This window comes from Salinicola avicenniae (genome assembly GCF_023736115.1).
Lineage (GTDB): Bacteria > Pseudomonadota > Gammaproteobacteria > Pseudomonadales > Halomonadaceae > Salinicola > Salinicola avicenniae.
Genome location: NZ_JAKQZC010000003.1, coordinates 569437 through 616878 on the forward strand (window position 1 = coordinate 569437; position 47442 = coordinate 616878).

Sequence of the window (47442 nt, forward strand, 5' to 3'; positions counted from 1 at the left end):
AATTTTACCGAAGACCAGGATCTGCGTGACGAGGGCAAGGCCCGCCGGGCGGCCGGCAAGGTGCAGGCCAACTACGGCGAGAAGATCGACTGCATGCGCGAAGCCACCGTCAAGAATCCGATCAGCGCGCTGGCCATCGCCGGCGGTGTTGGCGTCTTCGTCGGGATTCTGCTGGGCCGACGCTGAGGCGTTCTGTCGCCGCTCGCGTGTGAGCGAATGCCACCGCGGCGGTTGATGCCCAAGGCCCGAGCCCCGAAACGGGGCTCGGGCCTTTTCGTGGGCGTTACCAGTCTCTCCGGGACAGCGACAGGGTCGCTCGACAAAAGACTATCGGCCAGCGATGGTGTCGTGCTTCAGCGCATCCACCAGCGCCGACAGGGCCGGGCTCAGCTCCCGCCGCCCGGGATAGTAGAGATGATAGCCGGGGAAGGGCGGGCACCAATCCTCGAGTACCCGCACCAGCTCGCCACGATGCAGCCTCTCCGCGACTTCGTCTTCCATCACGTAGGCCAGACCGAAGCCGCGCGTCGCGGCCTCCGCCATCATCGACGGCGTGTTGAAGATGAGACTGCCTTCGACGCGGACGTTGACCTCTCGCCCCTCCTGTTCGAACTCCCAGGCATAGAGGCCACCGCGGGTGGGCAGGCGCAGGTTGATGCAGTCGTGGTGCGTCAGCTCGCGCGGCGTGGTCGGTGGCTCGCGATCGGCAAAGTAGGTGGGCGAGCCGACCACCGCCATGCGCAGAGCGGGCCCTACCGGAATCGCGATCATGTCGCGGTCGATCTGCTCGCCCAGACGCAGGCCGGCATCGAAGCGTCCGGCGACGATATCGACCAACCCCTCGTTCAGCGAGACCTCGACCTGAATATTCGGGTGGTCGGGTAGCAACCGCTCCAGCGCGGGCCACAGCACGCTGCGAGCGCCATGTTCGCCGGCGGTGAGGCGCACGGTGCCGGCAGGGTTGTCGCGCAGGTTGCTCAGGACCTGAAGACGAGCGTCGATATCGGCGATTGAGGGCTTGAGCGTCTCGAGCAGGCGCTCGCCCGCCTCGGTCGGCGAGACGCTGCGCGTGGTTCGGGCCAGCAGCCGAATGCCCAGGCGCTGTTCGAGGCGGCGAAGGGTATGGCTCAGCGAGGATTGCGACGTGCCCAGACCGGCCGCCGCCTTGGTGAAGCTGCCGGCTTCGGCAACCGCCAGGAAAGCCAGCAGATCACTCAGGTCTTCTCGCTGCATTCATGAATCCTCGATATAAGTGCAATCGAATTATGCCCTCTAATTGAATGGGTCGCCACACCTTACACTGGCTGCCGTCATCGAATAGTTATCGATAGCCATCGATCCATGCATTTATCCCAGGAGGTTCACATGGATATTCAACGTAACGGTTCCAAGCCGTCCAACCCCGGCCCGGAAGACTACTTCACCGGCACGGTTCGCATCGATTCGATGTATCAGGCCGAAGCGCCGTCCCGCGTGACCAGTGCACTCGTCACTTTCGAGCCGGGCGCTCGCACCGCTTGGCACACCCACCCGGTAGGTCAGACGCTGATGGTCACCGCCGGTCAGGGTTGGGTCCAGCGCCTTGGCGGCCCGAAGGAAACCATCAACCCGGGTGATATCGTCTGGTTCCCCCCGGGCGAGAAGCACTGGCATGGTGCGACCGACAAGACCGCGATGACCCACCTGGCGATCCAGGAGCCGGAAAACGGCTCGCCGGTCGACTGGATGGAGAAGGTCTCCGACGAGGATTACCTGAGCTAACGCGTTCAGGCTATTGCTCGCGACCTTTGAGTCGCCGAACGCCCCGCTGATGCGGGGCGTTTTCGTGGGTGAGTATGGCAGCACCTTGCCGGCGGTCGCGCCGCTGTCGTTCGCGTTTCACAGTTGACGCGAAAAATACTTGAGGCCAGCCTTTGACGAGGCCATTATCTGCGCCCCATGTCGTGGCGGTTGGCGCGGCGTGGAACCATGACCGGGGTGGCATCGGGTCGGGGTGCGCTGAATTTTGCAGGAAGTTAGTTGCCCACTACCGATAAGACCTTATCACTGTTGACTTTTCCCGATCTGGAATTGAATTCATGAGCAAAGTCCTGATTATCGGCGCCGGCGGCGTCGGCGGTGTCGTTACGCACAAGTGCGCCCAGCATCCCGAAGTGTTTTCGGAAATTTGCCTCGCCAGCCGCAACGAGGCCAAGTGCCAGGCGATCGCCGAGCAACTGTCACGTCCGATTCAGACCGCCCAGGTCGACGCCGATGACGTCGAGGCGATCGTTGCGCTGATCGAGTCGTTCAAACCGGACGTGCTGATCCATGTGGCGCTGCCGTATCAGGACCTCACCATCATGGAAGCCTGCCTGCGCACCGGTGTGCCCTATCTCGACACCGCCAACTACGAGCATCCCGACGAGGCGAAGTTCGAGTACAAGGAGCAGTGGGCGTTCCAGGAGCGTTATCAGAAGGCTGGCAACATGGCCACGCTCGGCTGCGGCTTCGACCCGGGCATGACCAACATCTATTGCGCCTACGGCCAGAAGAACCTGTTCGACGAGATCCACCGCATCGACATTCTCGATGCCAACGGTGGCGATCACGGCTATCCGTTTGCGACCAACTTCAACCCGGAGATCAACATTCGCGAGATCACCGCGAACGGCCGCTACTGGGAGAAGGGCGAGTGGGTCGAGACCGCGCCGCTGGCCGAGAAGCGGACCTTCGACTTTGACGGCATCGGCGAGAAGGAGATGTACCTCCTCTATCATGAGGAGCTCGAGTCGCTGGCGCAGAACATCAAGGGCATCGAGCGTATTCGCTTCTGGATGACCTTCTCCGAGAAGTACATCACGCACCTCAAGGTGCTCGAGAACGTCGGCATGACCAGCATCGAGCCGATCAACGTCAACGGCGCCGAGGTGTCGCCGCTGCAGTTCCTGAAGTCGGTGTTGCCGGATCCGGCGTCGCTCGGCCCGCGTACCAAGGGCAAGACCAACATCGGCGTCATCCTCGACGGCATCAAGGATGGCAAGCGTCGCAAGGTGTACATCTACAACATGTGCGACCACGAGCAGTGCTACGCCGAGGTGAAGTCCCAGGCGATCTCCTACACCACCGGCGTGCCGGCGGTGACCGGCGCCATGCTGATGCTGGAAGGTATCTGGAAAGGTGACGGCGTCTACAACGTCGAACAGCTCGACCCGAATCCGTTCATGGAGCGCATCGGCGAGATGGGGCTGCCGTGGCAGATGGTCGAGCTCGACCCCGACGTCGATCCGCTGGCCTGATGGCGGCGGTCGACACGAGCGCGCAGGCGTCCGACGTCTGCGGCTTCGACATCCATGCCTGCCCGTCGCCGGCCTACGTGGTCGACGACGCACGGCTGATCCGCAATCTCGAGCTGCTCGCTCGCGTGCAGGCCGAGAGCGGGGCGAAGATCCTGCTGGCGCTGAAGGGCTTCGCCATGTGGGATACCTTCCCGCTGGTCAGCCGTTATCTGGTCGGCACTACCGCGAGCGGGCAGGACGAAGCGCGTCTCGGCGCGGAAACGTTCGGCGGTGAGGTGCACTGCTATTCGCCCGCGTTCACGGTGCCCGAGATGGACGAAGTGCTGCGCTACGCGGATCACCTGAGTTTCAACTCGCCCGGCCAGTGGCGCTACTTCCGCGATACCGTCTCGGCGGCGGCGCGGCCGGTCTCCTGCGGGCTGCGGGTCAACCCGGAGCACTCCACCGGAGAGGTGGCGCTCTACGACCCCTGCGCGCCGGGCTCGCGCCTTGGTACGCGGGCCATGGACCTCGAACCTGCCGATCTCGAAGGTCTTGAGGGGCTGCACTTCCATACGCTGTGCGAGCAGGACAGTGACGCACTGGAAGCGACGCTCAAGGCTTTCGAGGAGAAGTTCGGCCGCTACCTGGGCGACCTGCGCTGGGTCAACTTCGGTGGCGGGCATCACATCACGCGGCCGGGCTACGACGTCGAGCGGCTGGTGCGCGTGGTAAGCGATTTCCGGGCGCGTTATCCGCATCTCGAGGTCTACCTGGAGCCGGGTGAGGCGATTGCGCTCAATACCGGGTTCCTGGTCGCGACGGTGCTGGATATCGTCGACAACGATGGCCCCATCGCGATACTGGATACCTCGGCGACCGCGCATATGCCGGATGTGCTCGAGATGCCCTATCGCCCGGAGATCATCGGTGCGGCCGAGCCGGGCGAGAAGGCGCATACTTACCGCCTGGGTGGCACCACCTGTCTCGCCGGTGACGTGATCGGCGACTACGCCTTCGATACGCCTCTGTCGATCGGCGACCGGCTGGTGTTCACCGACATGGCTCACTACACCATGGTCAAGACCACGACCTTTAACGGCATTCGTTTGCCGGCGATCTGCCGGGTCGATGGCGAAAGCCGCGAGGTAAGCACGGTCAAGACCTTCGGCTACGAGGACTATCGACAGCGCTTGAGTTGAGCCTGTCGTCGTCTTGCCTGCTGGTCAGGCTGTCGATAGCCCGATCTGACGCTCCGCCTCGGCGGGGCGTCTTTCGTTGTCTCGTTTGCATACCACGGCTTGCGTAGGCCCGCGCAATCGACGACATGGCTGGAGCGCGCGCATAAAAAAGGCCGCCGAGACGGGGAGGGGCGGCCAACGGGGTAGACATTGTCAGCGTCGTACTCGACGCGCGTGATGGTCAGGCAGTGACTTCTTCAGACAGCAACGTCTTCAAGCAGTAACTTCGAGGCGCGAGCCGCGGGTTTTCTGATCGCTCATACGGGCGACGGCCACGTCGCAATTGTCGCTTTCGAAGCGATGGGCGGTGCAGTTGGCGCAACGTAGGCGACGAGTCTCCGACGGCGCAGCGGCCACGTAAAACTCCTTGAAACCGCAGACATAGCAGGGGGCGTCCAGCGTAATGCGTGTCATGCCGACTGTCTCTGCATGACAGTATCGTTGAGCGACTCGTTCTCGCGCGCCATCTGCAGGATCAGGCTGCGGGACATATTCAACGCTCTCAGTGCGTAGCTGCCTGTGTGGCGGTCTTCGTGCAGCCCGCAGGTATCTAGGAATTCGCCGCAATCCTCGCAGTGAATCTCATCCCAGTCGTAGCTGGTATCCGGTGCCGAAGCCTGACTGCAACCACAACGGGGGCAGGAAATCTGATATTTCATGGCTCGCCTCCTTGGCGTTGGATGTTGACCTTCCGGGTCGATCCTTCGTCGGGGCGTCTCTGCCCCGCCGCCGTATCAACATGGCACAGAGTCTAAACTTGTACAAACGACATTTTTCGTACAGTTATGTGACACTGCACGGCAATACGAGTGCGGGCGAGGGCTGGCGCGGGCAGTGGCTCAGGGCGCGTCGACGGTACGCTCGGCGGCGGCGGCCAGCGCTTCCGGGCCGACGAGTCGTACCAGCAGGTCCTGCGCGAAACGCGGCAGCACGTCGATATCGCGCAGTAGCAGGCTCCGCTCGCGGTACGCCCAGGCGTCTTCCAGGCGACGTACCGCCAATTGCATGCTCTGGCGATAGCGCAAGGCACAGGACTCCGGCAGGATACCGACGCCCACGCCGGCTTCGATCATGCGGCAGGCCGCCTCGAAGCCGAAGACCTGCGTACGGACCGTCAGTGGCTTGCCGAAAGCCAGGGCCTGGCGCTGCAGGTAGTCGAACAGCGTGCTGCCGGCATGCAGCGTCACCTGGGGATAGTCCAGGGCATCCGCATAGGTGACCTGCTCGGCCGTGGCGAGCGGATGCCCTGCCGGCATCGCCAGCACGAGCCGGTCGCGGCCGAAGGGTAGTGTGGCCAGCCGCGACGGCAGCTCGACGCCTACCATGATGCCGAGAATGCCGAGGTCGGCCGTACCGTCGAGCACCCCGCGCACGATATCGCGGGTCAGGCGTTCCTGCAGATCGATCGTCACACCTGGACGGGCCGCCAGAAAGTCGGCCAGGACTTCCGGCATGAATTCGGTCACGGCCGTGGTGTTGGCGAAGATCCTGAGATGGCCGCTGTCGCCAGTGCCGGCATCGGCGAAGTCGCTCTTGACCCGCTCCACCTGACGCAGAATCGCGCGGGCATGGCGCAGCAGTGCCTCACCCGCCGGTGTCGGCTCGACGCCCTGGCTGCTGCGGTAGAACAAGCGTGTGTTGAGCTGGCCCTCGAGCGCCTTGATGCGGGCGCTGACCGCGGCCGTCGACAGGTGGGCGCGTTGAGCGCCGGCGGTCAGGCTTTGCGCTTCGGCAACCTGGACGACGAGGCGTAGATCGGTGAGATCGAAGTGCATGACCTAAGGCCTCGCATCGCGCGCTTGCGCGGTGGTCGCCGGCGCACAGGACACGACGTCGTACTGCATTGACGTCGCCAAACAGAGAAGGAGTATAGGCACGCGCAAAGCCCGGATGTTGCGGGGCGTTTCAGACTATCAGGATCGCTCGCCGAAGGGGATGGGGTGGTGGCACGCCGCGAAGAGGGGGCGCCGGTGAACCTGATGGTCGCCGGCACGAGAAGCCTTTTTCATACCGTTGCCTGACTGACGGCCTCGGCAACAGGTGCTACGGTCGCCAAAAACCCTCGAAGGCGCCATTCTGGCCCAAGGTCGTATCCGTGACGCCACCTCGACGAGCCGCCGGCCGTGTGCTGGAGATCTTTTTTGCCTTCCTTTTCCTCGGCGTGATCGCCTTCGGGGGCCCGGTCGCGCATCTGGGGTACTTCCATCAAGCATTCGTACAACGCCGAGGCTGGCTCAGCGAGCACGACTACGCCGATCTGCTGACGCTCTGCCAGTTCCTGCCCGGGCCGGCCAGCAGCCAGGTCGGTTTCGCCATCGGTCTTTATCGTGGCGGCCTGCCGGGCGCTATCGCGGCCTGGATGGCATTCACGCTGCCTTCGGCGCTGATGCTGTTGCTGTTTGCCTTGAGTGCGGCGTCGTTCGGCGGCCAGTTCGGCCAGTCGCTGATCGATGGACTCAAGCTGGTCGCCGTCGCCATCGTGGCGCACGCGGTCTGGTCGATGGGGCGGCGCTTGTGTCCCGATCGCCAGCGCGTTGGCATTGCTCTCGGCGCCCTGTTCATCGTCACGCTGCTGGGTGGGCTGTTTGGCCAGTTGCTGGCGATTGCCGCCGGCGCTGTCGCCGGGGTGCTGCTTTGCCGGTCTCAGGTCGAGCTGGGCGAGGGGCGAATGGCTTTCGTCGTAGGTCGGTGGGTATCGCGCTTGGCGCTAGGCCTGTTCGTGCTGCTGCTGGGCATACTGCCGCTGTTCGCGCTGGGAGACTCGCTGGCGCTGGTGACCGCCGATGCCTTGTTTCGGGCCGGTGCGCTTGTGTTTGGCGGGGGACACGTAGTGCTGCCGATGCTGGAGAGTGCAGTGGTGGCGCCGGGATGGGTCAGCCAGAGCGATTTCCTCACCGGCTATGGTGTGGTTCAGGCGGTGCCGGGGCCACTATTCAGCCTGGCGAGCTATCTTGGCGCCATTATCGCGCCCGTCGGGCAGGCCGTTCCCTACGCCCTGTTGGCGCTTGTCATGCTTTTTTTGCCGGGATTTCTGTTGCTGCTGGCGGTGATGCCGCACTGGGAGCGCCTGCGACGCTCCGTGACGGCTCAGACGCTGATGCTGGGCGCGAATGCCGCTGTCGTCGGCGTGCTGGGGGCGGCGCTCTACGATCCGGTATGGGTGGGTGCCATATCGGGCCCGTGGGAGATGGCCATCGCGCTGGGCGGTTTTCTTCTGCTCAGCGTCTGGCGTTGCCCCGCCTGGGTTGTTGCACTGGGCGGCGCGCTCTCGGGGTTGATACTGCCCTAGTGGCGGCGGCCGAGGAATGAGGGCGACTGCCGGTGATGCCCCGGCTCCCGCTTGTGAGTCGAAAAGATACATTTTGATACATAACCCTTCGGGTTAATTGATCCTAATCAAATTATCTGATGGCAAAGAGGTCCATTGTGGGCGCCAACGCTAGGAAGGCGTTCACACAGGGATGATAGCCGCAGGAAGCGGATCACAAGGACGCATGGCAGGACGCCATGGTAGGCAAGCAAGGATGAGCAGCGTTTGGAAGGGCCGGCCAGCCGGCCCTTCTTCGCTGTGCTTGTGACGATTTCTCCGACACCCGGCTGCCTGGCAGCCGGGTGTTTCATTTTCGGTGCTTGGGTCGCGTCTCGTGACTCGATAATGGGCCGCGACGCCAGCGATACCCGAACCCTCCTTCGGTGGCCCCATGGCGCTCGAACCCGCTACGTTAAGACCTCGAGTGATTAAAAACGTTGACCGCTGACGAGCTTCGACGGCGGGATCAAGTCGAGAAGTGGTGTCGCCGGATTCCCGAAACCACGCGAGGATACGCCATGCCCACACGTGCCAAGCCGCCCGAGCTGGAACTCGCCGAGTCCTCGGTGCCGCTATCGATCTCGCCGCGTCGGCGTTGGCTGGCCGGGGGCATTGCGGTCGCCTTCTTCGTCTTCTCTCTACTGATGCTGCTGAGTGGTCTGTTCGAGGGCGGGGCCTTTGTCAGCCTCTTTACCGTGGGGTTGGTCGTCGCGGGCGTCAGCCTGGTGGCTGAACGCATTACCCAGGTTTCGCTCTGGGGTTATGACATCGAACTGCAGCGCCGCCGCGCGGCGAGCATGACGCAAGCGGCCGAACAGACGCTGGCCGATCTGGAATCGTGTCGCGTCGATATGCTCGAAAGCACCCTCCTGAACCTCAACGATGATCTGGACCGTGGCCACGGCGAGTGCGCGGATCTTGAGCATCGTGTCGCGTTGCTGGAACGGCTGCTGACGCGGATCGAGGCTGCCGACCTGCTGGAGACGCTCGCCGAGCCAGCCTATCGGGCAACCGAGGCGACCACTCGCATTTGGCAGGGAAACCAGACAAGCCGCGAGCCGCCGCCTGGCGATATCGAGCGCCAGCGCTGGGAGCGCTTGCTGGCCTACCGGGAGCGGGCACGTCGGTGCCTGCATTCGCCAGCCGACGGCGCCGATGCGGCGACCTGAGCCCGTGTCCGTTTCCGCTGATCGACAAGGGAGCGAGGCTGACGAGAAGCCAGGCCAGGGAAGATAAGGAGAGAGTCATGCAGTGGCTGAGCGACCACGCCGAGGCCATCTCGGCGGCATCGAGCATCCTGACGCTGTTCGTCTGGATCTTCTACGCACAGATCCTGTATCGCAATTTTGCCCGCACACGACGCCCGCGCATCATCATCAACCGCGGACACGGCAAGGATCTCACCGCGCTCTGCCTGATCAGCAACATGAGCTCGGAGCCGATCTTTCTGGAACATATCATCGCCACGCTACACACCAGCGAGGGGATGTTCAGTCAGGACATGATCGATTACGAGTCTGACTTTGGACAGGATGCCCGGCAGCACGAGAACCAGGATGAACCGTCTCGGTCGCAGACCAGTCAGGGGCCGATGCTCTCCGGCAGCTTCAGCCATATCGACACCTTCCAGCAGATCCTTCATCGACTCTGCCGAACCTATGATATTCCTCTGGAAGGCGACACGCCGAGCGGTGATGCCGTTTTCCAGTTTCTGGATATCCGCGTGGTCGCGATCTACGGCAGTGAGGATCATCCGGTCGGTGCAGCGAGACGCTTCAAGCTCCAGACCGGCGATCATAACCGCTGCACGCTGACGCCGGTCTCGATCGACACCAAGCGCTACGCCAATCGCTGGCAGCGCTGGCGAGTGCGGCAGTGGATGCGTCAGCTGGATCGCTGAACCGTCGTCTCGCGATGCCACTCAGCAGACACCAGCGCGTGCTTCTGCTCGGCCAGACGCGTTCCCCCGGGGCGCGCGGCCGGGCCGCGAGTCCGCGGGTTCAAACGCTGAAGGCGGCCGGTCTACCGACGTTCCAAAGCGGGGGCGAAGGCAACGATACCCAGCGCGAGGGCTCCCAGCAGGCAGAAGGCGTAGTGCAGCGTGATCAGATGGGCGGCGAAGCCGATCAGCGGCGGGCCAAGCAGCATTGCCCCGTAGCCGAAGGTGGAGACGCCAGCGATGGCCTCGCCCGGGGGCGTTACCGGGTCGTTGGCGGCACGGGTGATCACCAGTGGCATGATCAGGGCGTAGCCGACCCCGATCAGCGCGAAGCCGACGAGTGCCAGATAAAACTCGGCAAAGGTGACGGACACGGCGATGCCGACAAAGGCCGAAAGCCCGGCGAGTCGCGCTGCCCAGGTGGGGCCGAGCGCCGCCGTCAGGCGGTCACCGACCAGACGCACGGCGACCATCGCGACCGAAAAGACGGTGTAACCGAGCGCCGCCTGTGCCTCGGTGGCGGCGGTGACCGAGACCAGGAAGAGGGCGCCCCAGTCGGCCATGGCGCCTTCGCCAATCGATGAACACATCGCGATCATGCCGACCCAGAGTAGCGACCCACGGGGAAGCGGCACCAGACTGCCGCCGCGTCTGCGCTGGCGCGTTTCCGAGCGCCAGCCGATGGCTGCCAGCCGTACCGTGCACAGATAGAGCAGGGTCGCGAACAGCGAAAAATGGACGATCAGCCCCCAGTCCAGCTTGACGGCCAGATAGCCGACGGCCGCACCCAGGCCGGCACCCAGGCTCCACATGGCATGAAGCGATGACATCACGCGCCGGCCGATATAGCGCTCCGCCTCCCCGGCCCAGCTGTTCATGGCGACATCCATGGCGCCGTGGGAACCACCGAACAGAAACAGTGCCGCCGCCAGCAGCCACAGATTCGGTGCTAGGGCGATCGCGATCAGTGCCAGCGCATAGATCACTGCGATGGCCAACGTCGTGCGTGCCGCGCCAAAGGCATCCGATGCCCGCCCGGCGAGCGGAAACGAGGTCAGCGCCCCCAGGGCCAGTAGCAGCAACAGCAGCCCCAGTTGCCCGCCGTCGATGGCGTTTTGTTTCACGACGGTCGGGATGCGCGAGGCCCAGGCGCCAAACAGACCGCCGTTCAGCAGGAAGGCGGCAGCCACGGCAATCCAGGCGCGGCGAGAAGAAGGCATGCGGGCGCTCCTGTGAAAAAGGGTCGGTCCTGACGGCTCGCGTCCTGCCCATCAGCGGATGGCAAGCCGCTCGGCGGCCGCACAATCATGAACGGGGTCGATCCTTTTCGCCAACGGTAACCCGTGGTTTCAAAGCGCTCAGCGCACGCATTCGGCAGGGGCTGGGGAACGTGACAACGCGTCACTGGCGGTAGCGGGGAAGGCCGCGATGCCGAAAAATCCGATGTGGCGGTGTTAACAGTGTTCGCCATAACGTCTGCTAATGAACAGGCGACGTTATGCATCGTTATTCATTAGTTAAACGGCGTTAATTCCGTTAACCTGATAGCCCTGTAGCCTTCACGCGCAAAGATCATTTTCCAGCCTCAGGGATGGCCATGGATATCACAAGGGATTGGGGACGCTGGGCGGTACCGGGCGGCGCGCTGGGTAGCCAGCCACTGGACAGCGAAGAATTGATCGCCCACGAGGCGATACGGATCGGCTTTATCGCGGTCTATCATGCGGAGGACCTGCCGGCGATCAGCCAGGACGCGGGGTTCTATCACAGTCAGGTGGCGTGGGAGGTGTGTCGGCCGATCATGCTGAAGCACTTCTCGGAGGAGCGGGAACGCTTCGAGCTGCGGCTGACTCAGCACGGCAACAAGTTCAGCATCGATGAAGTCGGTATGGATATCGAAAGCTTCGAGTCGAGCTATGTCTGCTTCCTCGCACCGCTGCTGTCCAGCGCGGCCACCGTCGAGGGTGCCCGCCGCTACTGCGCGGAGCGGGCTTTCGTGCCGCCCTGGTTTCTGGTCAACCATCACGACATCCATCGAGTCTAAGCCTGTGAGTCGGGAGTGATCCCGTCGGCCGGGAGGCGACGCCAACGTGGCGGCTCCCGGCCGCATCCGTTTGACTGCCTGAATCGTTCGACTGCCTGAGCCGTTCCACTGCCTGAATCGTTTGACTGCCGCGAGCGGACACCCAGCGCCGGACCGGGTACACGTTGATTTCCCGACGATGTGGATTAGCGATGGCCACCGGCGCTTGGCATTCGCGCCAGCACTGGAATTTAACCTGTATTAAAAGCGACAAAAATGTCGCCGTCTGTGACATTGTTTTGCAATGTTCGGTAGTTTCTCATTCACTTTTCGTTTAAAAATGCAGTTGTGCCAACGGTACGCAGGGAGACTAACTCGTGGCTGGGTTCGTCAAAAAGAGTCAAAATATTATAAGCAGTTTCATAATCAACTCGGTTGGCACCATCGAGTCCAAAGGCCGAAGAGGAGGGCAGACACTCGACACGCAGCATTGCAAGATTGTCCGTAACAGGCATTGATGCCCCGCCGTTGTCGGCATCAGTCATCAGCCGCTGAAGGGAGGTATCCAGCGAGAGTATCCATCGACACTGCATCAAGATAGGTTCAAATTAGACTTTTATGACGGTATGTTGATAATTCAGGTCGATAGACAATACTGATAAACCATATTGATAACCAGAGAGGTAAACGACGAGGAAAAAAGAGGTAAACGAAAAAAGAAGTGGTCAAACTAGGAAAAAGAGGAGGTCGATCGCATCAGTTAACTGCAGCATTCATTACCGCGAAGCGGTCGTAACAACGGCAAGGAGTCAGAAATCGATACGGTGTTGATAGACAGGCAAGATATGACGATCTCGGCGCAAGCCGGGCACTGGGGAGTCCTGCATTGAACTTCCCGCCATCAGAATAAGGCGCGGCCCTCATAATGACGGTCGCGCCTTTTTGTTTCCGACTCGACTCTTTTCCAGTTTTTTCCGCTCTTTCCCGGTGCTCTCGTGGGCCGCGCTCTGTTGAATGATCGTCTCTCTCACCGGTTATGCCGACCATTGGGCGAGAAAGCCGGTGGCGCGCGAGTGTCACGAGACGGTCACGCGAAAGCTGCAAGGTAGCGAAGTGACCCGCAACGGGGCCGAGGACAACCCGGCCTATCGGATCAAGCAGGACGACGGTACTCGGGTACCGAAACTTCACAGCGAGTGGCAAAAGGGATCGCCAGGGAGGTCGACGTGACGTTCGAGGATATCGCGAGGCTGGCACTAGCCGGCCGTGTCGAGGCGCTGCACGTGGAGTCGTCGGCGCGGGACCTGTTTCATTACCGGGCTTTTATCGAAGGGCGAGACTGGATGCTTAGGGATAGCCGGGGGCAGCCAGTACGTGATCGCTCACTGGGGCATGCGCGCCAGCGACTGCGTGGGGCGGGTGGGTTCGAGGGCGTGCCGCTGTTTCTGGTGCAGCGGCGGGTAGCCGATAGCCTCCGTGAGAGTGAGAGTGCGAGTGCGAGTGGCGCCTTGCCGTTTCCCTACAAGACGCCGCTCCGCCTGACCAGCGGCGGCGTGTCGTTTGATGCCTCGACTACCGCCGCGCCCGCGCTTACTGGGCGGGATTCGCTTGCATGTAGTCCGCGATGAGGTCCATCGAGGTCTGCATGTCGTCGCAAAGCTTCTGCGAGGGCTCGAAATTCGGATCGTTGACGAGTTTCTCCATCTCGTCGTCATGGTTATCGAAGGTGCCTTCCGCTTCCTTCTTCTCCATGATCGAGGCGATGTCGGCCTGGGCGTCGCGCGGGTTCTCCACCTGAGACATGTAGCCGCCGATCACCTGGCCCTGTGTCATGACGTACTGCTTGAGGCCGGCCTGGGTACATTCGAAATCGTTGGCCTGAGCCACACCCGTAAGGGAAAGGGCAACCAGGGCAGCGCCCGCGGCAATTCTGGAATTCAACACGTCTCTTTCTCCGAGTAGCTGGCGTAAAGGGTTGATACGCGGCCACTATCTCAGTTCTGGCTCGCTATCACCAGTGACAGCGGGTCGCGTTCGATCTGCCGCTGAGGGCGCGGCCTCCTCCAGCGTGCGGCTTGTCCTCTCGTCAGCGTTCCATGGTGGTTGCACAGACAGATCAAGGTTTGCCGGCCGCCGCCGATATAGCTTCGCGCGGAGGACACTGAAGCCCATCGGTAATGCTCAGTGTTAGCGCTATCGTCCGGGCGTTGGGCCACGGGCTTCAGTGAGACTTACTCGATGCGAATTCTGAACCGTAGCGTCAAGCTCAGGCTCGGCCTGAGCCTCGGCGCCTGTATTCTGCTGTTGATTGCCGTCGGCGTCATCGGCCTTTATAGCCTGGCCAAGACCAACGATGCGCTTGAGGACACCTACGAAGGCAACGTGCTGACGTTGAGCGACCTGAGTCAGATCAATCAGGCGCTGCTCGGCAATCGGGTCAAGATCACGGCCGAGCAGCGCGATCGGGACCCGGCCTCTGCGCGCGTCACTCGCGACGAGATTGCCGAGAACGATGCGATTATCGACGAAGCCTGGGCCGACTATTTCCCGCAGCGGGTTTCCGGGGATCGCGAGCGCGAACTGGCGGCTGACTTCACGGCTTCTCTGGCCCGCCTGCGCGCCGGTATCGACAAGCTCAACGATGAGATGATCGACAACGATTTCGACGCCGCCCGCGTGATCGCCACGACCACGTTGCGCGCCGAATACCCCCGCGTATTGGGGTCGCTCAATGAGCTGATCGAGCGCAACCGCGTTCAGGCGGCCGATGCCTACGCCCTGTCGCTCACCGAGTACCAGTGGACACGCAACTTCGTGGTCATCGTCATGCTCTTGGCGGTGCTCATCGGCATCGCCCTGGCGTTCTGGCTCATTCGCGGCATCATGACCCCGCTGGCCAAGGCCCGCGAACTCGCCAATGCCATGGCCGATGGCAAGCTCGACAACCGGATCGACGTTACCTGCAAGGACGAATTCGGCGACATGCTGCAGTCGCTGCAGGCCATGGAAGGCAAGTTTTCCCGCGTGGTCATGGCCGTTCGTGGCAACGCCGAATCGGTCAGCGGGGCGGCCGACGAGATTGCGCAGGGCACCGAGAATCTAAGCCAGCGTACGCAGCAGCAGGCGGCCAGTCTCGAGGAGACCGCGGCATCCATGGACGAGATCACCTCGACCGTGCGCCAGAATGCCGAGAATGCGAACGAGGCGGATCGACTGGTACGTGACGTCAGCCAGCAGGCCAATACCGGTGGTGCCGTAGCCGGCGAAGCGATCAAGGCGATGGAAGGAATCAACCACTCCAGCCGCAAGATCGCAGGCATCGTCGGCTTGATCGACGAGATCGCCTTCCAGACCAATCTGCTGGCGCTCAATGCCTCCGTCGAAGCCGCACGCGCGGGCGAGCAGGGGCGTGGGTTTGCCGTCGTCGCCAACGAAGTGCGCAACCTTGCCGGCCGCAGCGCCGATGCCGCCAAGGAGATCAAGACGCTGGTCGAGGAGAGCATCAGTCAGGTCGGCGCCGGCTCCGAGCTGGTCAACCGAGCCGGCAAGTCGCTCGAAGAGATCGTCAGCGGTGTTCAGCGTGTCACGGCTCTGGTCAGTGAAATCGCGGTCGCCAGCCGTGAGCAGTCCCAGGGCATCGACCAGGTGAACACTGCCGTCGCGCAGATGGATGGCGTCACCCAGCAGAACGCCAGCCTGGTCGATGAGTCCAGCGAAGCCAGCCGTGCCCTGCAGCGCCAGGCGGCCGCGTTGCTCAAGGAAGTGTCCTTCTTCCGCGGCGCTACCGGTACGACGCCGGCGCCGGCACTGGCTGCCGCGCACGCCGCGAAAGCCACGTCCGGCCATCGCCCCGCGCCCGCTCTGAAGCGCCCGGCGCCGCGCGCGCCCGAGCGCCAGGCCGAGACCGAAGAGTGGGAATCGTTCTAACGGCCATCACGCCGCGATCGCCTGTCATCGAAGCGCCCCAACCGGGGCGCTTTTTTTGCCTGCTTTTCGGGGCGCGTTTGATGGAGTGCCTGGTTAGGACGGGCTTTTGGGGGGGCTTCAGAGCGTTTTCTGGCGGTGGCCCTGATCCTGTCGAGGCCGCATAACGTGGTACTCCCGAGAGCCGTTATCGCGACAGCGCCGTTTCAGCGGTGCTGTCATGCTCGGGCGCCGACAGTAGGGGAGACAGCAGCGGCGAGGCGAGTAGCCCGCTGGGAAGCAGAAAATCGCCCTGGGCCAGCGGGATATGCAAACGGGTGAAGCGGGCCTGGAGATCGAGCCCGGCCTGCTGCCAGGCCGCCCAGACCAGTGTCGTGCAGTAAGTGCCCGTTGTCCCCAGTACATCGAACGGCGTGCCTGTCTGCGCTCTGGCCCATCGAACGGCCTGGGCGCGCTGGGCTGATGTTGCATTGGCCACATGGTAAACCTGCCAGTGTCGCGCGCGTGCCGGGGCAATAAAGAAGTTCAGGGCGTCGATGACCACGCCGTCTGGCCTGCCGGCCCTCTCTGACGGCGTGGCGTGGATGACTTCCCATGCACCGTCGCGCCGGGCCAGCATGCCGACATGGCTGAACCGGCCTTCGTCGACCGAGATCACGACATCGCTGACCGGGGCCGTTCCCTCCCGAAAGATCAGGTCACCCGGCGCGGCGCCGGGCAGGGGGGCCGCGAAAAGATGGCCAGCCATCAGGCTGCAGATCAGCAGCCCGAGCGTCAGGCAGGGGCGAATCGTCATGGCTTACTGGAACGAGACTTTCCAGTCGCCATCTTCCTTGACGAGCCTGGTGTTCTCGCTCGTCGATTTGCCGTTGCCGAATGTGATCCGGCTTCTGACGACGGCGGTCTGACCATCCTCGGAAACCTGCGTCTCGAGTGTCTCGACGGTGTCCAGCCCGTCGTTCGCCGCCACGCGACTTTCCAGGTTGCCCACGATCATCTGCACCTTGCCCTTCGCTTGCACCATCTCGTTGGCACCCACGCCGGCGAAGGAGATCAACTCGACCGCGCCATCGACATCTCCTTCGGCGGCGGCTTCATAGAAAGCGCTGGCCGTCGATTCCGGATCGCCACCGGAACAGGCGACCAGGGTCATGGCGGTCATCAGCAGGAACAACGGATAAAGTGCGAAGCGTTTCATGGGCCCTCCGGGGCAAATCGGATCGAGCCCGGATCGTAGCAAAACGGATCTGCCCAAGGATCATTTTTTGGTATTGATAGCTATTTTCCTACACGTTTTTAGGAAATGGCGACGTTTTTGGCGACGGTAACAAGGGGATGCGTCTACACATCCATTTGGCATTCATGAATATCGGCCTGTAGGACAACCGCCAGGATATGAAAAAGGCGCCCACCATGGGGCGCCTTTTTTGGCCAGTCGACGGGCGAGTAACCGTCACTGCTGTGCGGCAAGGCTATCGACTCTGCCACTGCCGGGCTCGAGTCGAACTCGCCTCAACGTTGCCATTTCACCGCACGTAGATCTGCCCGCTTTCGTACAGGGCGCGACAGTCGTTGGCGTCGTGATAGCGGTCCTCGGCAAGGTTGTGCGCATTGACGCCCGGCCCGCTGAAACGTGGGTCATCGCACTCGCCATCGTTGGCCCAATCGCTGGTGTTGTCGCCCCATTCGATACCGTGGCTAGACCCCACGGTCGCCGAGGCGTCTTCCGTCTCCGACCAGGCAGGGTTGGCTTCGGAAATGTAGAGCTTGGCATCCGCCCGGCTATTGCCTTCGTAGGTGCCGACCCAGATGTTGTAGTTGCCCGACGGCGGATTGTTCCACTGCAGGCCGGGGTTGGTGCCGGCAGCGGTGGAGAAGTCATCGTTGCAGTACCAGTTGCCCGCCGCGTCGTAGACCACCAGCGTGATATCGTCCGCGGATTCCGCATAGATGCTGAGCGGGTACTGGCCAGCCTTGAAGTTCAGATCCAGATCCGGCTTATCGCTGACAAAGCCACTGCAGTTGACGCCGGCTTCACTCGCGGCGTGGTCGCCACCCGCGGTCAGCGACTTCTCGTGCGGGTCGGGTTGGAAACCGGAGTTCAGGTTGACCGTGCCGTAGGCCGGCGCGGCTTGCCAGTCCAGCGCCTGGGCGCCGGCGCTCAGGCAGAGCAGTGGCAGGGCGAGCAGAGCGGTCTTGCAAAGAGATGACGACTTCACACGTCTATCCTCGTTCTTCTTTTGAGTCGTGATGCGTAGCGTACCTGCCTATTATTACGAAATGTTAATGGAAAGTCACGGTTAGCAGAGGGTAACCAAAACCCATCGATACTCGTTTTTTAATCGCAATCTCATGATTTTTCACAATAAAAATAGTATCACTAATTAAAGGCCGGACTATCGATAGCCTGCGCAGGCATCGGTGTTGGCTGTCGTCTTCGTAGGATTGCATCGGCTTGGGATGGGATGCGCTTAGCCATCAGCTGATCGACAAAACCGGTCGAGCGGCTTGTCGCTGTAGCGAATCTCTTAAAGGACGTAAGTGTTTGTCCTTGGCGCGGAAGTTCGAGGCCAAATCACTGATAAATGGTTGAAAAAGACGTCATGAAAAAAGTGAGAGCAACGGCGCTCGGGCATTGCGTGTCTGCTGTATGGCGATTGTCCTACACGGGATAAGAGAAAAGCAGCCAGCCTTGTCAGGGAACAGCTACAGACAGTTATTCGGCACGGCACTAAGTTTACTGAGAAGACCGCGCTGCGGTTCATTACTCATATCCCCCTGGCCGTGAGGAAACGATGACCGAGACCGAAAAAGCCACGCTCGCCTATCATGCGGGCTTTGCCGACGAGGCTTCCCGTCAGACGACCGCCGAAATCTGGATGCGCGCCGACCATCTCGCGTTGGAACCTCTGGCGGGCAAGTTGAGCGGACCGCACTCTGAAACCGATGATTTCTATCGGCACGGCCGTGGCGACGCGATCGTTTATTGCCGGTCTCGCTCGGATGCTGCGGTCAAGGACGAGATCTGGAAGCGCTATGGCCCCGCGGGTGATCTCTACCCACGTCTGATCCGCTGGGAATTGGCGCTAAGTGGGTCTGGATCGCTTGGATGGCGTTGAAAGGGAGGGCCCACCAGGATTCTATAATCATAGATAACTAACTGTTTAATCTATCAATTCCCTGATTTCGATAATCTAGATATACCATACGATATACCTCCCAGCTTCAAAAGCTGAGCGTGTGGTTGCGCATCGCACGGCCAGGTAGCCGGGGCTCCCAACCGCCAAGCAAACTCGCCTGAGGGCACTGTGTGCCTCAAAATGATCGCCCACGGGCTTTTCAATCACTGCCAGGGGGATCGATCCATGCCAACTCAGGTGAGAGAAGCGAGAGAGACAGACATAGAGGATATCTTCGCTATTCGCACAAGCGTGGCGGAGAACCATCTTTCGCTCGAGCAGCTTGCCGAAATGGGCATCACGCCGGAGGCCATTGCAGCCGAGCTCGCCCAGGGCCCTTGTCTTTGGGTTGCGGAGATTGAACGAGTACCCGTGGGCTTTTCGATGGTCCATAACGAGACCGCATGCGTATTTGGACTCTTCGTCCGCGCCGACCATGAAGGGCAAGGAGTGGGCCGCTTACTCCTTGAGAGAGCCGAGCACCATCTATTCGCCAAATTCGATGAGATTTGGCTAGAAACAGAGATCGGCAGTCGAGCCTACGCGTTTTACGATCGTGCCGGCTGGATTCCCGTTGAGAAACGGGATCGCGACTTGATGAAATTCGTCAAAGTCCGAGCCGTGGCGAGTAACCTTTGAGTGGCAGCATCCGGCCAAAAGTAGATATAACGCCTTACTAATGGGCGCATAAATGCTTGGTTAAAATTAGCGACGAAGGAGCACAAGCCAAGCGTTTTGCGTCGTTTTGAGTAATTTGTTATAACCCGCTGGCTACCCAACAAAGTCTTTAAAGCTATACTGCCCCTCAGAGATAAGATTTTCTTTTACCATTTCATCAAACCAGTTATTTGGAGCCGTTTTCATTGAATCCATTGAACCCTTCCATACAGGTTTAATGTGCTTGACCCAAAGCTCTATTTCCTTCGTAGTATAAATACTATCTTTGCACATCAGTTTGGCTACTTTAAGTATATTTTCAGTATTATCTTTATCTATTATTTGTTCAGGAACTGACCAATGAGCTTTTCCAAGGCAATCTGTGTAAAAACCTATTTGTTTAAGGTTGTCTAAAAGTAATGGATGTTCGGCCTTTTCATCAAATAATGATTTAAACCTATGGAGTTTGTTTGCACCGCTTGAAGCTAGATGGAGAAATAACCACATAGTGTTCTTTTTTGTGTGTGAACGATAAGCCTTCCATGCTTCTTTAACTTGGTCGCCATTTTTAGCTAGTGCTAGCTCCCTTAAAATACTTACTTTACCCGACTCCTCGATTGATAAAATCGACAAAGATAATGCAGAAGGAAAGCGATTTAGATCAAATAATATTTCTGCATCTTCAAGTAGCCGCCGAGCATTATTGTTGGCAGCATTCATCCCCTCTGCAATTTGAGCTGGCTTGAGTGTATTTTTCCATTGACCTAATCCTTTAGACACGAGCACCTCATTTTAAAAGGTTATAACGCCTCAATCAGCCGCCGCTTCAGCGGTCAGATGCATTGACTTGTTAGAGCCCGCCGACTGCGTAACTGAAACGGTCAATGAGACTGTTGAAACAATTAGCGCAAGAACAGCGATTGCTGTTCCTATCCAAAACTTCTTTCTCTCTTGACGCAAGCCAGCCAAAACGGATGTCATAAGTGGAAAATTTACACACTTCGAGTCATTCCCAACTTTTAGAGCAAAGAAATGAACATTACCCCCATCATCTTGTTTGTAACCGTACTGCTTCTCTAAGTGGTAGTACATGCGGCCAAAGACAATGTCGGGATCCACTTTAAGCTTGCCAGCAATTTTCTCGCAGTCAATCGGAATATAGATTTTAGAGGCCCGCGACCCATCACCTCTTTCAAAAGAAGCAAAGTCAGAGTGATACATACGGTATATCGTGTTTAATATTTCTAGATCAGTGGGAATTCTCATGTCTACCCTTGGGCTATAACGCCAGCGCACAACGGCGCCCTTGTAATGGAGGCGCAGCCGCAATGCAAAAGGGCGTCCGGCGGCCATCGACCGCGTATTGATGCGCCTTGTTATGTTTTGATGCCGAACTGGCACCAACCCGTGACCTAAAGTACTTAGGGCAGAACCCTGGCGACACTCTGTAGCAGTACAACCCACGAGGGGCTTGTTACAAAAAATGAGCTAAAGAATGCAAGCCATCCAAGGATGACCAGGGTGGGACCTACGAAAGGCCCAGCTTTCAGTTGCAGTTGTTTTACCATAGCAATTACCTCTCTCAGTTTGTGTTTGAACGTTGATTGGGAATCGCCAGGGTTCTGCTCCGCAGTGCGTGCTGCCCTAAATACTCTAGATTTTCTTCTACATGCGCTGACAAACATAACTCCCGGCTTTGGGGCGGACTTGTAGCCGCGAAGCGGCGGAAAGGCCGTCCCAGCCTCGAAGGGGCGACAACAGCCGATTGTTATGCCTGGCTTCAACTACTCGTCGTCATCTTCGATATCAAATGAAGGTTCCTCTACGTCTATCGATGGATTTGGAGTGGTAGTTTCGAATACTTCCTCGATTACTGCATATGTTTCAAAGCCGGATCGCCTTGCTGAAACTTTCCAAGTGAACTCACCGTGTTCAGAGTCCGCCCCATACGTTGCCACGCAAACGGTATCATTAGGCTCTTTGTATCCACCGGGCTCACTACCGAATTCTTCATTTACAAGCTGTATTGGATATGTTTGGTAAGACTCATCATCCAATTGGTACTGAACAGTTTCACTTTTTAGAATGATTTTCCAAGACATACTGCCTCCTTAAAATGGTTGATTGCATAACAGGTATTAGACAGCGCGCTCGTTTATTGACTTGAACGCGCACGCGCGTTCAACAATGTTATGCTGCACGCCGCTTTCTCCATAACATACTGAAAGATCGACACATTAAATATAGCTTGGCTGTATAACACCAATCATAGTGTCGGCTGCATAACACCGATGAACGTGCAGGCAGTCTTTTCCAGCATGCCCGCTTTGGGTCGGAACCTATCAGCCTTCTTAAGCCCTGTTAGGAATTCCTTTGGTATCAATCTGCCACATTCTGTTTCTCTTCTCTATCCGAAGCCCCTCATCTTTCGCCGGGTAGTCTGCAAAATGCATCATTCCGCACTATTTTTCCGCCTGCCAAATCGCTCCGCCGTCCCAGTGCTGGCGCGGCTTGGCGCCACTTGCAACGCTGCATCAAAACCGACCCATTTAGCGCGCAGGCGGGGCGGGGAGTCGACGGCGCACCGGCGGTGAAGGCCGCAATCGAGCTTATATTGGCCCAATAAATGGCCACGGCCTCCTATATCGTTACCATACAGTAACACTCGGGTCTATCAGGGCTCTCTCAGGAATCCATTGATTAGCTATCGGACGCTACGTGGCCGCACTTGAGCGTTTCTCGCTTCCACCGAGGGGGCGCAAGTGCATAGCACTGCATAGATCCGCATAAATTGTCGGTCGTGCTCTGGGCTACGCCGCACCCGTTGTGGCGCGGTTTAGGGGCCTCTTGGCAGATGCGTGGTTTTCGACCCATTTAGCGCGCGTAGCGCACGGTCGCTCGCATCCTGCCTTGTGATGACATAACACCGAGGGCGGGGACTAGATTGAGATCGTCAACAGAGGAGATTTCCAATGTCCCAGCAAACCTGTGCTTGCCCGAAATGCGAATGCAAGGTCACTGAGCAATCTGTCGAGGTAGAAGGAAAGCGGTATTGCTGCCAGGCATGCGCCGATGGCCATGCGGATGGGAGTAAAGATTGCGGCCACGACTGTCAGTGTGGCTGATTTTTCTCTGCAGCTCGGCGGCGCCCGCCGCCGGGCTTGGCGGCGATGGCCAAGGTTGGCTTGAATGACCGCCACCCGTTTTGAACCCCGGCCGTCAGCACGGCAAGCCTAGAGATAACGATGGTGTCCACAGGGTTATCAGTGGCGCGAGCGGCGAAGGCTGCTGGGCGGGAAAGAACGGCGAAGGCCGTAGCGAGAAACCTTTCAATGGTGCCCCCACCAGGATTCGAACCTGGGGCCTTCCCCTTAGGAGGGGGACGCTCTATCCAGCTGAGCTATAGGGGCGATGCGGCAGGGAAACGGCGAGTTGGCGTGCACCGTTTGCTGCGTTGCGAGCGGCGCACAGTATAAGCGCCGGATTCCACGAGATAAAGCCATGGCGCTTTGGCCGGGACGCTCCGCGCCGGCATTGCTACAATGCCGCCTTCCTCCGCTTTCTGGCCGCTGCCCGCTTGCATGTCCGCTCCTGACGATGTCTCTTCCGTCGATTCCCACCGCCACGGCAATGATGTGCCGGTGGCGCAGGATCGCATCTTCGATGGCCTGGCGGAGAAGTTTGCCGACAGCCTTTACGCCACCGCGCGGGGCCGGATTCGGCTGGCCGTGCTGGGCCTGTTGCTGGACGAGGCGTTGCCGCGCGACGGCTCGCCGGCGCTGGATGTCGGCGGTGGTCTGGGCCAGATGAGCGCCTGGCTGGCGAAGCGTGGCCACGCGGTGACGCTGGCAGAGCCTTCGGCCGATATGCTCGCGGCGGCCGCTCCGGCACTGGCGGGGCTTTCGGTCACGCCGCTACGGGCGCCGGTACAGGCGCTGCCCGGGCAAGCGCCCGGCCCGTGGCCGCTGGTCGTCTGCCATGCGGTGCTGGAGTGGCTGGCGTCTCCGCGCGAGGCATTTTTCACCCTGCGTTCTCTGCTGGCGGCGGAGGGGCGACTGTCGTTGATGGTGTTCAATCGCGATGCGCTGCGCTTTTCCAACGTGGTCAAGGGCAACCTGGAACGCTCGCTGGAGGATCGCCTCGCGGGGACCGGCAAGCGTCAGCGGCTGACGCCGATCTCGCCGCTGACGCATGACGATATCGTGCGTTGGTGCGCCGAAACCGGGCTGGTGATCGAACAGGTCGCCGGCGTGCGCATTTTCCACGATTACCTGCGGGAGCGGGCGCCGAGCGATGCGCAGATGGAGACGTTGATCGCGCTGGAGAAACGCTATTGCCGCACCGAGCCCCATTGGCGCCTGGGGCGCTATCTGCACTATATCCTGCGGCCCGCGGCGGCATCCGGAAGCGACAAGGCCGCGCCCCCGGCTGCCGGGATGGCCACGGTGCATCCGACCGACGACGACCCCCATGGAGAGAGACGATGACCCCGCAGACGCCACCGTGCGAGTTGCTGGCCCGCCAGGACGCAGACTATCGCGGCTGGCTGTGGGTGGCGCCACCCCGTGACGGCTGGCTGGAGTCCGGTGAGGGCGCGGTGTGGAGCGCGGATCTTTCGGTCTGTGCCGCCTGGGCGGCGGCGGGGCGGCCGGCCCACTCATCGTTGGTGCCGCCGACGTTCGCGGTGCCCGGCGCGGTGCTGTTCTGGCCCAAGAGCCATGCGCTCGGGGCCTGGTGGCTGGAGGCGTTGTGCGGGGCGCTGCCGGCGGGCACGCCGATTCAGGTCGTCGGCGAGACCCAAGGCGGTATCCGGCGCGTGCCGAAGACACTAGCGGCGATGGCGCTGGCCTGCCGCAAGCTCGACAACGCACGACGCTGCACGCTGTTCGAGACGCGCGCCGACGACCGCGCAACCGTGCCCGATACCGGCTGGACTTCGTTCGAGGTTGCGGTGGCCGGCGTCGACGGGCTGACGCTGGCGACGCATCCGGGGGTGTTCGGCCATGGCAAGCTCGATGACGGCACGCGGTTGTTATTGCAGGCGCTGGTCGATTCGCCGTTGGCGACCCAAGGCGAGGCGCTGGATATCGGCTGCGGCGACGGCATCATCAGCGCCTGGTTGGCGCGGCGCGGTTGGCAGGTAACGGCGTCGGATATCAGTGCGTTTGCGGTGGAGGCGGCACGACGTTCACTGGCGGCCAACGGCCTGCGTGGACAGGTGTGCCAGAGCGATGTCTACGACGGTGTCGATGGCGTGTTCCAGGCCATCGTCAGCAATCCCCCTTTTCATCAGGAGCGGGCGATCGATTATGACCCGACTGAGCGCCTGATTCGCGAGGCACCGGCGCGTCTGCAGGCCGGCGGCTCGCTGACGCTGGTTGCTAATGCCTTCCTGCCATACCCGGACTGGCTGACGGCCGCTTTTGGCAGTTTCGAGGTGCTCGCCGACGACCGCCGCTTCCGCGTGTATCGGGCGTTCAAGCGCCGGCGTTAGTCGTCTTCTGTCGGCTCGTCGCTGCTGGCCGGCGGCAGCGCTTATAACCCGCCGCTAGCCTCCATCTCGTTGACCTCCGCGAGCGCACGCTGGTTGGCCTCGCTGACGCCGATGGCATCGATGCCGAGCGGTGCCAGGCGTTCCCACGGGATCTGCCCCCAGTCGCCATTTTCGAGATGAATCGCGGTCTCCAGCAGGGCGCCGACCGGGCCGGCACGCTCGAGCAGGGCGTCTTGGATCGCCGGGTGCAGGGGCAGCGTTTCGATCAGCGAGGCCAGCGGCCGATTGAAGAAGGCCTCGAGATACGAGAAGAGGCCGGTGGTAAACGCCTTCTCGGCCAGCGCGGTGTCATGGATCGCCAGTTCCCGACAGAGGCAGGCGCGGTACATCGCCAGTTGCTGCAGCGAGACCGGTTTGTCGTCCATGTCACCCAGGGCCAGCAGCGTTGCCAGGCTGCGGATGCGCTGGGTGCCGATCAGCGTGACCGCCTGGTTGAGCGAGGTGATCGCGCTGAGCCGCTGATACTGCGCCGTGTTGACGATTCTCAGCAGGCGCACGCCGAGCGCAGGGTCCCGTTCGATGGTCGTGGTGATGTCGCGCGTGCTGACATCCGGCTGGTTGAGCGTGGCGATCAACTGCAGGATCGCCAGGCGATCGGCGTTGATCGCCTCGCCCTGCATCACCTGCGGGCGCGCCAGGAAATAGCCTTGGAACAGGTCGCAGCCCGCGTCCAGGCAGCACTCGAGCTCCTCTTCGCTTTCGAGCTTCTCGGCCAGAATCTTCATCGCCGGGTAGCGCTGGCGCAGCTCGCGCACGACCTGGCGGAAGCCCTCGCTGCAGTAGTGGGGGTACTCGAGCTTGACCACATCGACCAGCGGCAGGAAGGGGTGTTCGGCGCCGGGTTCGGTGTAGTCGTCCAGCGCCAGCGTGAAGCCGCGCTGCTTGAGCCCGGCCAGGCGCGACAGCGTCTCGTCGTTGGCCGGCGTGTCCTCGAGAATCTCCACGACCAGTTTGTCGGAGTCGAACGGCAGGTTGGTGCAGAGCGTCTCGGCGGTGAAGTTGATGAAAAGCGGCTTGCCCTGGCTGACCGTTTGCAGGTCGCCCTGGGTAAAGGCGTTAAGCAACACCGTGCTCGTCGCGCGGTTACCGTCGAATGGCGACGGCATGGGGCCGCCGTCCTTGGGACGGAACAGGAGTTCGAAAGCCACGATCTCGCGCGCCTCATTGAAGATCGGCTGGCGCGCGAACAGCACGTGTTGTTCGCTCGGGTCGGAAGCTTCCGGCATGGTGGCGTACTCGACAATCGGGTTGCTGGCAGACCATACCGACATGGCCTGCCTTGTAACGCTTATCGTCTGCGGCGGAAAATTCTGTAGGGGAAACCGTCAGCTTCCGGCGTTTTCTTCGGCGCCCGGGTAGCCGATATCGGTGACAATATAGTGGGTTTCACCACCGGGCGCGGCGACCACGGCATCATCGTCCAGCGCCTTGCCCAGCAGGGCGCGCGCCAACGGCGCGTCGACGCTGATCCAATGGCGGCTGGTGTCGGTTTCGTCGTGGCCGACGATGCGAATATGCAGTTCCTCGCCGTCATCGTCCTCGAGCGTTACGTAGGCGCCGAAGTAGATCTTGCCGGTGTCCGCCGGCAGGCGGTCGACCACCTGCAGTTCATCCAGCCGCTTGCGCAGGTAGCGGATGCGCGCAATCACGCGATTGAGCTCTTTCTTGTTGTAGGTGTAGTCGGCGTTCTCACTGCGGTCGCCCAGGGCGGCGGCCTCGCCTACCTTGGCCGAGAGCTGCGGCCGCTTGACCCGGGAAAGGTGGTCGTGAATGCCTTCCAGTCGTGCATAGCCCTGTGGCGTGATCAGGTTGCTCTTCTTCTCCTGGCGGGGATCCTTCTTGGGATCGCGCCAGCGTGTCATGTTGCGGCCCTGCATATCGGCCTCCGTTTCGGTCGCTACTGGCGCGCAGCCTAACGCAACCGCCCAGGGCTCGCCACGCGCTTGAGACGCTTACGACTAAAACCGGATGGTGGCATTTTCAAACGACCGTTAGATTTTCGCCATGACCTGATAAAGGAGAGCGGCGATGCGAGCGCAATGGCGAACACCGGGCGCGTCGGGCAGTGAGGTGCATAGGGTCCAAGTGGACAGCTGCGAAGTGGACAGCGACGGCGTGGACAGCGGCGGCGCGACCAGCGTCGAAGTGATGAACCGGTCCGGCCGCGGCGGGATGTCGACCGGGGCAGGCGCCGTGCGGATCCTGGCGGCGACCGTGTTCACCCTGACGCTGATCGTCGGTGCGGCGGCCGGTGCGCTGGCGCAGGACAGGGCGCCCGAGTCGACGCTTTTCTCGCTGATGCAGCGCTGGGGCAACGTCGAGTACGAGATGCAGGGAGATGCGCAGACGCGAGCCTTCGAAGGGCTGGAGCGCGAAGTCGAAACACTCGCCGAGACCTATCCCGATGACCCGCGCGTGCTGACGGCCGAGGGTGTCGTGCTGGCTTCCTACGCGCGTGTCGAGGGTGGCCTGGGGGCACTGGGGCTGGCCAAGACGGCGCGAGATTCCCTGGAACGGGCGATCTCGCTCGACCCGCAGGGGCAGGATGGCTCGGCCTACGTCACGCTGGGGGCACTCTATCAGCGTGCGCCGGGCTGGCCGATCGCCTTCGGCGACGAGGACAAGGCGCGCGAACTGCTGGAGAAAGCCGTGGCGATTCGTCCGGCCGGCATCGATACCAACTATTACTACGCGCAGTTTCTCGAGGAGCAGGGCGCGCACGGCGAGGCGATGGCCTACGCCGAACGCGCGCTGGCGGGCGAGGCGAGGGAAGGTCGCGCCTCCGACGAGGCACTGCGCGAGCGCGTACGCGCCTGGATCGACGCCCACCGATGAGCCGCCGCCCGTCGACGGCGTGGCTCAGTAGACGGAGTGGTTCAGTAGACGGAGTGGTTCAGTAGAGGTTGGCCTTCAGCAGCGGCTTGAGCAGGTAGTCGAGGACGCTGCGTTCGCCGGTCTGGATATCCACCTGCGCGACCATGCCCGGAATGATCGGCAGGGTCGCGCCGTTGTGGTTGAGCGAGCCGCTGTCGGTGCGAATGTAGACCTTGTAGTAGGACTCCGTGCCGCGCGGCGTCTCCTCCTCGATGGTATCGGCGCTGATCTGCTCGACCGTACCTTTCAGGTCCCCGTAGATGGTGTAGTCGTAGGCCGTGATCTTGACGCTGGCGGGCATGTCCGGAGCCAGGAAGGCGACATCCTGGGGCTGGATGCGCGCCTCGATCAGCAGCTGATCCTCCAGCGGAATGACCTCCATGATCGTTTCGCCGGGCGGTACCACGCCGCCTCGGGTGGTGTAGTTGATCGCGTTGATCCGACCATGCACCGGCGAGCGCAGCTCGGTGCGCTGGTACTGGTCCTGACGTTGCACCAGCACCTGCTCGAGCGAGGCGAGCTCGCCCTTCTTGTCGGTCAGTTCGGTGTAGGCATCCTGCACGTAGCTGTTCTGGATCTCGGCGCGCTTGCCGCGCAGCGAGGCAATATCCTGCTGCAGCTGCAGTTGCTCCATCTCGCTGACGGCCTGACGCTGCACCAGCGGCTGAATCAGGTTCAGGCGGCGGCTCGCCATGTCGATCTCGTGGTCGAGAGACGCCGTCGCCTCGCGCAGTTTCTCGCGGCGGGCACCGAACAGCTCGCGTTCGGACCGGGCCAGCGAGCGTTCCGGGTCGATGCTCTCGGGAAAGGCGATGCTGTCGCGTTCGAGCACCTCCGCCTGCAGTCGGGCGATGGCCGCGCGCAGCGCCACGACCTGATTCTCGGTCTCCTGGTAGGCGCTACGGAAGCGGGTACCGCTGAGCCGGACCAGCAGCTCGTCGCGGTCGACGATATCGCCCTCGCGGACCTGTAGCTCGTCGATGATGCCGCCCTCCAGGCTCTGGATCGACTGGATGCGGCTGACCGGAATCACGCGACCCTCGCCATGGGTGACCACGGCGATCTCGGCCCAGGCAGACCAGCCGACGAAGGCCAGCAGGCTCAGGATGACCGCCCAGGTGATTGGACGTGCCAGCGGATGGCGCAGATTGGCGCGCGGATCGCCCAGTTGGCGCTGTAACTCGTGATCGCTAAGCGTCGTCGCCATTCAGCGTCCCTCCCCGGTGTTGGCGACGCGATTGCCGCGCACGACCTGGTCGACGTTGCCCTGCATGGCCAGCTTGCCGTCGCGCAGGACGATAGCGTGCTCGGTCAGATCGAGCAGGGGTCGCTTGTGAGTGGAAACCACCAGCGTGCGTCCTGCCATCCACTGTTTGAGAAACGCGACCGCGCGCTTCTCGTTGGTCTGGTCGAAGGCGGCGGTGGGTTCGTCCAGCAGCACGATCCGCGGGTCCTGCAGTACCAGCCGGGCCAGCCCGATGGCTTGTCGCTGGCCGCCGGAGACGCTGGCGCCGGAGGCGATCGGCATCTCCAGACCGAGTGGATGGGTGCGCACGAAGCGCCCCAGGCCGACGCCGTCGAGGGCCTGGAAGATCTCCGCGTCGCTGTAGTGGCCGCCGTCGAGGGTCAGGTTGTCGCGCAGGGTGCCGTAGAACAGGGCGATATCCTGGGGCAGATAGCCGATCGCGTGGCGGCGATCGGCGGATTCGATCTGGGCGATATTGACCTCGTCGAGCATGACGCTGCCGCTGCTGGGGTCGATGAAGCCCGACAGCAGCCGCAGCAGCGTGGATTTGCCGGCACCATTGCCCCCTAGCAACGCGATGCGGGCGCCGGCTTCGATCTCGAGCTCCGGAATCTGCAGGGCGACGGGCCCTTCCTCGCTGTGGCGCAGGGTGACACCTTCCAGCTGATAGTGGCCCTGCAGGTGTGGCTTGCGCACGCGCTGGCCGCTGCCCTGTTCCGAGGGCGCCTGCATCAGCTCATCCAGTCCTTCGACGGCGGCCTTGACGTGCTGCCAGCGGGCCAGCAGGGCACTGGTCTGGGCCATCGGCGCGATCGCCCGCGAGCCGAGGATCGAGCAGGCAATCAGCGCGCCGATGGTCATCTCGCCGGCGCTGATCTGGTAGACGCCGGCGATGACGATGCCGACGTAGCCCAGCTGCTGCAGCAACGAGGCGGCGTGCGTGAGCGTGCCGGTGACGGAGCGCAGGCGGATGGAGGCGTTCGACAGCTGCGCCGACAGGGATTCCCACAGCGCCAGGTTGCGCCCCTCGGCGTGAGTGGCCTTGACCGTCTCCAGCTGGTCCAGCGACTCCAGCAGCACGCCGTTCTTGACCGCGCCCTCGCGCAGGTTTTCCCGCGCCAGTCGGGCCAGATAGCGCTGCAGCAGCAGTCCGGGAAGGATCATGCCGGTGATGGCCACCACCGGGACAAAGGCGACCGGGCCGCCGATGCAGGCGATCAGCAGCACGAACGGTAGGTCGCTGATCGCGCCGGCGGTGGCGGAGGTGAAGAACTCGCGTACCGCTTCGAATTCGCGGACCTGGCTGGTGAAGGCGCCGGTCGAGGCGGGGCGCGCCCCCAGGCGCATGCGCAGCGCCTGCTCGAACAGGCGCGAGGAGAGCTCGAGATCGAGGCGCTTGCCGATCACTTCCAGCAGGTGGGCGCGCAGCCCCTTGAGCACGAATTCGAGCAGCACGGCCAGGGCAACGCCACTGGCGAGCACCCACAGGGTGTCGAAGGCGGCGTTGGGTACGACGCGGTCGTAGACCTGCATCGCGAACAGCGCGGTGGAGATCGCCAGCAGGTTGGCCGCCAGGGCGGCGACGCCCACTTCGGCATAGGCGGGCAGGCAGGCCTTGAGCGGCCCCTTGAGCCAGTGCGTCGGCGCTTCGCGGGCGAAGTCGCCGGCGCGTTCGTCGGCGCGCGGCAGCGGTCTGGCGAAGATGGCGGTACCGGCGTAGAGCGCCTCCAGCGTTTCCCGCGGCATCGTCTCCTCGCCGCCGTCGGCTTCCGGCAGGGCAACACGCGCTTCGGTCGCGTCGAGCGATTCCAGCAACAGAGTGTCGCCCCCTTCGAGCAGCAGCAGGGCTGGCAGCAGGCGCGGGGAGAGACGGGCGAGCGGGCGTTCGACCACGCGTGCGCTGACTTTGGCGCGGCGCAGCGCGCGTGCGGCCTCGGTCAGCGGCAGCCGGCCGTTGGCGAGCGGCAGGCCGTCGCCCAGTTCGATGACCGAGGCGGGGCGCTCGAGGCGGCGGCAGAGCAGCACCAGCCCCTCGCGCAGCGGATCGCCGTAGCGGTCGGCGGTGGCGGCAGAGAGCGTCATGGTGTCCCTTCTCCCAGGCGGTCGATGATCAACGGACGGATCAGGCCGAGCTGTGAGGCCGCTCGGTACTGGATACGCTTCTGCTGGCTGTCGAGATCCACCAGCTGCTGTTCGGCGGTAAACGCCTGCTGGCGAATCGTCAGCAGATCGTTGACCTCTCGCCGCCCGATGGCGAACTGGTCGTCATAGACGTCGCCGACGGCTGTCGCTTCCTCGCGTTGTGTCTCGAGGGCGCTTTCGCGGTCGCGGTAGACCTCGGCATTCTCGATCAGCGTCAGCAGCGTGCGGCGGATCTCGCGGCGCTGGTCGTCGATACGAAAGCGCGCGGCTTCCAGGCGCTGGCGTGCGGCTTCGGGGCGCTGAAAGTTGGCCAGCCCCTGTAGCGTATCCATGCGCAGGCGGAAGCCGATCACCGAATCGTTCTCCAGCTCGCCGCCGATCTGGCGCCGCTGCAGCGAGCCTTCGAGATTGAGCTGGGGCTTGAGCGCGGCGCGGCTCTCTTCGAGCTCCGCCTCGGCCTGCTCGGCGGCGGCCACGGCTTGGCGGTAGCCGGGGGCACTGACGATCCAGTCGGCTAGCGTATCGCCCCGGGCCAGCTGGTCGGTGAGCCCCGCCGGCATCGGTGTTTCGAGAGCGTCGGCGTTCGCGCCGACCAGCACGCGAAACTGGGATTCCGCCTCTCGGATGTCGCCGCGGGCGGAGGCGAGATCATCCTGTGCCCGGGCCAGGTCCAGCGCCACGCGGCCGCGCTCGCTGCTATCGGCGTAGCCGCTGCTGCCGCGGTCGCGGGTGAGGTCTTCCAGGCGTGTCAGATCGTCGACGTAGGTACGCGTCACCGCCAGGCGCCGACGGGCGGCGAGTACGTCGAGATAGACCTCGACGATATCCAGGGCGGCTTCCTCCTCGGCCACGCCGAGCGCGCGTCGGGTCTCGCGCTGGGCGGCCGTGGCCTGGGCCACTCGGCTGTCGACGCGCCCCCAGTCGTAGAGCATCTGCCGGGCGGAGACGTCGTAACCGAGATCCTCGAACGGGAACTCCTCCGGCCCGGCGGAGAGATCGACCTCCGGGAAATAGCCCCATTCGGCGATATCCACCTCGGTGCCGGCACTCTCGGCGTCGGCGATGGCGGCGCGCACCGCGGGGTGGATCATGAGTCCGCGACGCACGGCTTCCGCCAGTGAGAGCGGGTCTGCCTCGACGGGCGGTGTCGAGGTGTCATTGTCGAGGTTGTCGGCTCGACTATCGTCGAGGTCGTTGGCTCGACTATCCGGCGATTGCCAGGCCACCGCCGGTAGCTGGGTGCGCATGGGTGACTCGGCCGATGATGTTGACTCGCTGGCAGGACGCGCCATAAGGGGACCAGATGGCGTGTGCCGTTCGACCGCTGACCACCAGCCGGAGGTTTCGGTGGCGGCGTTGGCCGCCTCTATCGTCAAGACGAACCCTATCGTCGAGGCGAACCCTATCGTCGAGGCGAACACCGTAGATGTGCCCATGAGCGCCTTCCATCCGCTTCGTCTGATGTCGTAAATGGCAGCGATCCTTGTATCGTGGTCTGCGGTCTCCCTGGCGGCGGCCAATGGCCGCCGCCGTCGATGCTGGCGCGAGTCGGCCGGTTCAGGTTTCCACGGCGACCGTGTTCTGCTCGACCTGCAGCGTCGTGTCGCCGAAGGTGTACTGGTCGTAGACGGTGCCACCGAGCGAGAGGCTGCCGTCCAGCGTGGCGCCCTGAACATTGAGCGTGTCCTGCTCGTCGCCGGTTACCTGCAGCAAGTTGTCCTCGTCGGTCATGGCGCTGACGTCCTCGGCGCTGAGCGTTGCCGTGCTGTTGCCATCACCGCGGCCCAGGTCGAGCCGCTCGATGTTGCTGATGGATCCGAGCGCGTCATTGACCAGGTCGAGATCGATGCCGCCGTCGAGCAGCAAGGTATCGAAGCCGTCCCCCCCGTCGATGGCGGCGAATCCGGTGCCGCTGGTCACCATCAGGTCATCACCGGCGCCACCGTTGAAGGTGTCGGCGCCGTTGCCGTCGATCAGCAGGTCATTGCCGGCGCCGCCGTTCAGCATGTCGTCGCCGGCCCCGCCGCGCAGCAGGTCGTTGCCGTCACCGCCATTCAGCGTGTCGTTACCGGCGTAGCCGTAGAGGCGTTGGCTGGCGGTCTCGCTGCTATCGCCAAGCGTATCGTTGGCGGTGGTGCCCTCGATGAGGTTGTCGTTTTCGCCGAGCAGCGTGTTCAGGGCGTCGATATCGGCCAGGTCACCGAGCGAGTCGGTCGCGCTGCGGCCGTCGCTGTCAGTGGCGGTGATGGTCGTCGCGTCGAGCAGCGCGAGCTGCAGGTTGGCATCGAGCCCGAGCACGCCGTCGGTATCGGCAAAGACGATCGTGGCGAGCAGCTCGTTGACCGCGAGGTTATCCATCGTGCCGCCGTCGGCAGCAGTGAGGGTCACACTGGCGGAAGGCGCCACCAGCCCCAGCAGCCCGGGGTCGCTGTCGAAGGTCAGGCTCAGCCCCAGTTCATCCGCCATTGCCTGGGAGGCCGTGAACTCGAGCGCGGTGAGGTTGACGCCCAGCAGCGGCCGGTAGGCGATCGTGATCGATTGCAGGTTGCCGTCCGCATCGGCGGCAAAGAAGTCCTGATCGTTGAAGTCGATCAGGCCGAGCAGGTCGACCCCGGCGATCCCCAGCAGCGAAGCCGAATTGGCCTGGACGACCGGGGCGACATTGTCGGGATTCGGGGGTGGTGTCGGTTCGCCGGTGCTGTCGAACTCGGCGCTGGTGCCGGCGGTGTCGCCGTCGTTGTCCGAGATGACCGCGTCGACCTCGGTCGAGACGCTGCCGGAAAGGTCCGTATCGGCGGAGGCGTCGTCGACGATCAGGTTGCCGTTGGTCAACAGGCTTTCGATGATCGCGGTATCCGTCGCTCCGGCGGCGGTCAGGTCGACGCCCGTCAAGGTAATGGTCTGGTCGGCCTGGGCCTGCTTGTCAGCCGCGCTGTCGCCGCTGGCGAAGGCGCCGGTGCTGCTGATATAGATCACCGTGGCGCCGGCGAGGAGCGCGAAATGCAGGTAGTTGCTCAGGTTGCCGGCGTTGCGCCCGATCCGGCCTTCACCCTGCAGCAGGTTGCCGAGATCGAGGATGTCCCCGCCTGACGACACGCGGCTGGCGTTGAAGTCGGTGATGGTATCCGCGGCAGGCGACCCCACGCTGCCCTGGTGGCCCTCTTCCCAGCGGAAGACGTCGTTGCCCGTTCCACCAGTCAAGATGTCGTTGCCGGCCCCACCGATCAGCAGGTCGTTACCGCTGCCCCCATTCAGCGTGTCGTTGCCGGCGCCGCCGCGCAGCAGGTCGTTGCCTTCTCCGCCGTTCAGCGTGTCATTGCCGCCGTAGCCGTAGAGGCGATCATCGCCTGTGGTGCCGGTGATGGCGTCCTCGCTATCTGTTCCTTCGAGCAGATAGTCGGGTGCCTCGCTGCTAAGCAATCCCTCGAGCAGGTTCAGGTCGGCCAAGTCGCTGCTGGAGGCCGTGCTTGTCACTCCGCGGGCGTCTTCTGCTTCGATGGTCCAAGTACCCAGGAGTGAGAGATCCAAGGTTCCGCCGTTGAAGTAGATCGAGCCGAGAAACTCATTCAGTTTCTGGTTATCTATCGTCCCTCCATCTGTGGCGGTGATCGTGATTGACGCCGAGTTGTCCAGGAGTGTTAATCCGTTGTCGTTGTCGAAGGTGATACCCAGGCTCTCGGCTAGGTCCGTCGACGCGGAGAACATCCCGGCGTCATCGCTGAGTCCAAGCAGGTTAGTCAGCTGACTCAGGCTCAGCGAGACACCAGAGAGGGAGATCGTGACCTGAGTGATGTCGTTATTCGCATCGGTTGCGCCAAAAGCTTGCTGTTGGCTGAGATCTATGACGCCCAGCGCGTCGGCTCCCACCAACCCCAGTAACGAGCTATCGGTACCCAGGTTTGCCTCAGGAGCGACCTCTTCCTCCGGATCGAGCAGATTGGCGCCGGAGGCATCGTAGTCGTACTCACCGGTCAGCATATTGACGGTCAGCGTCTCGCCCTTGACGGTCCGGATCGTCAGGTCCCCGGTGGCGCTGTTGTAATCGCTCTCCTCGAAAGCCACGACCAGTTCGGAGCTGCCCGTCGCCGATACGCTGTCGGCATCCGGGTCATAGTTGAAGGTGTAGCCATCGATGGTGAGCTGCGAGACATGGCCGCCATCGGCGCCGTAGCTCTCGACGAAGCTGCCGGAAGCCGTGGCCGCGTCGGTGTCGATCTCGAAGAAGGCGGGCTGCGCGGCAACCGGCACATCATCAGTGAGGTTGATCGTCAGTTCGGCGGTGCTGGCGTTGCCTAGCCCATCGGTCGCCGTCACATCAAAGCCGAGTGCCAGCAGATCGGCACCGGCCAGCGGATGGTCGAGGGCTTGTGATTGCGTAAAGGTATAGGCACCGGCCGTGCCGACGGTCAGCGTGGCGACCGTGGTGCCGTTGGCGGTGCCGGTCAGGGTATAGGTGTCGTTGCTGAAGCTGCCGCTCCAGGTGACGCCAACGCCCCCGGCCGTGACGCCCTCGGGGCCCGTGACGGAGATCGATTCGACGCCGGTGCCGCTGTCGTCGACGGCCAGCGTACCGGATACCGTCGTGCCCAGATCCGCTTCGCTGGCGCTGGCCGTGGCGTCGTCGATCGTGGGCGGCGCGGTATCCAGCACGCTGGTGTCAGTCACCGTACCGGTATTGCCGGCGGCGTCGGTGATCGAGAGGGTGGCGGTCAGCGGGCCGTCGGCCAGCCCACTCAGATCCTGCGCGGCCACACTGACGTTGCCGTTAGCATCGACCGTGATGTCGGCGGTGGCGACAACGACACTGCCACCGGCACCGTCGCTGATGGTCAGCCCCGTCACGCTGGCACCGCTCTCGATCTCGCCGCTCAGCGTGACGCTGGTGGCTTCGTCGGCGCTCAGGATCGCGTCACCGCCGTCGTTGAACTCGATGCTGTTGAAGCCGTCGCCGTTGTCCGGCGCGATCGCGTCAACGATCGCCGTGGCTTCGGGGCTGGTGTTGCCGGCCGCATCGGTGGCGGTGACATTGACCTCGGTGCCGTCGGTCAGCGCCGGATCGGGCGTGTAGGTCCAGGCACCGGTATCGGGATCGGTCGCGATATCCTCGGCGATGACGTTACCGTCAGCATCGGTCAGCGTGATCGTGCTGCCGGGCTCGGCGGTACCGTCGATCGTGTCGCCGTTGGTCGGTTCGATGACCGGGGCTGCCGGGGCGGCGGTATCCAGCGTCAGCGTAAAGCTCGGGCTCGCCGGCGAGACATTGCCGGCCGCATCGGTCGCCGTCGCGGTGAAGACCGTATCGCCGTCGGGCAGGGCGTCCGGCGTGAACGTCCAGTTGCCGTCGCCATCGGCAGTCGCGGTGCCGATGGCCGCGCCACCGGCCAGGACCGTGACCGTGGCGTTGGCCTCGGCCGTGCCGTTCAGCGTCGGCGTGGCATCGTTGGTGCTGTCGCCGTCGGCCAGCGTGCCGGTCGGGTCGACATCGTCGGTGGCGCTGACGATGGCCGGCGCTGCCGGGTCGCTGACATCGACCGTCACCGGGCCGAGATTGCCGACGTCGCTGAGATTGCCGGCAGCATCGGTCTGGCGGACCTGCACATCGCCATCGGCGTAGTCGCCTTCATCCAGCTCGAAGCTGGTGCCGCTGCCGGCACTCCAGGTCGTGCCGCCGTCGGTGGAGTACTCCCAGGTGGCACCGTCTTCGAGGCCGCCGACGTTGACGGTGGCATCGCTGGTGATGCCGTCGGCATTATCGACGCCAGTATCCGTCGCGAGCGTCGCGGTGGGCGCCGCCGGCGCGGTGGCATCGAGCGTGGTGGTGTCGGTGACCGTGCCGGTATTGCCGGCGGCGTCGGTGATCGAGAGGGTGGCGGTCAGCGGGCCGTCGGCCAGCCCACTCAGATCCTGCGCGGCGACGCTGACGTTGCCGTTAGCATCGACCGTGATGTCGGCGGTGGCGACAACGACACTGCCACCGGCACCGTCGCTGATGGTCAGCCCCGTCACGCTGGCACCGCTCTCGATCTCGCCGCTCAGCGTGACGCTGGTGGCTTCGTCGGCGCTCAGGATCGCGTCGCCACCGTCGTTGAACTCGATGCTGTTGAAGCCGTCGCCGTTGTCCGGCGCGGTTGCATCAACGATCGCCGTGGCTTCGGGGCTGGTGTTGCCGGCCGTATCGGTGGCGGTGGCATTGACCTCGGTGCCGTCGTCGAGCGGTGCGCCTGGTGTCACGCTCCAGTTGCCGTCGCCGTCGACCAGCACCGGATCAGCGATCGGATCGCCGTTACCGTCGGTCAGCGTGATCGTGCTGCCGGGCTCGGCGGTACCGTCGATCGTGTCGCCGTTGGTCGGTTCGATCGTCGGCGTCGCCGGAGCGGCGGTATCCAGCGTCAGCGTAAAGCTCGGGCTTGCCGGCGAGACATTGCCGGCCGCGTCGGTCGCCGTCGCGGTGAAGACCGCATCGCCTTCGGGCAGGGCGTCCGGCGTGAACGTCCAGTTGCCGTCGCCATCGGCAGTCGCGGTGCCGATGGCCGCGCCGCCGGCCAGGACCGTGACCGTGGCGTTGGCCTCGGCCGTGCCGTTCAGCGTCGGCGTAGCATCGTTGGTGCTGTCGCCGTCGGCCAGCGTGCCGGTCGGGTCGACATCGTCGGTGGCGCTGACGATGGCCGGCGCTACCGGGTCGCTGACATCGACCGTCACCGGGCCGAGATTGCCGACGTCGCTGAGATTGCCGGCAGCATCGGTCTGGCGGACCTGCACATCGCCATCGGCGTAGTCGCCTTCATCCAGCTCGAAGCTGGTGCCGCTGCCGGTGCTCCAGGTCGTGCCGCCGTCGGTGGAGTACTCCCAGGTGGCACCGTCTTCGAGGCCGCCGACGTTAACGGTGGCATCGCTGGTGAGGCCGTCACCGATCGTCCCCGTATCCGTTGCCAACGTGGGCGCCGGCGCTGTCGGATTCACGGTGTCGATCGTCAGCGAGAAACCGGCGCTGGTCCCGGAGAGGTTGCCGGCGGCGTCGGCCGCGGTGGCCGTGAAAGTCGTGTCGCCGTCGCCGAAGGCGTCTTCAGGAGCGGGGGTGAATGTCCAGTTGCCATCGCCGTCGGCGGTGGTGGTGCCGACGGCCGTGCCGCCGGCCAGTATCGTGACCGTGGCGTTGGCTTCGGCGGTGCCGTTCAGCGTCGGCGTGGCATCGTTGGTGCTGTCGCCGTCGGCCAGCGTGCCGGTCGGGTCGACGTCGTCCGTGGCGCTATCGATGGTCGGGGCGTCGGGCGTAAGCGTGTCCACGGTCAGCGTGAACGGATCACTGCTGTCGGAGGTATTGTTGTTGGCATCCGTCGCCGTGGCGGTGAAGACGGCATTGCCGTCTTCCAGGGCGGTCGAGACGGTGTAGGACCAGTTCCCCTGACTATCGGCGGTCACCGTAGCCAGCGGGGCACCATTGAGAGAGAGCGCAACGGTGCTACCGGCTTCCGCCATGCCTTGCAGGACGGGCAGGGTATCGTTGGTGGTGTCACCGTCGGCCAGATTGCCGGTCTGCGGGTCGACATCGTCGACCGCGAGCTCGATGGTCGGTGCGGCCGGGGGCGTCACGTCGTTGAGATCCGCGTCCACCTGGGTATCGGTTGACGGTCCGGTGTTGCCCGCCGCATCCGTCGCCGTGGCGCTGATCGTGGCGCCATCGGCAACCGGATCTGCCGGCGAGAACGACCAGTTGCCCTCGGCACCTGCCGTGGTGGTGCCGAGTTCACCATCGGGGCCGGTCAACGTTATCGTGGCGCCGGCTTCGGCGGTTCCGGTGATCAGGGTGCCATCGGTATCGTTTAGCGTGGGCGCATCCGGGGCCGCGGTGTCGACGGTCAGCACGAAGGGCGGACTTAGCGGGGACACATTGCCGGCCGTATCGGTGGCGCGGGCGGTGAAGGTATGATCGCCATCCGCTAGCGCCGCCGTCGTGAACGTCCAATTGCCGTCAACATCGGCGGTAATGATGTCGGGAAGCGCCGCGCCATCGACGTAGAGCGTAATCGTCGCATTGGCATCCGCGGTCCCGTTGAGCGTCGGGGTGCCGTCGTTGGTGCTGTCGCCATCGGCCAGCGTCCCGGCCGGGTCGACATCATCGGTCGCCTCGGTGATGCTTGGCACGGCCGGATCGGTGCGGTCGACAGTGACCGGGCCGAGACTACCGATGGCGCTGGTGTTGCCGGCCACGTCGGTCTGACGAACCTGAATATCGCCGTCTTCGTAGCTCGCCTCATTGAGTTCGAAGCGGTTGCCGCTGCCGGTGATCCAGGTCGTGCCGCCGTCGGTGGAATACTCCCAGGTAGCACCCGCTTCGAGGCCGCCAACGTCGACGGTGGCATCGCTGGTGATGCCATCGGCGTTATCGATGCCGGTATCGGTCGCGAGAGACGGCGTGGGCGCCGCCGGCGCACTCTGATCGACGACGACGGCACCAAGGTCGGTAATGCCGCTCAGATTGCCGGCGACGTCGGCCTGGCGGACCTGTATGGCGCCCTCGGCATAGGTGCCGGCCGCCAGGTCGAAGCTGTTGCCCGAGCCGTCGATCCAGGTGTCGCCCCCATCCACGCTGTACTGCCAGGTCGCGTTGACCTCGAGACCGCTGACCGTGACCGTGCCATCGTTGGTAATGCCGTCGTCATTGGTCGCGCCGGTGTCGTTGGTGAGGGTGGCGACAGGCGCCGTGGGGCTACTGATATCGACGGTCACCGGGCCAAGATTGCCGACCTCGCTGAGATTGCCGGCGGCGTCGGTCTGGCGGACCTGGACGGTGCCATCGGCGTAGTCGTTCTCGTCCAGCTCGAAGCTGCTGCCGCTGCCGGCGGTCCAGGTCGTGCCGCCGTCGGTGGAGTACTCCCAGGTGGCGCCTTCTTCGAGGTTGCCGACGTTGACGGTGGCATCGCTGGTGATGCCGTCGGCGTCATCGACGCCGGTATCGGCCGCGAGCGTTGCGGTGGGCGTGGCCGGGGCGGTCGCATCGAGCGTGGTGGTATCGGTGACCGTGCCGGTGTTGCCAGCGGCATCGGTGACCGAGAGGGTGGCGGTCAGCTCCCCGTCGGCCAGCCCACTCAGATCCTGCGCGGCGACGCTGACGTTACCGTCGGCGTCGACGGTAATGTCCGCGAGAGCCACATCGACGCTGCCACCGGCACCATCGCTGATGGTCAGCCCTTCGACGCTAGCCCCGCTTTCGATGCGGCCGGTTAGCGTCACGCTGCTGGCTTCACCGGCGCTCAAGATCGCGTCGCCGCCGTCGTTGAACAGGAGACTGTTGAAGCCGTCGCCGTTGTCCGGCGCGGTGGCGTCAACGATCGCCGTGGCTTCGGGGCTGGTGTTGCCGGCCGCATCGGTGGCGGTGGCATTGACCTCGGTGCCGTCGGTCAGCGCCGGATCGGGCGTGTAGGTCCAGGCACCGGTATCGGGGTCTGTCGCGATATCCTCGGCGATGACGTTACCGTCAGCGTCGGTCAGCGTCACCGTACTGCCGGGCTCGGCGGTGCCGTCGATCGTCTCGCCATTGGTCGGTTCGATGACCGGGGCTGCCGGGGCGGTGGTGTCGAAGGTGAGCGTAAAGGTTGGGCTCGTCGGGGAGACATTGCCGGCCGCGTCGGTCGCCGTCGCGGTGAAGTCGGTCTCACCACCGGTCAGCTGGTCGCCTTCATCCGTGGCGAACTGCCAATCGCCATTGGCGTCGGCGGTGACCGAGCCCAGTTCCCGGCCATCGGCGAAGACCGTGACGATGGCATTGGCCTCGGCCGTGCCGACCAGTGTCGGCGTGATGTCGTTCGAGGGATCGCCGTTGTCGATAGGGCCGGCGGGGGGCACATCATCCTCGGCCCCATCGATGACCGGCGCCTCGGGCGCACTGATATCGATGGTCACCGGGCCAAGATTGCCGACCTCGCTGAGATTGCCGGCGGCGTCGGTCTGGCGGACCTGGACCGTGCCATCGGCGTAGTCGTTCTCGTCCAGCTCGAAGCTGCTGCCGCTGCCGGCCGTCCAGGTCGTGCCGCCGTCGGTGGAGTACTCCCAGGTGGCGCCTTCTTCGAGGTTGCCGACGTTGACGGTGGCATCGCTGGTGATGCCGTCGGCGTCATCGACGCCGGTATCGGCCGCGAGCGTTGCGGTGGGCGTGGCCGGGGCGGTCGCATCGAGCGTGGTGGTATCGGTGACCGTGCCGGTGTTGCCAGCGGCATCGGTGACCGAGAGGGTGGCGGTCAGCTCCCCGTCGGCCAGCCCACTCAGATCCTGCGCGGCGACGCTGACGTTGCCGTTGGCATCGACCGTGATATCCGCGGTATCGACAACCACACTGCCGCCGGCGCTATCGCTGATGGTCAGCCCTTCGACGCTGGCCCCGCTTTCGATGCGGCCGGTTAGCGTCACGCTGCCGACTTCGTCGGCGCTCAGGATCGCGTCGCCGCCGTCGTCGAACAGGATGCGGTTGTCATCAGCGTTGGGTGCCGAGGCATCCAGTGTCAGCGTGAAGCCTGGGCTTGCGGGCGAGACATTGCCGGCGGCGTCCGTCGCGGTGGCGGTAAAGGTAACGTCGCTTTCATCGAGAGGATCCGGTGTGAAGGTCCAATTGCCGTCGCCATCGGCGGTCACACTGCCGATCACGGTGCCGTCGGCCGAAATGGTGACCGTGCTGTTGGCTTCGGCGGTGCCGTTTAGCGTCGGCGTTCTATCGTTGGTTGCCTCACCGTCGGCCAGGGTGCCGGTCGGGTCGACGTCGTCCGTGGCGCTGTCGATGGTCGGTACATCGGGCGGTACGGTATCCACGTTGAGGGCGTAACTGTTACTCGGCGCGGACTCCAGGCCATTGGGATCGGTAGAGGTAGCGCGGAACGTCCTCGTCCCATCCAGCAGGCGAGTATCGATGCGTAAACTCCAGCTACCGAAGTTGTCGGCCTGCGTCTCGCCGATCATGACGTCGTCCGCCCAGACCTGTACCAGGTTCGTCGCCTCGGCCGTGCCTTGCAGGGTGGGATTCGGGTCGTTGGTGATGCCGCCATCCTCGACTTCCCCGGTCACCGGCTCGGTGGCGTCGATGGACGTGATGATGACCGGTTCGGCGGGTGGCAGCGTATCTTCCAGGTCGGCGTCGACCGTGGCAGTGCTGGATGGACTCGTATTGCCCGCCGCATCGTTCGCTACGGCTGTGAAGGTGCTGCCGTCCCCCAGCGGCGTGTCGGGGGCGTAGGACCAATTGCCGTTGGGGTCTGCCGTGACGCTGGCCAAGGTGCCGTCATCATTGCTCAGCGTGACACTGCTGCCAGGCTCGGCCGTGCCCGTGAGAATGTCACCATCGGTCGGGTTGAGCGTGGGGGCGGCGGGAGACGCGAGATCGACCGTCACCGGACCGAGTGAAGATGTTGGCCCGGTGTTGCCGGCGGCATCGGTCTGGCGTACCTGCACCTCGCCATCGGCGTAGTCGCCTTCGTTCAGCTCGAAGCTATTGCCCGATCCCGCCTGCCAGGTAGCGCCGCCGTCGGCGGAGTACTCCCAGGTGGCACCGGCTTCGAGATTGCCGACATTGACGGTGGCGTCATTGGTGATGCCATCGGTGTCGTCGTTGCCCGTGTCGGCGGCCAGTGCGATGGAAGGAGATGCAGGTGGCGTCGTATCTCCATTATCGTCGCCGCCGTCATCGCCGCCGTCATCGCCGCCGTCATCGCCGCCGTCATCGCCGTTGTCAACGGGCGGCGGCGTCCCATCGTCACCTCCGCCTCCTCCGCCGCCACCCCCTCCGGCTACCGCACCGGCTGCGAGTACGCCGCCGCCGATAGCGGCCCAGCCCAACGGGGAGATCCCGAAGTCGCTACCGCCTTGGGTAGCCGCTGCCTCGAAGACACCGAACTGCTCTTGCGGAATGTAGTCGACCGGTACGACGCCGCCGCTGGTGGAGCCAAGATCGGCCCAGATGAGTTCCTGGTCCTCACCGGTGAGATACAGCTGGCTGGTGGCTCCTCCATCGACCTCGTAGAAGTCCGTGATGCGTATGATCTGGCCGTCGGTCGTCTGCACCAGAAGGTCGTCGCCATCCCTTGTCATCGCCTGAACGGTGTCGGGAGAGAGGCTCAACAGCACATGGCGGGGCTGGGACAGTTCAATGACGCCGTTGGTGGACAGCGCCTGAGCGGGTGCGTCCACCACGTTTTCATTGGGGGCACTGATCTTGAAGGAAATGGCCATGATGACGCCTCCCGAAAGTAACAGATTAGATACAAGGCGATAGGTATTTGAATCTCTGTTTACTCAAATCGCCTGAAATCTCCAATGTTTTTCAGGGATAGGGGAGCGAGCATTTTATTGCAATATGTAATTTGGTGGTTTTCTTTTCTAATTGTGTCTGATTATTTTTACCCTTTTATATCAATGGCTTGTGATTCTTCATCTTTGGTTTGTCATCCTCTGGAAAAGAGGATTCTAAGTAAAATTAATATTATTTTAAATATATATACCTTTAAATTGTCATAGGTTGTCGCTAAGTGGTTGTGTGACAACAAGTCTCGATAGGAAAAGACGTTATCTCTTTGTTGGAACTGCTAGAAAAGTCCGCCTCGTACCGATCGAAATTTCCTCCGATTGCGCGGGAAAAGACGAAAAGGCGGCCCGGCGCCGGTTGGAATTGCTGCGAGGCATCGCAATAATGAGAATTCAAACGGCAGGGAGCCCTCGCATGACGGCACGGATCGATCCGCTTCAACGCTACGGCGCCGCCGACCTGGAGAGAATCGAGGATCGAGCGCTTTACTCCGGCTTTTTCGATTTGCAGCTTCGGCGTTTCCGCCATCGTCGTTTCGATGGCGAGTGGAGCGAGGCGGTCGATCGGGAAGTGCATGTTCGTCGGGACGCGGTCGGCGTACTACTCTACGATCCGGACCGGGACCAGGTTGTACTAGTCGAGCAGGTTCGGGCGGGGGCGCTCGAGGACTGCACATCGCCCTGGAAACTGGAGCCGGTTGCCGGCCTGGTGGAGCCTGGCGAGACAGCGGCCGAGGTGGCTCGGCGCGAGGCGCTCGAGGAGGCAGGCTGCGAGATCCGAGAGCTGATCGAGCTCCACACCTACTACCCCAGCCCCGGCGCCTGCTCCGAGCAGGTCACGCTGTTCTGTGGTTTGATCGATAGCCGCGGCGCAGGTGGCGTGCATGGTCTGGAGGAAGAACACGAGGATATTCTGGTTCATGCGATCCCGTTCCCGGAAGCCTGGGACCGGTTGATGGCGGGCCAGTTGGATAACGCCATGGCGTTGATCGGCTTCTACTGGCTGTCGCGTGAGCGCGCGGCGCTGAGAGTCGGTGCCTAGCGCAGCCATTATGTGGTGCGCTCGACGTCATGTGCCAGGAGAGACGAATGGTAAAGACTGCATACGTTACCGATCTCAAGACGCTGCAGGCAGAGTGCAGCGGCAACTACCTTCGGTTGTGCCGGCTGGTCATGGATATGGCGCCGGGCGAGTTGAAGGAGGTGCCGCTCGCCGGAGAGCACGCGCGTTTTGGTACGCTCTGGCTGGAGGTGCTGGAACAGGCACCCTACACAACGATAGCCCGTGTCTCGCAGACCGGTGTGCTGGATGGGTTTATCGACTCCCCGCGCATGACCGTGCACCTGTACCACGACGCCAATATGGCAGAGGTGACGGGATTTCAGCGTCAGCGCCATTTTCAGGGGCGCTACCGTTACCCCAACCCGCATATGCACCAGCCTGACGAGAAGCTGCAGCTCAATCGGTTTCTCGGTGAGTGGCTCCAGCACGGACTGGCCCACGGGCACGCTGCCAACGTACCGGAAACGCCCTGATGCGCTTGATTCAGGTCACCGACTGCCATCTGCTGGCGGACCCGAAAGGGCGTTCGCGCAAGGGCTATCCGCTACATCAGTTACGTGCCGTACTGGCGCAGGCCAGAGCGCTCAGGCCGGACATGCTGCTGGTAACCGGCGATATTGCCGAAGACGAGACATCCGCCGCCTATCGCCACGCCTATCATGCGCTAGCCGAGGTGGGGGCACCGTGGTTCTGGCTTCCTGGCAACCATGATCAGCCCGAATTGATGGACGAGTGGCAGCCTTGTCTCGATGAGCTGGATCTCGGGGCCTGGCGCGTACTGTTGCTGAATACCCGTTTGAGCGGCCAGCCCGGCGGCGAGGTGGGGCGCGAGCAGTTACAGCAGCTGGCCGAACAGCTCGAGCGCGATGAACGGCCGACGCTGATCGCGCTACATCACCCGCCTGTGCCAGTCGGTTCCGTATGGATGGACGCGATTGGTCTCGCCGACCGCGATGCGCTCTGGCAAACCCTGGCCCCCTATCCTCAAGTGCGGGCGCTTTTATGTGGTCATATTCATCAGGCCTTTGCGGCCTGGGAAGGCATGGTTGCCGTCTATGGTTGTCCCTCGACCTCGGATCAGTTCCTTCCCGGCAGTCACGAGTTCGCCGTCGACGAAGCGGCGCGCCCCGGGTTCCGAGTTATCGATCTGAAAGGGGATGACATGACCACCTGGATCGAGCGTGTCGAGCTCTAGGGATGTTGAGTGATATAACCAGAAGCACTTTTTGGATCATCTTTGATTCTTTGACGTTATTACCGCTGTCTCGCTAGGGTAAATGGCTTTATACCGGGTCGCGCCAGGCATCGCGGCTTGAGGCTTTAGACTTCGCTCGCGTGCTCGAGGACTCGGTAGATCCCATTTCGTTACCGGCTGGCATCACGCCAGCGACCGTGAGATAGCGCCCATGACAGCTCCTCCCCTCAGTGCCCAGCGCCAGACCCACTTGAAGCAGCTCGAAGCCGAGTCGATTCACATCATCCGCGAAGTGGCGGCCGAGTTCGGCAACCCGGTGATGCTCTACTCGATCGGCAAGGACTCCTCGGTGATGCTGCATCTGGCGCGCAAGGCCTTCTATCCCGGGTCGCCGCCGTTCCCGCTGATGCACGTCAACACCACCTGGAAGTTCAAGGAGATGATCGAGTTCCGCGACCGCATGGCGGCGGACGTGGGCATGGAGCTGATCGAGCATATCAACGAGGAAGGGCGTGCCGCCGGCATCAACCCGTTCGATCACGGCAGCGCCAAGTACACCGACATCATGAAGACCCAGTCGCTCAAGCAGGCGCTGGACAAGTATGGCTTCGATGCCGCCTTCGGCGGGGCGCGCCGCGACGAGGAAGCCTCTCGCGCCAAGGAGCGCGTCTACTCCTTCCGCGACAAGCATCACCGCTGGGACCCCAAGAACCAGCGCCCGGAGCTGTGGAATCTCTACAACGGCAAGGTCAACAAGGGCGAGTCGATCCGCGTCTTTCCGCTCTCCAACTGGACCGAACTGGATATCTGGCAGTACATCTACCTCGAATCGATCCCCATCGTGCCGCTCTACTACTCCGCGCCGCGTCCGGTGGTCGAGCGCGACGGCATGCTGGTGATGGTCGACGACGAGCGCCTGCCGCTGGAACCGGGCGAAGTGCCGGAAGAGAAGTGGGTGCGCTTCCGTACGTTGGGCTGCTATCCGCTGACCGGTGCGGTGGAGTCGGAAGCGGCGACGCTGCCGGAGATCATCCAGGAGATGCTGCTGACCCGTACCTCGGAGCGCAGCGGCCGCGCCATCGACAAGGATCAGGTGGGCAGCATGGAAAAGAAAAAACGCGAGGGGTACTTCTAGCCGCTGGCTACCACTCGCTGCGCTCGGCCATACGGCGTTAACAATCAGCTCAAAATGCTCATTTACCCCAGTAAACTCCGCCTTTCCGCTGATTTTTCCCTATCTGGCCATCGCTCGCTAAGTGAGTGCTCAGCGCCTGCGCCCCTGTTCATCGCATTGTAAGGAAACCAGACAATGTCTCACCAGTCCGGCCTGATCTCGGAAAACATCGAAGCCTATCTCAAGGAGCACGAGAACAAGGATCTCCTGCGCTTCATCACCTGCGGCAGCGTCGACGATGGCAAGTCGACCCTGATTGGACGGCTGCTGCACGACTCCAAGATGATCTACGAAGATCAGCTTGCCGCCATCACCCAGGCCTCGAAGTCCAGCGGCACCACCGGCGACAAGGTCGACCTGGCGCTGCTGGTCGACGGCC

The 47442-nt window shown here is 62.9% G+C and carries 41 protein-coding genes and 1 tRNA gene (1 of these 42 only partly in view); 22 read left to right on the forward strand and 20 right to left on the reverse strand.

Going from position 1 to position 47442, the window contains the following annotated elements:
- Positions 1-186, forward strand: partial view of a CsbD family protein gene (locus tag MC381_RS09135; RefSeq protein ID WP_251977423.1) — the 3' portion only. Its footprint begins 66 nt before the window's first position; the window shows 186 of its 252 coding nt (coding positions 67-252); the start codon falls outside the window, past its left edge; it ends in the stop codon at positions 184-186.
- Between the two features lie 141 nt (positions 187-327).
- On the opposite strand, the gene MC381_RS09140 is transcribed toward MC381_RS09135, so the two are convergent.
- A complete protein-coding gene (locus MC381_RS09140) occupies positions 328-1233 on the reverse strand; it encodes a LysR family transcriptional regulator (RefSeq protein WP_251977424.1) in 906 nt (301 codons plus the stop codon).
- 132 nt (positions 1234-1365) lie between these two features.
- Between MC381_RS09140 and MC381_RS09145 the strand changes: the two genes are divergently transcribed.
- From MC381_RS09145 to nspC, 3 genes are all read left to right on the forward strand, one after another.
- Positions 1366-1761, forward strand: a complete 396-nt coding sequence (locus tag MC381_RS09145) for a (R)-mandelonitrile lyase (RefSeq protein ID WP_251977425.1) — start codon at positions 1366-1368, stop codon at positions 1759-1761.
- Between the two features lie 317 nt (positions 1762-2078).
- Positions 2079-3278, forward strand: coding sequence for a saccharopine dehydrogenase family protein (locus MC381_RS09150; protein ID WP_251977426.1), 1200 nt, complete (start codon positions 2079-2081; stop codon positions 3276-3278).
- Positions 3278-4459 carry a carboxynorspermidine decarboxylase gene (gene nspC, locus MC381_RS09155; RefSeq protein WP_251977427.1) on the forward strand — a complete coding sequence of 394 codons (1182 nt, stop codon included), beginning with the start codon at positions 3278-3280 and terminating at the stop codon, positions 4457-4459. Before MC381_RS09150 ends, nspC begins: the two co-directional genes overlap by 1 nt.
- A 252-nt stretch (positions 4460-4711) precedes the next feature.
- Here nspC and MC381_RS09160 read toward each other — a convergent pair whose 3' ends face one another.
- The 3 genes from MC381_RS09160 to MC381_RS09170 all read right to left on the reverse strand — a co-directional run bounded on the left by MC381_RS09160 (position 4712) and on the right by MC381_RS09170 (position 6273).
- Positions 4712-4912 (reverse strand): hypothetical protein, encoded by a 201-nt coding sequence (locus MC381_RS09160; protein ID WP_251977428.1) that lies wholly within the window; start codon positions 4910-4912, stop codon positions 4712-4714.
- Positions 4909-5157 carry a hypothetical protein gene (locus tag MC381_RS09165; RefSeq protein WP_251977429.1) on the reverse strand — a complete coding sequence of 83 codons (249 nt, stop codon included), beginning with the start codon at positions 5155-5157 and terminating at the stop codon, positions 4909-4911. Before MC381_RS09165 ends, MC381_RS09160 begins: the two co-directional genes overlap by 4 nt.
- Positions 5158-5337: 180 nt before the next feature.
- Positions 5338-6273 (reverse strand): LysR family transcriptional regulator, encoded by a 936-nt coding sequence (locus MC381_RS09170; protein ID WP_251977430.1) that lies wholly within the window; start codon positions 6271-6273, stop codon positions 5338-5340.
- A 350-nt stretch (positions 6274-6623) separates the two neighbouring features.
- On the opposite strand from MC381_RS09170, the gene chrA reads away from it, so the two are divergent.
- From chrA to MC381_RS09185, 3 genes are all read left to right on the forward strand, one after another.
- Positions 6624-7787 carry a chromate efflux transporter gene (gene chrA, locus MC381_RS09175; RefSeq protein ID WP_251977431.1) on the forward strand — a complete coding sequence of 388 codons (1164 nt, stop codon included), beginning with the start codon at positions 6624-6626 and terminating at the stop codon, positions 7785-7787.
- A gap of 539 nt (positions 7788-8326) precedes the next feature.
- Positions 8327-8977, forward strand: coding sequence for a hypothetical protein (locus MC381_RS09180; protein WP_251977432.1), 651 nt, complete (start codon positions 8327-8329; stop codon positions 8975-8977).
- A 77-nt stretch (positions 8978-9054) separates the two neighbouring features.
- Positions 9055-9708 (forward strand): hypothetical protein, encoded by a 654-nt coding sequence (locus MC381_RS09185; RefSeq protein WP_251977433.1) that lies wholly within the window; start codon positions 9055-9057, stop codon positions 9706-9708.
- A 122-nt stretch (positions 9709-9830) separates the two neighbouring features.
- Here the strand turns inward: MC381_RS09185 and MC381_RS09190 are convergent, their stop codons facing one another.
- Complete coding sequence (locus tag MC381_RS09190; protein ID WP_251977434.1) at positions 9831-10967, reverse strand: MFS transporter; 1137 nt, start codon at positions 10965-10967, stop codon at positions 9831-9833.
- 377 nt (positions 10968-11344) lie between these two features.
- Here MC381_RS09190 and MC381_RS09195 point away from each other — a divergent pair, with 377 nt between their 5' ends.
- Positions 11345-11791: a hypothetical protein gene (locus tag MC381_RS09195; RefSeq protein ID WP_251977435.1), complete on the forward strand. Its 447-nt coding sequence runs from the start codon at positions 11345-11347 to the stop codon at positions 11789-11791.
- Positions 11792-12093: 302 nt separating this feature from the next.
- On the opposite strand, the gene MC381_RS09200 is transcribed toward MC381_RS09195, so the two are convergent.
- Complete coding sequence (locus tag MC381_RS09200; RefSeq protein ID WP_251977436.1) at positions 12094-12315, reverse strand: hypothetical protein; 222 nt, start codon at positions 12313-12315, stop codon at positions 12094-12096.
- Between the two features lie 469 nt (positions 12316-12784).
- Here MC381_RS09200 and MC381_RS09205 point away from each other — a divergent pair, with 469 nt between their 5' ends.
- On the forward strand, positions 12785-13000 hold the full coding sequence (locus MC381_RS09205) for an HVA1 family protein (protein ID WP_251977437.1): 216 nt from the start codon (positions 12785-12787) through the stop codon (positions 12998-13000).
- Positions 12997-13398: a hypothetical protein gene (locus MC381_RS09210; protein ID WP_251977438.1), complete on the forward strand. Its 402-nt coding sequence runs from the start codon at positions 12997-12999 to the stop codon at positions 13396-13398. Before MC381_RS09205 ends, MC381_RS09210 begins: the two co-directional genes overlap by 4 nt.
- Here MC381_RS09210 and MC381_RS09215 read toward each other — a convergent pair.
- Entirely contained in the window at positions 13361-13714 is a 354-nt protein-coding gene (locus MC381_RS09215) for a hypothetical protein (RefSeq protein ID WP_251977439.1), read from the reverse strand. The two genes, MC381_RS09210 and MC381_RS09215, sit on opposite strands and share 38 nt — an antisense overlap.
- A 294-nt stretch (positions 13715-14008) precedes the next feature.
- On the opposite strand from MC381_RS09215, the gene MC381_RS09220 reads away from it, so the two are divergent.
- Positions 14009-15697, forward strand: coding sequence for a methyl-accepting chemotaxis protein (locus MC381_RS09220; RefSeq protein WP_251977440.1), 1689 nt, complete (start codon positions 14009-14011; stop codon positions 15695-15697).
- A gap of 184 nt (positions 15698-15881) precedes the next feature.
- Here the strand turns inward: MC381_RS09220 and MC381_RS09225 are convergent, their stop codons facing one another.
- The 3 genes from MC381_RS09225 to MC381_RS09235 form a co-directional block, all read right to left on the reverse strand.
- Positions 15882-16490, reverse strand: coding sequence for a YiiX/YebB-like N1pC/P60 family cysteine hydrolase (locus MC381_RS09225; RefSeq protein WP_251977441.1), 609 nt, complete (start codon positions 16488-16490; stop codon positions 15882-15884).
- Positions 16491-16493: 3 nt separating this feature from the next.
- Positions 16494-16892, reverse strand: coding sequence for a DUF4878 domain-containing protein (locus MC381_RS09230; RefSeq protein ID WP_251977442.1), 399 nt, complete (start codon positions 16890-16892; stop codon positions 16494-16496).
- 328 nt (positions 16893-17220) lie between these two features.
- On the reverse strand, positions 17221-17913 hold the full coding sequence (locus MC381_RS09235) for a hypothetical protein (RefSeq protein WP_251977443.1): 693 nt from the start codon (positions 17911-17913) through the stop codon (positions 17221-17223).
- A gap of 576 nt (positions 17914-18489) precedes the next feature.
- Between MC381_RS09235 and MC381_RS09240 the strand changes: the two genes are divergently transcribed.
- A complete protein-coding gene (locus MC381_RS09240; RefSeq protein ID WP_251977444.1) occupies positions 18490-18813 on the forward strand; it encodes a hypothetical protein in 324 nt (107 codons plus the stop codon).
- 246 nt (positions 18814-19059) lie between these two features.
- Positions 19060-19512 carry a GNAT family N-acetyltransferase gene (locus MC381_RS09245; RefSeq protein ID WP_251977445.1) on the forward strand — a complete coding sequence of 151 codons (453 nt, stop codon included), beginning with the start codon at positions 19060-19062 and terminating at the stop codon, positions 19510-19512.
- Between the two features lie 132 nt (positions 19513-19644).
- On the opposite strand, the gene MC381_RS09250 is transcribed toward MC381_RS09245, so the two are convergent.
- The 3 genes from MC381_RS09250 to MC381_RS09260 form a co-directional block, all read right to left on the reverse strand.
- A complete protein-coding gene (locus MC381_RS09250) occupies positions 19645-20310 on the reverse strand; it encodes an AbiV family abortive infection protein (RefSeq protein ID WP_251977446.1) in 666 nt (221 codons plus the stop codon).
- 30 nt (positions 20311-20340) lie between these two features.
- The gene (locus tag MC381_RS09255) at positions 20341-20751 is read right to left on the reverse strand and encodes a hypothetical protein (RefSeq protein ID WP_251977447.1); all 411 of its coding nucleotides are present in this window, start codon (positions 20749-20751) and stop codon (positions 20341-20343) included.
- A 563-nt stretch (positions 20752-21314) separates the two neighbouring features.
- Positions 21315-21632 carry a hypothetical protein gene (locus MC381_RS09260; RefSeq protein WP_251977448.1) on the reverse strand — a complete coding sequence of 106 codons (318 nt, stop codon included), beginning with the start codon at positions 21630-21632 and terminating at the stop codon, positions 21315-21317.
- An 870-nt stretch (positions 21633-22502) separates the two neighbouring features.
- Here MC381_RS09260 and MC381_RS09265 point away from each other — a divergent pair.
- Positions 22503-22655 (forward strand): metallothionein, encoded by a 153-nt coding sequence (locus MC381_RS09265; RefSeq protein WP_251977449.1) that lies wholly within the window; start codon positions 22503-22505, stop codon positions 22653-22655.
- Between the two features lie 208 nt (positions 22656-22863).
- Here the strand turns inward: MC381_RS09265 and MC381_RS09270 are convergent.
- Positions 22864-22940 (reverse strand) — tRNA-Arg (locus tag MC381_RS09270).
- Positions 22941-23111: 171 nt separating this feature from the next.
- Between MC381_RS09270 and MC381_RS09275 the strand changes: the two genes are divergently transcribed.
- Together MC381_RS09275 and MC381_RS09280 are read left to right on the forward strand one after the other, a co-directional pair.
- The gene (locus MC381_RS09275; protein WP_251977450.1) at positions 23112-24017 is read left to right on the forward strand and encodes a methyltransferase domain-containing protein; all 906 of its coding nucleotides are present in this window, start codon (positions 23112-23114) and stop codon (positions 24015-24017) included.
- Positions 24014-25024, forward strand: coding sequence for a methyltransferase (locus MC381_RS09280; RefSeq protein WP_251977451.1), 1011 nt, complete (start codon positions 24014-24016; stop codon positions 25022-25024). Before MC381_RS09275 ends, MC381_RS09280 begins: the two co-directional genes overlap by 4 nt.
- 41 nt (positions 25025-25065) lie before the next feature.
- On the opposite strand, the gene MC381_RS09285 is transcribed toward MC381_RS09280, so the two are convergent.
- The gene (locus tag MC381_RS09285) at positions 25066-26355 is read right to left on the reverse strand and encodes an EAL and HDOD domain-containing protein (protein WP_251977452.1); all 1290 of its coding nucleotides are present in this window, start codon (positions 26353-26355) and stop codon (positions 25066-25068) included.
- A 54-nt stretch (positions 26356-26409) separates the two neighbouring features.
- Positions 26410-26961 carry a transcription elongation factor GreB gene (gene greB / locus MC381_RS09290; protein ID WP_251977453.1) on the reverse strand — a complete coding sequence of 184 codons (552 nt, stop codon included), beginning with the start codon at positions 26959-26961 and terminating at the stop codon, positions 26410-26412.
- A gap of 151 nt (positions 26962-27112) precedes the next feature.
- On the opposite strand from greB, the gene MC381_RS09295 reads away from it, so the two are divergent.
- Positions 27113-27919 (forward strand): hypothetical protein, encoded by an 807-nt coding sequence (locus MC381_RS09295; protein WP_251977454.1) that lies wholly within the window; start codon positions 27113-27115, stop codon positions 27917-27919.
- A gap of 58 nt (positions 27920-27977) precedes the next feature.
- Here the strand turns inward: MC381_RS09295 and MC381_RS09300 are convergent, their stop codons facing one another.
- The 4 genes from MC381_RS09300 to MC381_RS09315 form a co-directional block, all read right to left on the reverse strand.
- On the reverse strand, positions 27978-29165 hold the full coding sequence (locus MC381_RS09300) for an HlyD family type I secretion periplasmic adaptor subunit (protein WP_251977455.1): 1188 nt from the start codon (positions 29163-29165) through the stop codon (positions 27978-27980).
- The gene (locus MC381_RS09305; protein WP_251977456.1) at positions 29166-31286 is read right to left on the reverse strand and encodes a type I secretion system permease/ATPase; all 2121 of its coding nucleotides are present in this window, start codon (positions 31284-31286) and stop codon (positions 29166-29168) included. It abuts the gene before it with no gap.
- A complete protein-coding gene (locus tag MC381_RS09310) occupies positions 31283-32593 on the reverse strand; it encodes a TolC family protein (RefSeq protein ID WP_251977457.1) in 1311 nt (436 codons plus the stop codon). The genes MC381_RS09305 and MC381_RS09310 overlap by 4 nt, the downstream gene beginning before the upstream one ends.
- Positions 32594-32903: 310 nt before the next feature.
- Positions 32904-43559, reverse strand: coding sequence for an Ig-like domain-containing protein (locus MC381_RS09315; RefSeq protein ID WP_251977458.1), 10656 nt, complete (start codon positions 43557-43559; stop codon positions 32904-32906).
- Between the two features lie 487 nt (positions 43560-44046).
- Between MC381_RS09315 and MC381_RS09320 the strand changes: the two genes are divergently transcribed.
- The 5 genes from MC381_RS09320 to MC381_RS09340 form a co-directional block, all read left to right on the forward strand.
- A complete protein-coding gene (locus MC381_RS09320; protein ID WP_251977459.1) occupies positions 44047-44673 on the forward strand; it encodes an NUDIX domain-containing protein in 627 nt (208 codons plus the stop codon).
- Positions 44674-44720: 47 nt separating this feature from the next.
- Positions 44721-45167, forward strand: a complete 447-nt coding sequence (locus tag MC381_RS09325) for a DUF1249 domain-containing protein (RefSeq protein ID WP_251977460.1) — start codon at positions 44721-44723, stop codon at positions 45165-45167.
- Positions 45167-45889, forward strand: a complete 723-nt coding sequence (locus tag MC381_RS09330; protein WP_251977461.1) for a metallophosphoesterase — start codon at positions 45167-45169, stop codon at positions 45887-45889. Before MC381_RS09325 ends, MC381_RS09330 begins: the two co-directional genes overlap by 1 nt.
- A 211-nt stretch (positions 45890-46100) precedes the next feature.
- Entirely contained in the window at positions 46101-47024 is a 924-nt protein-coding gene (cysD, locus tag MC381_RS09335; protein WP_251977462.1) for a sulfate adenylyltransferase subunit CysD, read from the forward strand.
- Positions 47025-47198: 174 nt separating this feature from the next.
- Positions 47199-47442: GTP-binding protein (locus MC381_RS09340; RefSeq protein WP_251977463.1), on the forward strand; the 244-nt coding region annotated here is incomplete at its 3' end.

Coding starts and splice junctions, on each gene's coding strand:
- MC381_RS09225 (WP_251977441.1), bottom strand. CDS start 16,490: ATGACGATTCGCCCCTGCCTGACGCTCGGGCTGCTGATCTGCAGCCTG.
- MC381_RS09300 (WP_251977455.1), bottom strand. CDS start 29,165: ATGGCGACGACGCTTAGCGATCACGAGTTACAGCGCCAACTGGGCGAT.
- MC381_RS09330 (WP_251977461.1), top strand. CDS start 45,167: ATGCGCTTGATTCAGGTCACCGACTGCCATCTGCTGGCGGACCCGAAA.
- MC381_RS09320 (WP_251977459.1), top strand. CDS start 44,047: ATGACGGCACGGATCGATCCGCTTCAACGCTACGGCGCCGCCGACCTG.
- MC381_RS09305 (WP_251977456.1), bottom strand. CDS start 31,286: ATGACGCTCTCTGCCGCCACCGCCGACCGCTACGGCGATCCGCTGCGC.
- MC381_RS09230 (WP_251977442.1), bottom strand. CDS start 16,892: ATGAAACGCTTCGCACTTTATCCGTTGTTCCTGCTGATGACCGCCATG.
- MC381_RS09245 (WP_251977445.1), top strand. CDS start 19,060: ATGCCAACTCAGGTGAGAGAAGCGAGAGAGACAGACATAGAGGATATC.
- MC381_RS09145 (WP_251977425.1), top strand. CDS start 1,366: ATGGATATTCAACGTAACGGTTCCAAGCCGTCCAACCCCGGCCCGGAA.
- MC381_RS09240 (WP_251977444.1), top strand. CDS start 18,490: ATGACCGAGACCGAAAAAGCCACGCTCGCCTATCATGCGGGCTTTGCC.
- MC381_RS09275 (WP_251977450.1), top strand. CDS start 23,112: ATGTCCGCTCCTGACGATGTCTCTTCCGTCGATTCCCACCGCCACGGC.
- MC381_RS09265 (WP_251977449.1), top strand. CDS start 22,503: ATGTCCCAGCAAACCTGTGCTTGCCCGAAATGCGAATGCAAGGTCACT.
- MC381_RS09325 (WP_251977460.1), top strand. CDS start 44,721: ATGGTAAAGACTGCATACGTTACCGATCTCAAGACGCTGCAGGCAGAG.
- MC381_RS09280 (WP_251977451.1), top strand. CDS start 24,014: ATGACCCCGCAGACGCCACCGTGCGAGTTGCTGGCCCGCCAGGACGCA.
- MC381_RS09180 (WP_251977432.1), top strand. CDS start 8,327: ATGCCCACACGTGCCAAGCCGCCCGAGCTGGAACTCGCCGAGTCCTCG.
- MC381_RS09205 (WP_251977437.1), top strand. CDS start 12,785: ATGATCGTCTCTCTCACCGGTTATGCCGACCATTGGGCGAGAAAGCCG.
- MC381_RS09255 (WP_251977447.1), bottom strand. CDS start 20,751: ATGTATCACTCTGACTTTGCTTCTTTTGAAAGAGGTGATGGGTCGCGG.
- MC381_RS09170 (WP_251977430.1), bottom strand. CDS start 6,273: ATGCACTTCGATCTCACCGATCTACGCCTCGTCGTCCAGGTTGCCGAA.
- MC381_RS09295 (WP_251977454.1), top strand. CDS start 27,113: ATGCGAGCGCAATGGCGAACACCGGGCGCGTCGGGCAGTGAGGTGCAT.
- MC381_RS09260 (WP_251977448.1), bottom strand. CDS start 21,632: ATGTCTTGGAAAATCATTCTAAAAAGTGAAACTGTTCAGTACCAATTG.
- MC381_RS09190 (WP_251977434.1), bottom strand. CDS start 10,967: ATGCCTTCTTCTCGCCGCGCCTGGATTGCCGTGGCTGCCGCCTTCCTG.
- MC381_RS09315 (WP_251977458.1), bottom strand. CDS start 43,559: ATGGCCATTTCCTTCAAGATCAGTGCCCCCAATGAAAACGTGGTGGAC.
- MC381_RS09200 (WP_251977436.1), bottom strand. CDS start 12,315: ATGACTGATGCCGACAACGGCGGGGCATCAATGCCTGTTACGGACAAT.
- MC381_RS09165 (WP_251977429.1), bottom strand. CDS start 5,157: ATGAAATATCAGATTTCCTGCCCCCGTTGTGGTTGCAGTCAGGCTTCG.
- MC381_RS09310 (WP_251977457.1), bottom strand. CDS start 32,593: ATGCGCACCCAGCTACCGGCGGTGGCCTGGCAATCGCCGGATAGTCGA.
- MC381_RS09220 (WP_251977440.1), top strand. CDS start 14,009: ATGCGAATTCTGAACCGTAGCGTCAAGCTCAGGCTCGGCCTGAGCCTC.
- MC381_RS09185 (WP_251977433.1), top strand. CDS start 9,055: ATGCAGTGGCTGAGCGACCACGCCGAGGCCATCTCGGCGGCATCGAGC.
- MC381_RS09140 (WP_251977424.1), bottom strand. CDS start 1,233: ATGCAGCGAGAAGACCTGAGTGATCTGCTGGCTTTCCTGGCGGTTGCC.
- MC381_RS09150 (WP_251977426.1), top strand. CDS start 2,079: ATGAGCAAAGTCCTGATTATCGGCGCCGGCGGCGTCGGCGGTGTCGTT.
- nspC (WP_251977427.1), top strand. CDS start 3,278: ATGGCGGCGGTCGACACGAGCGCGCAGGCGTCCGACGTCTGCGGCTTC.
- MC381_RS09285 (WP_251977452.1), bottom strand. CDS start 26,355: ATGTCGGTATGGTCTGCCAGCAACCCGATTGTCGAGTACGCCACCATG.
- cysD (WP_251977462.1), top strand. CDS start 46,101: ATGACAGCTCCTCCCCTCAGTGCCCAGCGCCAGACCCACTTGAAGCAG.
- MC381_RS09160 (WP_251977428.1), bottom strand. CDS start 4,912: ATGACACGCATTACGCTGGACGCCCCCTGCTATGTCTGCGGTTTCAAG.
- greB (WP_251977453.1), bottom strand. CDS start 26,961: ATGCAGGGCCGCAACATGACACGCTGGCGCGATCCCAAGAAGGATCCC.
- MC381_RS09195 (WP_251977435.1), top strand. CDS start 11,345: ATGGATATCACAAGGGATTGGGGACGCTGGGCGGTACCGGGCGGCGCG.